Origin of the sequence: Moorena sp. SIO4A5, assembly GCF_010672005.1 — a bacterium.
Taxonomy (GTDB): Bacteria; Cyanobacteriota; Cyanobacteriia; order Cyanobacteriales; family Coleofasciculaceae; genus Moorena.
Window position 1 is genome coordinate 1 of the sequence record NZ_JAAHHZ010000031.1, and the last position, 57,671, is coordinate 57,671.

The window sequence follows — 57,671 nt, forward strand, 5'->3', positions numbered from 1 at the left end:
TCACAGCTGGTTCCGAGGTACCGTAGTCTGGGTGAGTTGCGATCGCACTCAGGTAATCTCCAGGCTCGACATTACTAAGACTAATCCCAAACTTCCCGTCTTGATCTGCTTCGGCTGTAGCAATCTTCTTACTCAAGGGACCTATCCCATGGGTTTTTGGGGAAACCTGGTCTACAACATAGATATCTACCTCAGAACCAGGGTCAGGTGACATACTCCCACACTGACCTGACCATCCCGTTGGAAAAACTCTACCGCTAACCACCGAGGTGTATTTACAGAATTATTCCCAGTGTCTCGCCTACGGTTGGGAGAGTCTCGCTTAGGGTTTGGTCCATCACCTACTTGATAATGCCTTGCTCCGGTATGGTTTCTAGTGACTAGGTCAATGCTCAGCCGTCGAAGTATTCGTCCTTTAAGACTGGTTGGAGATAAAGGTTACACAGGTCGTAGAATCCGTAATTACCTCCGTCGTCGTGGTATCCGTCTTACCATACCACGACTTTCCAGCCGAACCACGTCGCGGTCGATAAAACCTTTGAAATCTATCGTCAACGCCACCTTGTAGAGCGTGCTATCAATCGAATCAAGCAATTTCGCTCCCTTCGCTACCCGATACGATTTGCTTGCTGAAAATTATACAGCCATGTTGACGATCGCATTAATTTTATTGTGGTTATAGTTTGAAAACACGCCCTAGAGTAGTCACTTTGAAGTGCATATGTAAAAATACTTAATAGGTCGTAAACTATCAGCCATAAGTACTAAATATTTCCTGTAGTTGCTTTTTTTTTCTAGTAGCAGGTTATAGTACTGGAGTCATTGCTATAACTAGCTAATCAAAGGGGGTTACAGCAGCAGATAGGTATGACTTCAGGGTCAAGGTCGGTGATGTTAGCTATATCGAAGGGCGTAAGTAAACTAACTATAACGTATCTAAGCTAAATTAAGTGATTATGCCCATACTTATTTAGTCATACCCTTGATGCGCTAATCCCCCACTTAGGGGACAATAGATTAATTAATAATTCATAAAGTGGTTTAGGTGTGATGAAAATTATAATGATTAACTCTATGAGTTATTGGGATAAAAATTACTTATTAAATAATTATATGGTAATAATAAATATGTTGTGAACGCTCAGGCGGACAAGATGCCCGCACTACAAATTTTTTTTGTCTGGATTTTTACAACTCGTTTATAAACGCGCTTAGTAAGTTGTTAACCATCTAATTGGCACAGGAAAAGTTACAGGTTGCGGTGGGACAAAGCGCGAGTTTTCCAACTCCTAGGTCGCCGCTCGGCGAACGCCAAGGGAACGCTCACCAAGAGATAATTTTGAGGGTTGACGGTTGAGGTTTGAAGGTTTACGGCCCCCCTAGCTTCGGGTGCGGAGCAATAAGGGTGGATCCCTGCTGACTGTTAAAGCCTATTAATCAGCCTCTACACCCAAAGCTATCAATTTAAATGTGCCATTTCAATGACTGTCATCTTAGTTATCTACCAAATTCAGCAAAATTACGCTGAATTACAGTCAAATTATCCCAAAAATAGGTTTTAGTAAAAATACCGCATGGATAGCTCATAAATCTTGACTGCTGATTAATCATAATCGAATTTAATTAAAATACCTACAAGTGCTTTAACACATTATCGCTTTCGTGTTTATTGACACAAGGTAGTGAGAATGTTCACTTTTTTAAAAGGGTGAAATCAACGCCATGCTACGGATAATTATTAATTATTGATATTTAAAAAAAACAATGTGAAGTTTTTGTGAACACAATGAAAAATGTTAAATATTATACAATTTTACCGCTATATTCCCCATTATTAATCAAAATTAAGCATGTTTTTTTTATTTGAATAAAGAAAATTTTCTAGTAAATTAATATCCCAATACAGTTAATATTTGCAAATAACTGAAGTATCTGCTTACCTCATTACTGATACCAAGTCTAGGTAACATACCAGGGTAAGCGCAAGAAAAATGAATTCATAATATGCTAGTGAAACCGATGTCACAATAAAGGTGTCCCATGGTGATTGGCTTCGATAAACCCACTAACTCAACTTACACCAGTAGTCCATCCTTACCACTACAACCAGCCCTTGATGTTCAACAGGTTCAGCAGCAAATGCTCGAGCATTTTGAACATCTATCAGATCCGCTCCGGAAACAAGGAGTGCTCCATCCATTTGTAAGTATAGTGATGATTGCACTGGAGCGCCACCATGGTCGGGGCAAGGGGCAACGGATGAGAAACTTATGGGATTAGCCACCAGCATTGGTTATCGACCTTTTTAGCATTACCAAATGGGATTCCCATTGCAGATACATATCGGCCAGTGTTTGAGCAGATATCCCCGAGAGCCTTTGAGAATAGTTTCGAGAGCTGGTTAATAATTTTTGTGATAGATAATGGAGCCGAGGTGATTCCTATTGATGGCAAACAAATCAAGGGTTCCTATGATCGCAACCAGGGAAAATCGGCTTTACATGTGGTTAGTGCCATAGCGAGTGAGCATCGGTTGTTTCGTAGGTCTTGTGAAAGTAGATGATAAAAGCAATGAAATTACAGCCATCAAGCGCCCTACTAGAATTACTCAACATCTCTGGATGCATCATTACCATTGATGCCATGGGGACTCAGCATCAAATAGCCGATGGTATTCGTGCTCTTGGTGCTGATTATGTTTTGGCGCTCAAAGGAAATCATCCTACTTTGTTCGAGCAGGTTAAGCAATGGTTTGAAACTGCTGTTGCTAATAAGTTTGAGGGTATCGAGTATAGCTATGATCTGCGGGTAGAATCAGGACATCATCGTACTGAAAAGCGTCAGGTTTGGGCAGTAACTCTTGCTGAAATAGACTTCGATTTGTACAAACAGTCGCAGTGGTCTAGATTACAGACCATTGTAATGGTTATTCGCACCCGCCATCATAGGAACAAGACTACCCGTGAGGTGATGTTTTACCTTACTTCTTTACCACCCCTCAACACGTCGGGCTTAGCAATCCGACAACACTGGTCCATTGAAAACCAACTGCACGCTCGTATTAGATTTCACCTTTGGGGAGGATGCGACGCGGATTCGTACAGGACATGCACCACAAAATATGGCTAATCTCAAGCGCGCTTAGTCTCAATCTACTAAATCTGGAAACGAGTTATAAACGCAGTACTCGTCAAAAAGTCAAACGATCCATTATGGTAGCAAGGTATATGCTTAAGGTTTTAAAAGCTTCGATTCCCCTACAGTCTAACTTATCTGAGCCATAATTTTTCGCCGCTGTACCCTGGGTAACATACCTCCCAATACTACTGAGTTAGTAGCGGACACCCGTAGATCGCGCAGCTACACCAACGAAACCTGCTTTCCCTACTTTGCTCCAACTGTGGCCGATCCCTTGCAGTATTGAAATAGGTGGTTATATCTTTACGCTGTTCCTTAGCAAAACCTTGTTCAAGATCACCTTCTATGTCCACTACACTTGATTTAAGTCCAAAGAACTATGAATAAGATTCTAGTAATCGAAGACGAGCCAATAATTCGGAAGAACCTACTCACCCTGCTCAGAGCAGAAGGGTTCGAGACGATTAGTAGTGACAACGGTAACAGTGGGGTCAAGCTTGCTCAAGAGGAGCAGCCTGATTTAATTATTTGTGATATAATAATCCCTCAGCTAGATGGTTATGGTGTTTTAAAGACTCTGCAGCAACATCCCGTAACTGCTGCGATTCCCTTTATTTTCCTCAGCTCCAAAGCTGACTGGTCAGATTGGCGTATGGGGATGAGGTTAGGGGCTGATGATTATCTGATCAAGCCTGTTAAGCGCGAGGAATTGCTAGATGCGATCGCGACTCGACTACAAAAACGACTTTATCAAACCAAGTGCCATCATCTTGAACTGAAAAAAGTTCAAGCTCAACTGGACTATCTACTCCGTTATGACCAGCTTACTAACTTACCGAACCGACTCTTGCTAGAAGAGCGATTTAATCAACTACTGATACAACGACAGGGACGTTATCGTCGTCTGCCAGTGCTGTCTTTAAGTTTTGACCAACTTAATCAGATCAACAATATCCTAGGCCCTGTTAGTGGTGATTTGTTACTTCAGGCAGTGGCCAAACGACTTCTTGGTAGGGTTGGACCTTTGGATACAGTGGCTCAGTTAGGGATAGATCAATTTGTGATCTTGCTAGCTACTACAATTAACCAGACAGAGATAGGGCAAATGGCGGAAACACTGATCGATGCTTTATCCTTACCCTTTACTATAGAAGAATATGAGATTGTCCTGACCCCTAGAATCGGCATTGCCTGCTTTGGTAGGGATGGTCTTGATCTAAATACCCTGATCACCCATGCCAACGGAGCCAGAGAAAATGCTGGACACAAAGGACAGAAGGCTTACGAATTTTATATTGCCTCGATTGGTGACAAATCCCAACAAGCCCTATTGCTAGAATTACAATTGCGCCAAGCATTGCAACAGGATGAACTTCAACTTTACTATCAGCCCAAAGTAAATCTTAGAACTGGAGAAATCGAGGGAGCAGAAGCCTTAATCCGTTGGCATCATCCAGAATTGGGAGCAATCTCTCCAGCTAAATTCATTCCCCTAGCCGAGAAAACTGGTTTGATTGTGCCTGTAGGAGAGTGGGTACTCCGAAAAGCCTGTACCGAAGCAAAACTCTGGCAAACTCAAGGGTTGTCCCCAGTACAAATCGCTGTAAATTTATCGGGACATCAGTTTAATCAACCCAATCTCAGTGACTCCATCGTAGCAATTCTGGAAGAAACCGAACTGGAAGCGAGATATTTGCAATTGGAATTAACCGAAAGTACCCTGATGGAGAATCCAGACCATGCGATCGCTACCTTAAAAGAGTTAAAGTCCTTTGGTATTCAGATCTCGATTGATGATTTTGGAACCGGTTACTCTTCTCTGAGCTACCTGAGACTATTTCCCTTTGATGTGTTAAAAATTGACCGTTCTTTCGTTTGCCAACTTACAGAGGATGTAAAAAACGAAGCCATTACTACTGCGATTTTGCAAATGGCTCACAGTCTCAACTTGAAGGTGGTGGCAGAAGGGGTGGAGACAGCTAGCCAACTAGCGTTCCTGTGTGGTCATAAGTGTGATGAAATTCAGGGTTATTGCTTCAGTCCTCCATTATCGGCTCCAACCTTCACAGAATTGCTTAGTACTGGTAAAAGGCTTTCAATCTCTTCTATGGCTTAATTAATTTATTAGTTAATCCCGCCAGGCTGAATTAATTAATAAATTAATTTTTAATTATTGCTATAGGGTTTTAAAATGAATTTTCAAAAATAATTACAGTTATTTGAATTTACCCAAAATACCTATATAATATAATATATCTCATCTCTTTCCTTTTGCATGGAAGCTTTTCCCTCAGGGATTATGTTAACAAATAAAAGGTAAATGCTATAGCCATTATCAATGGTTTGAAAGACAGATATTTTGTAGGAACACGATCAGATCGTGCCCCTACTGTTTGCAATCGAGATCAGAGCAACTATAATAATCGGCTGAACACTCAGCACTCCCCACTCAGTAACTGAGTATTCAGCTTATATTACTTGCTCCACTTCAAGGATTTCAGGGATAAATTCCTTTAAGCGGCGCTCAATCCCCATTCTGAGGGTCATGGTAGAGCTAGGGCAAGACCCGCAGGCTCCCTGAAGTCTTAATTTAACAGTCGGACCATCTAACTCAACTAGCTCCACATTACCACCGTCAGCGATCAGGTAAGGACGCATCTCATCCAGGACTGTTTCAACATTTTCTGGAGTGAGTGCCATTGTTTCTGACATAATCAACCTCAGCTACATTGTAATTTTATGATAACTATGTTAATGGTAGCTTTCTGTGGGAAATGACCAATGACTAAAAACTGATGACCGATGATCGATATCATGGTTAAGGTTTAGGATAGCGATCGCACCATGTCTCATCCTCTATACGTTGCCTTTATCTGGCATCAGCACCAACCGATTTATAAATCCTACAACGGTGCCTCGGTGGCATCAGGCCAATATCATCTACCTTGGGTGCGCCTACATGGCACGAAAGATTACCTAGATTTGGTGCTGCTCCTAGAGAGCTACCCTAAGTTGCATCAAACGGTTAATCTAGTACCAACTCTAATTTTGCAACTGGAAGATTACATTGCTGGTACTGCTTTCGATCCTTATCTGACCCTAGCGCTAACCTCCACTGAACAACTGAATCAACACCAGAAGCAATTTATCATCGAACATTTCTTTGATGGCAATCACTACACCCTGATTGACCCCCATCCCCGTTATCGAGAACTGTATGAGAGCCGCCAGGATAAGGGTAAAGAGTGGTGCCTAAACAATTGGACACTAGAGGATTACAGCGACCTACTAGCATGGCATAACCTAGCGTGGATTGATCCGTTGTTTTGGGATGATCCCGATATTGCTAGATGGTTGGAGCAGGGGCGAAACTTCACTTTGTCAGACCGACAGCGCATTTACTCCAAGCAACGAGAAATCCTCAGCCGCATCATCCCCCAGCACCGGAAAATGCAAGATGCTGGTCAACTGGAAATAACTACAAGTCCCTATACTCACCCTATTCTACCGTTGTTAGTAGATACGAATTATGGTCATGTAGCTGTTCCTGAGATGAGTCTACCCCAACAGCGATTTCAGTGGGAGGAGGATATTCCCCGACACCTCCAGAAGGCTTGGCAGATGTATACAGAAAAATTTGGACGAGCTCCACGTGGGCTATGGCCTTCCGAACAGTCAGTCAGTCCTGAAATTTTACCTTACATTGCCGAAGCTGGGTTTAATTGGATTTGCTCTGATGAAATAGTATTGGGTTGCAGTATCAACCACTTTTTCCATCGGGATGAGAGAGGGAATGTTACCGAACCAGAGTTACTTTACCGCCCTTATCGTCTAGAAACAGATCACAAAGACCTAGCAATTGTGTTTCGAGACCACCACTTATCAGATTTGATTGGCTTTACCTATGGGTCAATGTCACCGACTAAGGCAACGGCTGATTTCCTGGGACATTTAGACGGGATTCGCGCTTCCCTTGCGATCGCAGAGTGTAACCCTGACACCTCGAAACCCCAGCAATCTGAGGCTTGCAGCGGTTTAGAACAGCCTTGGCTAGTCACGATTGCTTTAGATGGGGAGAATTGCTGGGAAAACTATTCCGAAGATGGTTTACCCTTCCTCCAATGCCTCTATCAAAGTCTGAGTGATCATCCTCATATCAAACTCGTAACGGTTTCTGAGTTTATCGAACCATTTTCCCCTACAGAAACTATTCCGATCAGTCAACTACATAGTGGTTCCTGGATAGATGGTAGCTTCACCACTTGGATTGGTGACCCAGTCAAGAATCAAGCTTGGGACTTACTAAGTGCAGCACGACAAACCTTAGCCAAGCATCCAGAAGCCACGGAAGAAAATAATCCAGAAGTTTGGGAAGCTTTGTATGCAGCAGAAGGTTCTGACTGGTTTTGGTGGTTTGGTGAGGGTCATTCGTCCAACCAAGATGCCGTCTTTGACCAGCTGTTCCGGGAACATTTGTCGGGGATTTACCGAGCACTGAATGAGCCAATGCCACCTAATCTCAAACACCCCTTAGTATCTCTTCAGGTACCTTGATTGAACCGGCTAACTAATATACTATTATTTGTGGCTGTCGTGCCCGATAAATTGGGCTGCCATTAGGCTGGCTGGTTTAATCGGCAAGATTAATCAGGCTAGTTATGTCAAGGAAAATTTCAGCAGTCCAGAAACCAACTATATCCAAGCCGTGAAGCTATCTATCTACCACACCCCGGAAGAAACTCCGAAAGACACCTTACCAGACTGTGCGATCGCAATTGATGTCCTGCGAGCCACGACGACCATGGCTACAGCTTTAAATGCTGGTGCTGAAGCGGTGCAAGTGTTCAGTGATATTGACCAGTTAATGGAAATCAGCGAACAATGGCCCACTGACAAACGGCTACGAGCTGGGGAAAGGGGTGGTAAAATGGTAGAGGGCTGTGATATGGGTAACTCGCCCTTAATTTGCACACCTGAGCGAGTAGATGGAAGGCGACTATTCATCAGTACCACCAACGGTACCCGTGCTTTACAGCGTGTCCAAAATTCCCCGGTAGTCCTAGCCGCCGCCTTAGTCAATCGTCTGGCAGCAGTGGAGTATTTACTGACCCACAAACCAGATACTATTTGGCTAGTGGGGTCAGGTTGGGAAGGATCCTACTCCCTAGAAGACACGGTTTGTGCTGGGGCGATTAGTCAAAGGCTTATGGAAGAAACCGGAGACTCAGTGGATGACATTGCTGGTAATGATGAAGTAATTGGTGCGATCGCACTTTACTCCCAGTGGCAAGATAAATTACTAGAGATGTTCTATCACGCTAGTCACGGAAAACGCCTGCTGCGGCTCAATGGTCATGAAGATTTAAAGTATTGCGCTCAAACTGATGTATTAGACGCTTTACCGATTCAGAAAGAACCAGGGGTTTTGGTTAACAACCCAGTTAGCAGGTAACAGGCACGTAACTAAAGACAGCTTTTTAGCTGTTTTAGTTTACGTACGAAATTATTTTTTATTTTTTTAGCTTTCCTCTAATTTTTGGGAATGAACTCACCAGAATTTAATTCACTTAACCAACTTTTCGAAGGACTAAGTGAAGAAGAATTAGCTCAACGATTGGGAGTGGAACCAGCAACACTCCAAGAATTAAGAGACCAAGCTGATTTTAAGCAGTGGATTGACACTCCCCGTCCTATAAGGACAAGGATTCTTTCTTCAAAGGGATTCCTACGAATTTACCCTCAGAAAGCATCTTGACCGTATGCCCTACGGCTGCAAGTCCACGTAAGCGAACGACTTGAGCGGCTGCTACATCTCTATCAGTTGTATAGCCGCAATTTGGACAACTATGTACACGCTCAGCTAAAGTTTTTTTTCCAGTTTCTGTTAAACAATTGGGACAAATTTGGCTAGTCTTTTTAGAATCGACTTTTTGGAAATAGACACCACGCTTAAAACAGCACTGCTCTAATATTTGGAAAAACTGTCCCCATCCCGCATCTAAGCAGTGCTTTCCTAGCATTCCCTTCGCCAATCCTTTGAGATTTAGATCTTCAACAAAGATCATCCCAGCCCAATCACAAAGATTATGAGCTAATTCCCAATGGTAATTCTTCCTCAGGTTAGCGATTTGTTCGTGTAATTTACTAACTTTTGCCTGTGCTTTGCGACGGTTGCTACTTCCAATGCGCTTCTTGCTCACCCTCTTTTGCAGCAATTTAAGCTTGCGTTCGAGGCGCTTGAAAGGGCGTGGATTGGAAAATAGAGTACCGTTACTGACAGCAGCAAAATGTGAAATTCCTACATCAATTCCCAAAGCTTCTCCATGAGGCATAACTTGGGGCATATCTACATCCCAACTTAGCGTTAGCATTACATACCAGCCAGAAGATCTTTTGACCACTCTAGCTTGCTTAACTACAGCATCAGCAGGTATTTCCCGTGATTGCCTCATTTTTACCCAGCCAATTTTAGGTAGCTTAACTCTGCCAGGCCCGGTCGGGTTAACTCCTAATTGTGGAAAAACAAAAGACCGCATCTGCCCCTGCTTCTTGAACCGGGGAAAGCCATGACCTTGCTCCCACATACTCACAAAAGCTTTCTCCAATATGCATGAGGGTTTGCTGCAAAACATGAACTTGAACTGATCTTAATTGCTCAATAGCTTTCCTGGCAGCAGTTAAGCCACGACACTGACTGGCATAAGTAGGACGTTTAGCATCTGCTGGGATAATGTATTCACCACCGAGGGAGCAAGCGTTAATCTGACAGCTACGAGACCTATACCAATCTTTGCGCTCAGCTAGTCCATAATTGTAGACTTTGCGGCACTTTTCTAACCAGTTTTCAAACAAATCTCTTTGTTTAGCAGTAGGTTTGAGTTTGAACTCGTAGGTTAAATTAAACACTTTGCTCGCCTCCTTAACCCGAGAATATCACATCTTGAACTAAGGTGCAAACGTTTTATCAAAAATGTATCTATAATTAAAGCCGTCCTAGAATGACGGGGCTTGAAACCCATTATTATCGGTCAAAGTAAAGACCCAGAATCAGTTTCCTGGCGATATCAGAAGGATAAGCAACGCTATATAATTAACTTATCCTTTGGATGATTGTGGTTTACCTTGTGATTTTTTTTTGATGAATCAAAGTTTCGTTGAATTTACCAGTAACGCTAATCAAAACTAAAACTGCTTCAAAAAGCGCAAATCACTGTTATACAAGCGACGAATATCATCAATCTGGTGCAGCACCATGGCAAAACGTTCTACTCCAAAACCAGCAGCGAAACCTGTATAAATTTCAGGATCATAGCCTACAGCCTTGAGTACATTGGGGTCAACCATACCGCAACCCATCACTTCTAACCATTTCCCTTTCCACTGCACATCCACCTCTGCTGAAGGTTCAGTGAAAGGAAAATAACTGGCACGGAAACGCACTTCTAACTCTTCCCCAAACATTGCCTCCAAAAATTCCTTAAGGGTACCTTTGAGGTCGGTAAAGGTTATCCCTTCATCCACTGCCAAAAGTTCTATCTGATGGAACACTGCCGAGTGGGTAGCATCTACCGTATCCCGTCGATAAACTCGACCAGGTGCCACAATCCGAATCGGTGGCTCATGGTTTTCCATGTAGCGAATCTGTACCGAAGAGGTATGGGTACGCAGCAAATTACCATCGGGCAAGTAGAATGTATCTTGCATATCCCGAGCCGGATGGTCAGGGGGAGTATTCAGGGACTCAAAGTTATAGTAATCTGTCTCCATCTCTGGGCCAGTAGCAATGGTGTAGCCTAAACCAACAAAAATATCTAATGCCCGATCAATGGTGCTATTGAGGGGGTGAATTCGACCTTGGGGACGATATACCCCTGGCATAGTCACATCCAGGGTTTCTGAACGCAATTTTGCCTGAATTTCAGCTGCTTTCAGCTCTTGCAGCCTCTGCTCTAGGTTCTGCTGGAGGGTTTCTTTGACAACATTTGCGATCGCACCAATCTTAGGTCGGTCTGCTGGTGCTAACTTACCCATTCCCCGCAATATCTGAGACAGTTGCCCTTTCTTGCCTAGGTAATTAATGCGCAACTGTTCCAAGTTTTCCAAGGTATCAGCAGAAGCGATCGCAATGGTTGCTTCTTCTTTGAGTGTAGCTAGTTGGGTCTCAATCTCGTTGAGGCTTGTCATCAGTAATTTTAGGTTAGTAAGAGAAGAACCGGAAACCCCTGTCATTTATGCAGGACTGTTTCATTTTACTGAAAAAATTGTCAGCTGAGTGGGGTAAACGGTCTTAGAGTATATCAATTTCAGATTAAAATCGAACAGCGACTTTTATCTTTGGCTGCAGTATCCTATCTCATGAAATTGCTCATCAGCAACGATGATGGTATTTTTGCCCTTGGTGTACGTACCCTTGCCAACACCCTCGCTGAAGCGGGGCATAATGTTACCGTAGTATGTCCTGACCGAGAGCGCTCAGCAACTGGTCACGGTTTGACCCTCCATGACCCGATCCGTGCTGAAGTTATAGATCACATCTTTCATCCCAAGGTTACTGCTTGGTCTTGTTCTGGAACCCCTTCAGACTGTGTAAAGCTGGCTTTGTGGGCATTAATGGATAGCGCGCCAGATTTAGTGCTTTCTGGGATTAACCACGGCTCTAACCTGGGTACTGATGTCCTCTACTCTGGCACTGTTTCAGCCGCTATGGAAGGGGTAATCGGAGGGATTCCCAGCATTGCCTTCAGTCTAGCTACCTACACCTCAAAGGAGTTTCAAGTAGCGGCTTCATTTGCGAAAACTCTCCTAAATCAGCTGTCAGAGCAACCTTTAGCAAAAACAACATTACTCAATGTGAACGTGCCAGCTGTTAAGCTCTCAGAAATAGCTGGTATTGCCATCACCCGTCAAGGGATTCGTCGTTATATCGAGAATTTTGAGAAACGAGTTGATCCCCGAGGCAAAATCTATTACTGGTTAGCTGGTGAAGTTATTGAGGATGTGGAACAACCCGATCATATTCACTTACCTCAAGATATCCCTACTGATGTTCAGGCAATTCGCAACAACTACATTACCATCACCCCTTTACAATATAACCTCACTGATACTGCTAGGGTGTATCACTTGCAGCAGTTGAAACTGGGTCAAGATGAAGGATGTTCGCCCTAGGCTTTCCTTGTAGGGTATAATCAAGGATGAAAGATGAAGGATGAAGGATAAAGTTTTGGAAAATTTACCTGAATTTATATTGACAAATGAGCAGCTTTACTGCTTTTATACAGAAATACAAGTGACCGTTTAATCCTCAAAAATAATGTAAAAACCACCCATGCTGCGACAACTTTAGTCAGCGGATTTCTCTAACGATTAAAGCAGGTATTGATGAGATGCTTGGTAATTGTAAGACCCGTTGGCAATAGCTTAAAAAAGAAAAAGGTGAAACCAACTAGTCAACTATTTTTTTATTCAACTTTCAACTTTCAACTTTCAACCTTAAGCATTCAACCTTCAAACTTCAACCTTCAACTTTAAACTTTAAACCTTCAACTTTAAACTTTAAACCTTCAATTTTAAACCTTCAACCTTAAACCTTCAACTTTAAACCTTCAACCACCGCCTCGATAGTACAGTTCAAGAAAGCGGAAAAACTTTTCACAGAGTTCTGGATCTCTTGCACCAACGTTTATTTCTTTGGTAATTTCTGCTACCGCCTGTTTCCAGTAGGGGCGAATGCCTGGGGGATCACTACGGTTACGATATAGCCGCTTGCTGATGATAGCATCTGCCGCATTCACCAGCTGAAAGACCTGAACAATGTAAGGAATTTTATCACCACGCAACCCATCCGGATAACCAGTGCCATTCAGCCTCTCTTGGTGGGTACGCACTAAGAATGCAAACTCCTTCAGGAGCGGATGCTGGTTACAAATCAGTTCTGAAACTTCAGGATACTCCTTAACTTTTGTCCACTCCTTTTCTGTCAGCGGTCCTGTTTTGAACAGGATCTGATCGGGAATGCTAATTTTCCCTAAACCGTGGCAATAGCACAAAAAAACCAGCTGACGCATTGCTTCTGGCTCTAAGTTTAACCAGCGCCCAAAATGCATGCACATAGTTCGCAGACGATAGCACCTTAAGCCAATCGGGACGTTGCGAGCCAACTGGATTTGTTCAAGGAAATTTAGGATATCGGCGTCCCCAGAACGAAGCATCAAACTTTGAAGTTGGTTTTGGTTTTAACAATTAAATTATCCCTATCTATTAGCTTACAGTTGTGATTTTTTTATGAAGCTAACCCAGTTGATTAAGTCATTATATCATAATGGTAGTCCTCTAAAAGTAGTAATAGACTTTGATAAAATCGACTCATAGCAAGACATAAAACTGCCAAAAGAACTACTTGTTTAGAACGAGCGAACTCACGATTTTAGTTATTTTTTTATGAAGCTGATTCACTTTATTGAGTTGCGATCGCATAGTGAACTAACTCAACTAGTTTCTGACGCAATGTCTCCAGTCCAAGACGTTTACTAGCAGAAATAAAGACTCCTTGAGGAAATTCTTCTTTCGCTAACGCTAGGGTATCACTATCTACTTGGTCGATTTTATTAAATACTACTAAAATCGGTCCTGGTGTAATGGGCATATCCCTCAGAATCCCCATTACAGAACGAATGTGACTAGCCCACGCTGAATGGGATAAATCCACTAAATGCAGCAAAGCATCTGCTTCTGTTACTTCTTCGAGGGTAGCCCGAAATGAATCTACTAAGGGTGGGGGTAACTCGTGAATAAACCCTACCGTATCGATCAATAGCATAGCGCTAGATTTCCCCGTTACTGAGTCAACAATAGGTAAGCGTCGGGTGGTGGGGTCAAGGGTAGCAAATAACTGGTCAGCGGTATAAACCTCAGCATTGGTTAGGGTATTCAACAGGGTAGATTTGCCAGCATTTGTATAACCAACGACCGCTACTGTCGGAACATCCTGTTGCTGACGCCGCTGCCTTAACCTTGACCGATGAGCCTGTAATTGGTTTACTTCTTGTTGAAGTCGGGCAATTCGACGCTGAATGGAGCGACGTTCGGTTTCCAGTTTGGTTTCACCCGGACCACGAGTACCAATGCCACCCCCTAACCGGGACATCGCCTGACCCCGACCAGTAAGGCGAGGCAACATATATTCTAGTTGTGCCAGTTCCACCTGCAATTTACCAGCACGGGACTGAGCTCTTTGGGCGAAAATATCGAGAATCACTTCAGTACGGTCTACAACCCGAACACCAATTTGGGATTCTAGGTTGCGAGCTTGTGCTGGTGATAGGTCGCGGTCAAATACTACCAGATTAGCGGCTAGAGTTTGGGTAGTCAGGGCAATTTCCTCTACTTTACCGCTACCAACTACTGTTTGGGGATGGGGATGCGATCGCTTTTGCTGGATTACCCCTAATACTTCTCCACCAGCGGTTTCCACCAACCGCCCAATTTCTGCTAAGCCATCTTCAAATCGCTCTGGGCTGATTTTTTCAGTCATTAACCCTATAATCAGCACCCTATCTTGGTCAACATCGACTTCCTGAGCCACAAATTGCCGTCGAAACTCAGCTTCTAGCTCTTCGACCAATTCCTGGAAATCCTGCTTGGTCAGAATATCCAGACTAATGGGTGATGATACACTCCAATTTAGGAGTTGAGAGTCTACCTTATTGTGTCCTTCTGAGTTACTAGGAGGGAGCAAATGTGCGAGATAGGTTTCTTTGATATAACCTGTTGCTCCACCACCCCGCCTTATCATACCTGACCCAGTAATCGTAAGTACCACCAATGCATCCAATCGCTGAATTGCCATAGCCGTGAGGGTAGATTCTCTAGGGGTTTCTGATTTGAGCTGAGTGGCGATACAGCGAATCCCGCACAATCGTTCAGCACCGTAACGGGGCAATTCCAGGGGAGGAATTTTGGTCTGAGTAGGGGTACCTACAGCCACACGAATCACTTGTCCCCGGCGATTGATGTAGGTGCATAGGGGCTGTTGAATGTCTGTGCTAATGGCTGCAACACGTTGAGCAAACTCCGGTGTAGTCAAGTTATCGCTAGGTAAGCGTTGGTGATACAGCCGTTTTAGTTGCTTGAGCTGGCTAGGCTTAAGACCTTGAAGATTACCGTAGATAGTATCGATAGGCGCTACTGACCAGTAACCTGGTTTCCAAGACTACTCTATCTATTTTAGGACTTACACAGTGAAACCAAAAATCCGGCTTTGCTACGGGTATAGGGTGATGGGGTGGGTGACCGGTTGACCGGGTGTGGCGAGCAAGGTATGACAACAAAGCGTTAGTCCACAGGAATTACGCACCAAGACCCTTAAAACCCAGTTTCTGGTTATAAATTAAAGATGCTTGCTTCCATGGCTTTTACCTTTTAGACATCTCCAGAAACTCGGTTTTGACCCAGGCAGTCCAAGGGTTTGAGGTTAATTTTTGGAGATGTCTATTATATCAAATCCGGATAATTGTCTACATTTACGATATCTAGACAAAATCTTTTTGCCCCTGCTCCCCTCCTACCCTGCTCGCCTCACCAGGAAGTATGGTTATTCAACCGGATTTCATATTACCTTTTGCCCTAGCCAAACCTTCCCCTACCTGTAAGACTAATACTGATTCACCAGCCCGAATCAAGGTTTTACCGATTGGCACCAGCGCTAGACCATTGGTATAAGCAAGATTAATCAAATTACCAGAACTATGACTACCACTGGCCAGATGAAATTCGTAGGCACCAGCTGCATCTAAACACAGTTGTCCCCACAGGTAAGTTTCCCGGCGTCCACCGGCATGTAAGTCATTAGATGCGATCGCTTTGACAAAAATTGGTTTCGAGACTTCCTCCGGTAAACCAGATAGTTTTAACAGTGCTGGTTTAACAAACCGCCAACAACTAACTAGTGCTGAAACGGGATTCCCAGGTAGACCAAAGTACAGTACTGGACGTTTTGAACAGGAGGGAGTGCTAGAAAGGTCACTGTCTTCTATGGAATTAGGCAAGGGGGAGGTAAAGGTAGCAACTGTTAGGGGTTTACCGGGTTTAACGGCAACCGAGTGGATGTGAATCTCTGCCCCGAGCTGGGCTAAGATTTTGTCTACATAGTCATAATCTCCCACTGATACACCGCCAGTAGATAGAACCATATCTGCTTCGGAGATAGCGTTTGCGATCGCATTTTTTAGATCGTCTGGCTGATCGCGCACAATCCCCATAGCTATGGGTACTCCCCCTAAGAGGGAGACAAAGGTAGCCAAGGCATACTGATTAGAATCGACAATTTGACCAGGTTTTAGGGGTTGGTCAGGGGTTACTAGCTCGTTGCCAGTGGAAAAAATTGCCACCCGAGGACGCCGATACACTGTCAATTGGTTACACTGAGCTGCAGCTAAAATGGCGATTTCTGGAGCACCAAGCCTAATGCCTGGTTTCATAAGACTGGTTTGGGCTTGGTAAAAAGATGCCCGATGACGGACAAAGGCTTGGGGTTGGGGAGCCTCCAAAATCACCACCTGGTTGTCCTGGAGCTTGGTGTTTTCTTGGATCACCACCGTATCAGCTCCTTTTGGCATACAACCTCCAGTAAAAATCCGTGACGCTTGTCCGGGTTTGACTTCACATTGGGGTTGATATCCAGCAGGGATTTCTTCTACTATAGTTAAAACTACTGGTTGTTCGCGATTGCAGGATTGGACATCGCTATAACGCACGGCATACCCATCCATGGCTGAATTATCCCAGTGGGGAAAATCTAAGTTACTGGTCACTGTTGCTGCCAGAATTCTATTAGTGGCAGCGGATAGCTCTACCACCTGTGTTTCCAGCCGTGGGTCAAAGGGTTGAACCAAATTGAGAATGATTGACTCTGCTTCTTGAACTGCTAGCATTGCCTATTAAGTATGAAAGATGAACGATGCAGCACTATTGCATGAAGGACACAGTGAAGTACTTGCGCTGTGGTGGGCGTGAAATCTTCCCTAATTATCCTCCACTTCATCAATGGTAGGTTTTTAGTTTTGATCGGAAGTTTCGATTCTGATCGGTTCATCTTTGGTTCCAACTCTTTAATCCACGAACAACTTGTAGCTTTCATCCCGTGACTAGATCAATTATCGATAGATTACGATTAGGGTTATCCGTAGGCATTGCCAAAACCGTCACCGCTCTGGTTCGGTTATTAAACCTAGGGGCAGCAAGTGTTCTGCCTGGAGCAATTGCCCGTCGTCTCCAGCCTCAAGTGCTTCCCTTACTCTTGGATCAGGTCAGACGAGGTGTGATTCTAATTGTTGGTACTAACGGTAAAACTACCACCTCTCTACTTCTATGCACTATCCTGGAAGACCTTGGTTGGCAAGTTGCTCACAATAGTACTGGGGCAAATTTGATTAATGGCTTAGTGACCGCACTCCTAGTTAATACCAATGGCATTGGTCAGTTGGATGCTGACTACGCCCTTTTGGAAGTAGATGAAAATGTGCTGCCCTTGCTATTGCTTGATTGTCAGCCTAAATTTATTTTGGGCTTAAACCTGTTTCGTGACCAGCTGGATCGTTATGGGGAAGTGGATACTATTAGCCGTCGCTGGCAAAATGCGATCGCTCCCTTACCTGAGGAAACCGTTGTAGTTTTAAACGGCGATGACCCTACCCTGTCTTACCTCGGTCAACAGTTACCCCAGAGAGTCCTTTTCTTTGGGTTAAGTGAGCCAGATCTCTATCTTGATGAAATTCCCCATGCCGTTGACTCAATTTACTGCCCCAGTTGTGGACATCCCCTGGACTATGAGGGGGTTTATCTGTCCCATCTAGGAGACTATCACTGTCCTCAATGTGGCTTTAGTAAACCTCAACTCGGAGTCAATAGTAGCCAGTGGCCACAAATATTAATTGGTATCTATAACAAATACAATACATTGGCAGCGGGATTACTAGCCATAGAGATGGGAATTGACCGGGATACCATCTACAACAGTATTAAAACCTTCCGCGCTGCCTTTGGACGAGCAGAAGAATTAGTTGTGGATGGGAAGCGGGTTCGGATTCTGTTGTCCAAAAATCCAGTAGGGATGAATGAAACGATTCGAGCTGTTAATGACTTGCAAAAACAAGGTGGAGCATCCACTAAGCTAGTGGTACTCAATGACCGAACCCCCGATGGCACAGATGTGTCTTGGATTTGGGATGTGGATACAGAGAAATTAGTGAACTCAGGGGGAACTGTGGTAGTCAGTGGCGATCGCGTTTATGATATGGCACTCCGTCTACAATACAGCCAGAATCAAGACCAGAATCAAGACCAGACTAATTGCCAATTGATTATTAAAGAAGATTTATCAGACGCGATCGCTACCGCTTTGGACGAAACTCCAGCTGACGAAACCCTTCATATTTTGCCTACTTATTCTGCCATGTTGGAAGTGCGGGGACTTTTGACTGGGCGCAAAATTTTGTAGGTATTTTTAAGGGAGATAATTGGAAATTTTATTAAGTCCTGACTCATGAAAAATTCTGCCAAAATAAATCTATACCCCCAGCAGTAGCCGATCAGGAAACCATGACTCAAAGTATTGACCGGGTTGTTTTACCTCCTCCTTTCCCAGATCACACCCAACTACCAGAATCAGATGGAAGTTTTGTGAAAAATTTTCAGGAACACCCCCAAAGCATATTACTGACAGATTCGATTGGACCAGTTTTACAGCAAATCCATCCTGATGGACACTATGCCATTGGGCAAGACTGTGGTATTTATTGGCGAGAAACTGACCCACCCGAAAAAGGAGCAGAAGCTCCTGACTGGTTTTATGTTCCCAATGTTCCCCCTAAGTTAGATGGTGAAATTCGCCGTTCCTACGTTATATGGCGAGAATATATCGCTCCTTTAATTGCTCTTGAATTTGCCAGTGGGAACGGGGAAGAAGAACGAGACCAAACTCCTCTATCCCGAAGTGAGGAAGGAAAAGTAACTAAACCAGGCAAATTTTGGGTTTATGAGCAGATTATACGCATTGCCTATTACGGCATTTATGAAATCAAAACCGGTAACTTGGAGGTCTATGAATTCCTTAAAGGTTTCTATCACAAAATGAAGCCCAACGAGCGAGGTCATTATCCCATTGAACCATTAGGAATCGAATTGGGACTGTGGCAGGGAACCTATCAAAATCAAAACCAACTCTGGTTAAGGTGGTGGGATAACCAAGGTAATCTATTGCTGATTGGTAATGAGCGGGCGGAAGTAGAACATGCACGAGCTCAAAAAGCTGAACAGGCAATCTTCGAGGCTGTGCCCCGTTTCCTCAAGATGGGACTAACAGTGGAACAGGTAGCAGAAGCCCTTAGCTTGAGTGTAGAACAGGTAAGACAACAAGTTGAGGGTTGAATAACTGTAAAAAGTCATGAGCGTTATTAAACAAACCACCGAATGGTTAGAAACCAACTGGGTTAATCCCGCCTATGGAGGTTTGCTTTTAGCAGGTATTGCCATCTGTTTCTTTGGCGCTGCCACCAATACCATGGCAGGATGGCTCTATGTGATCAGTGCGATGATTTTTGCCCTACTGGTAATTGCCGCTATCTTGCCAGTGCGATCGCTTCACCATCTATCAGTACGCCGACATCCGATCTCACCGGTCAGTGTCGGAGACCAGTTAACCATTGAACTAGAAATCGAAAACCCCACCCTCCGGCCTCAAACCCTATTACAAATTCAGGATATGCTGCCACCGGAACTGGGAGCAATGACCAAAACCCCAGTAGCCAATATTCCAGCCCAAAGTGTCCATCGCTGGGTTTATTACCATCCCACTGCCAAACGAGGAGTCTATCGGTGGCACCAGGTACAATTGAGAACTGCCACACCCTTGGGATTATTTTGGTGCCGTCGCCGTCGATATGTCAGCGCTAGGGCAGTAGTTTATCCCACTGTACTTCCCCTTACTCGCTGTCCCCTAGTGGATGAAATGGGTAAAGAGGACAGTATGCAAGTCCAAAGCGATCGCAAATCTCAATCACTTAGCCAAGACCTTACCAAAGCACTACGACCTTACCGAGTTGGTGACCCTACCCGTCTGATTCACTGGCGCACCAGTGCTCGTTACGGTGAATTACTGGTACGGGAGTTAGAAGTATTGACTGGTTCTCAAGAAATTATCATATGCCTCGATAGCTCCAGTCAATGGCATCCCGAAGACTTTGAACAAGCCGTGATTGCTGCTGCTTCTATTTACTCCTATGCTTGTCGGACTAAGCCAAATGTGAAATTCTGGACACCGAGAACAGGGTTATTGCACGGTAACTCAGTAGTGTTAGAATCCCTTGCTGCCACCCAAGCCGGAGTTGATGGTAAAGCTGAAGAGCAACCCTATTTACCCCCCTATCTACCCTTGATCTGGCTGACTCAAAATCCTGTTAGTCTTAACTCCCTACCCCCTGGAAGTCGTTGCTTACTGTGGCCAAAAGATGTATCCGTGGGGAAGCCAGTCCAACAACTTAAGCGCGATAGTTTGGGAATTGTAATTAATACGACTGAGCCCCTAAAACCCCAGTTACAGCAACCGATACGATAGCAAATAAGCTGTGGAACGCAACGGATTATTAACAGAGGTAAGGTCAGATTTTTTGCAGTCATGTCTGCTGATTTAGGGTAAAGCAGAGGGTTTTGGTATGTCTTAACACCAATTCAACCCCATCAAAACAATTATCCTACACTATGTATCGGTATCCCAACGATCAACAACTATCCGATTTACGTTTAAGACAGTACGATACAATGCTAAAAACTGTTTCACAAGTCAATTTTCCTAAATGACTACATCACCAATAGCTAATCAAGCCAGTGATAGTAAACTGGAGGCGATGCAAAACTTTGCTCAGACTTATGCTCAGCGTACTGACACTTACTTCTGTGTTGACCCAAGCGTAACTGCTGTGGTTATTGAGGGACTTGCCAAAAACAAAGAAGAACTCGGTGCTCCCTTATGCCCTTGCCGCCATTATGAAGACAAAGAAGCAGAGGTGAAAGCTACCTTCTGGAATTGCCCTTGTGTCCCCATGCGGGAACGCAAGGAGTGCCACTGTATGTTATTTTTAACCCCGGATAATGATTTTGCCGGTGATAAGCAAGAAATTTCCCTAGACGAAATTAAAGCTGCGCGAGATAGCATGGCATGACAGCCATAGTACTACCTGAAGAATTTTGGCAGGGTGTCGATCAATTTAATCAGCAAGAGTTTTACGCTTGTCACGACACCCTTGAAGCTTTATGGATAGAAGCAGTTGAGCCGCAAAAGCGGTTTTATCAAGGCATTTTACAAATAGCTGTTGGCTGCTACCACCTAGGTAATCTAAACTGGCGTGGTGCAGTGGTTTTACTCGGTGAAGGGATCGGACGTCTCAGTAACTATCAACCAGACTATGGGGGGATTGATGTCACTGAGCTACTATCTCAAAGTGTTAATCTCCTACAGGCATTGCAAAACGTCGGCTCAGAGCAAGTTGCTGATTTTGTTAGACAGTTAGAGGCGGCTGACAGCAATGATGTTGTAGTTGGTGGCGAAGGGGTTAGGGGTTTTCCAAAACTCAAGGGAGTTGATGGTTAACCATTAACTTGTTAACCATTAGTTCTTAGGACATGCTTTGAAGGGATGAGAAACTTTGTTGGTGCCTAGTCGTCAAAACTAAAACACGTGCCTTAGAGCAAAAAGCCCATTTTAATTCCCAAGCTATGGCTGGATTTGCTTAAACTAGTAGGCAGAACAGCTTATTGGTATTCGAGATCAGTCATCACACACAACAGCATGAAGTCCGACCTTAAATATACTAACCGATTAAGGCATAATCTAGGTCTAAGATTATTCTTGCCAGTTACCTTGGTAGGTGCGATCGCATTACCAACTTTCCTTAACATCCCCCAAGCACAAGCCCAAAATAAACCATCAGCTGCTGATGGAAGTGCCTTGACGGTTCGCTCTGATGTCCAGGAAGCTAACTCCAAAACTGGCGTAGTCACAGCCCGTGGCAATGTCCAAATTAACTATCCCGCTCGCCAAATACAAGCAACTGCAGCCCAAGCCCAATACTTCAGCCGTGAGCGTCGTCTGGTTCTCAATGGCAATGTTTTTGTGTTGCAGGAGGGCAATAGTATTCAGGGTGAAACCATTACCTATTTGATTGATGAAGGACGCTTTGTAGCCCTGCCTCAACAGAACCAACAGGTAGAATCAATTTACATCGTTACAGACTCAGACAGCACCACATCACCGGCTCCAGGGCTTCCCTAGCTAAATCAACCCCTACCATCAGTCATTATGGCTTAAAAACTAGATCTTAATTGATAGAATAGCCTGCAACCACTTATGGTCATTTCCTGGTCATTAGTTAATTACCAAGTATATAAAGATTATGGACTATTGACTAATGACCGATTAAAGGTGCTATCTGTGAAAATATTATTAGATAATATCCATAAGTCCTATGGCAGGCGCAGTGTTGTCAGTCGTGTTCATCTTTCCGTTGCCCAAGGAGAAGTTGTAGGGTTGCTTGGTCCTAATGGTGCTGGTAAAACTACAACCTTCTACATTGCCACTGGTCTAGAAAAACCCAATCTGGGTACAGTTTGGCTAGATGATCAAGATATCACTGCCATGCCGATTAATCGGCGAGCCCAGCTAGGTATTGGTTACCTGGCTCAGGAAGCTAGTATTTTCCGCCACCTTAGTGTTCGGGACAATATTCAATTAGTCTTAGAACAAACTGGTGTGCCTCGTAGTGAGTGGCGATTAAGAATGCATTACTTACTCCAAGAGTTTCGTTTGGAAAAAGTCGCCAATACCTTAGGTAATCAAGTGTCTGGAGGAGAGAGACGTCGAACAGAACTGGCAAGAGCGTTAGCTGTTGGTTCACTTGGACCGAAGTTCTTATTCTTGGATGAGCCATTTGCTGGTGTCGATCCCATTGCTGTCTCAGAGATTCAAAAAATTATGGCTCGATTACGCGATCGCCAAATGGGAATTCTGGTGACTGACCACAATGTAAGAGAAACCCTAGCGATTACTGACCGCGCCTACATTATGCGAGAAGGACAAATCCTGGCTGCCGGAAGTGCTGAAGAACTTTATGATAATCCTCTAGTACGTAAGTATTACTTAGGGACAGGGTTTCAACGATAACAGAAGCTATTAAAAATTAATTTAGTGATTAGCAAATCATGAAATTTGGTAAATCCAAGTCCATCATTGCACTAATGCCTGGCTTATCAGTGATGGATCGGTACATCGTATTTGAGCTAATCCCACCACTGCTGTTTGGTATTGGTGCTTTTTCATCACTGGGTGTAGCTATTGGAACCCTATTTGAGTTGGTTCGCAAAGTTACTGAAGCAGGACTACCATTGGGAATTGCACTTCAAGTGCTACTGTTGCAGATACCCCAGTTTATTTCCTATGCTTTACCAATGTCCATGCTCCTAGCTGCTCTGATGGCATACTCTCGCCTCAGCAGCGATAGTGAGTTGATTGCCATGCGCAGCTTTGGGGTAAGCATCTACCGACTCGTAATACCTGCTGTAGTGGTGAGTTTGCTCGTTACAAGTCTGACATTTGTATTTAATGAATTAGTGGTTCCTGCGGCTAACTACCAGTCCAAAATCACCTTAGACAAAGCGCTTAAAAAAGAAAGACCATCCTTTCAGGAAAGGAACATCTTTTATCCCGAATATCAAAAAGTAAAGCTACCCAATGGCAAAAAAGTTAACAAAATTAAGCGTTGGTTCTACGCCGAGCAATTTGATGGTAAGCAGATGAGGGGCTTGACAATTTTAGACTTTTCTCAGACCGGTCTAGAACAAATTGTAACCTCTCAATCTGCCGTTTGGAACCCAACTGAAAATCTCTGGGATTTTATAGATGGCACGATCTATATTATATCTCCCGATGCTTCTTACCGCAATATCCTTAGATTTGAAAAACAAAAGCTACAACTTCCTAGAACACCTTTGGATTTGGCCAAAAAAAATCGTGACTATGGTGAAATGAACATTGCTCAGTCTCTAGAGCGTTTGGAGGTATTACGCCATAGTGGTAATGCTAAAAAAATTCGTAAACTTAGGATCAGAATTCAACAAAAAATTTCTTTTCCCTTTGTTTGTCTAGTTTTTGGTTTAGTGGGAGCTTCCTTGGGAACTCGTCCTCAACGTACAGGTAAAGCAACCAGTTTCGGAATTAGTGTTTTAGTAATTTTTTCTTACTACTTATTAGGGTTTATCACCAATGCCCTAGGTCTAGTTAACATTTTCTCTCCTGTTATGGCAGCCTGGTTGCCCAATTTATTTGGACTAGGTGCTGGAGGATTGTTGTTATATAGAGCTGCGCGATAAGTAGGCTAGATAGACAGGTGGTTATTGTTGCTAATTGTAAATTGCTAATTGTAAATTGCTAATTGTAAATTGCTAATTGTAAACCTGAATCGGTTGATTAGAGGCTAGCATCAAGTTACAGCGAAGCTGAAATGTCTAACATCGTTGAAACGTGCCATGTCTTCTCGTCATCAACCTCCTGCCTACCTCCGCTATTGGAAAGCTCAACTACAACCTTTGGGACGACCAGCATTTTGGGGAGCAGCTGTCTTGTTATCCCTAATGTTGTGGTTTCTCCGGGAATACTGGAACCATCCAGAATTGTTAAGGGCAATTGGGATCAATCAAGTGGCTGAAACTGATACTCCCACCGTTGAACCAACCCTGTCTTCTGAAGATGATGAACTAGCGGCAAGGTTAGCTGATATTGATAATTCTGCCGTGCTATTAGCAGAGCTCGAAGCCCTAAGTGCTATATCAGTACCACCACAGCAAACCAAGAAAGCCAAAAAGTCTAAAACCAAAAATTCAGAAGGGTTATTTACTCAAGTTATTCAGCAGACAAAAGCTAACTCCCAAGCAAAATCACCTTTGCTAACCCCAAACTTCCAACCTCAGCAGTCCTCAAAAGCCAGAAATCCCTTTGCTACATCTACAAACGATTTGTTTAATATCCCTCCCGTTCCTGGGAGTGACTTACTGAGCAATCCTAACTCTGTTAATCAGAGATCTTTATCCTCAAGCACACTGAACCAGACTAATTCTGTGTTGGGGTTGGGTTCCCTCAATTCCCTCTACACTAATCCAACACAGTTACCAGTCAGCCCTTTACAGGAAGCCTTGAATAGGCTTAATGCTGCTAAGTCTGTTACCGGTAATAGCAAAGCTCAACTACCTGCTAACATCTTGCCTTCAAATATCTCCTATGGAAACAGGGGACTTCTCGAACAACGGAACTCAGGAACTCAGGAAATTAAAGCTAGGGGCGGAATACCGTTGACGGCAACTGGGAATCAAGCATTACCGACTCCCTCCTATCCAGGACAAATTACCTATCCTGGGGTAACAACACCAGGTGTAACCGGCAACAGGACTTTCTCGACCACACCCACAACAGCTCCTTCTCCAGGACAAATTAATTATCCTGGAGTCAATCTACCTCGAACAAGGAACGATAGAACTTTTCCGACAACACCTACAGTTCCTCTCAATTCCAACACCTACTCTACTCCATTCCGGCAAGCTACCGGTGTAACAACGGCAGCACCTCTTAGACCAGTAGCACCGCAAGGAACAAGTAAATTGGGGCAATTTTCTACCCAGTCTACTAGTCAAAATCAGTTTTTCAATCAGCGTCGCTTAAAGTCTAAGCTTGAACCAAGTCAGCTGAGGCGACGTGACATACTCCCGAAGCTGCCCTAACGGGACAGCGCGGGATTCTTACCAACTCCAGCTATTGCCATCGGGCTTTGCCCGACGCGGGGCGCGTTCGGATACAAGGCCTTTGGCCACGCTACGCGAACGATAAGCTTTATTAACGACACGGTCAGAAGTTACCGCAAGAATAGGGTTTGAAGTTACGGTAAGACAGGGTCGCCTTTATGGTCGGCAGGCTATGCGTAAAAGGGTTAAGGCTATTGTTATAAGGCGACCCTGTCTAAGGCGCGCGTCTCTGGCCTTTATGGTTAGTCGGTTATGCGTAAAGGGTTAAAACTTTATGATTAAGGCTGCCCTATTCTAAGGTTTCGTCTCCGGGATGCCCCGACCCGCCGGAACAATACAAAAAAAAGTTCTATTTTCAGTTGGTAGGTGGCGATTAGCTCTTAATTTGTTTTCCCTACCATTGTTAATATATCACATTGGCATTTCGACGTTCCGACCCTTGTCCCGCGCTTCCCATACGACACTTACCCAATGAAGGAAAAGTGCGGGGCTTCTCGAGGTTTAGCTAAAATATTTAATGATTGCCTCAGCAAACTCAGAACACTTCAGGGGAGGTTCTACGGGTGGAGTCATCATCCGGGCTAGGTCATAAGTAACTTCCCGGTTAGCGATCGCATCTGATATCCCCTTCTTAATCAAATCAGCAGCTTCTTGCCAACCCATATACTCTAGCATCATCACTCCTGATAAAATCACAGAGCCTGGATTTACCCGGTCTAGACCCGCATGTTTGGGAGCTGTGCCATGGGTGGCTTCAAAAATCGCACACGTGTCACCAATATTCGCTCCTGGACCCATACCTAATCCACCAACCATAGCAGCAGCGGCATCGGATAGGTAATCACCATTAAGATTCATTGTGGCCAAAATAGAGTATTCCGCTGGTCGAGTCTGGATTTGTTGGAAAATGCTGTCCGCAATCCGGTCATTGACCATCACCTTATCTTGCCATTGACCTTGCCCATGGGTGTCCCAGATGGAATTAAGGACATTTTCCACTTCCTGGATCACTTTCCCCTGTTTTTCTGGGGTCAAGGCATCATAACCCGGTTCAATCGCGCGAGCATTCTCTTCCAGGGTAATATCAGGATTTTGCTCTTTGTTGCTCAGAATCCAAGATTCCCGTTCAGTTACAGATTCTGCTCGAAACTCTGTGGTTGCAAGTTCATAACCCCAGTCCCGGAACGCGCCTTCGGTGTACTTCATAATATTCCCCTTATGTACCAAAGTCACCATCTGCTTAGGCTTAGGTAACCTGAGGGCATGTTGGATGGCGCGGCGCACTAAACGCTGGGAGCCAGTTTTACTGATGGGTTTAATGCCAATACCAGCATCTAAGGGAATCTGTTTTGTGCCATGTTCTGGAGTCGCTGGGATTAGATCCTGATTGAGTAAAGTAATCAATTTTTCAGCAACTTCGCTTCCTTTGGGCCATTCAATACCCAAGTAGATATCTTCTGTATTTTCCCGATAGACAATCACATCCAGTTTCTCTGGAGTTTTGTGGGGAGAGGGGGTTCCTGGGTAGTACTTACAGGGACGCACACAGGCATAAAGGTCATTAATTTGCCGCAGGGCGACATTGAGAGAGCGTATACCACCACCCACAGGAGTTGTCAAGGGTCCTTTGATAGCAATGCCGTATTCTTTGATGGCATTTAGGGTGTCTTGGGGTAAATACTGATAAGTACCGTACTTTTCGCAAGCTTCGTCACCGGCGTAGATTTTAAACCAGCTGATGCTGCGCTTGGCACCATAGGCGCATTGGACCGATGCATCAATTACCTTCTGGGCAGCTGGCCAGATATCAACGCCAGTACCATCTCCGCGAATAAACGGAATAATTGGGTTGTCAGGAACAATGGGTTGACCATCCTTGTAGGTAATGGCAGAACCAGTCTGGCAAGGGGAAATTTTCTCGTACATAAAGTAGTTTTAATGAATTTCAGATGGAAGTTGGCAATAGACTTATAGTCAGAAAACTACCAGATCTACTGCACTGGGGTTGAGACATTAAGCTTTTTTGCTGATTAACCCCAGGTAAATGGTAGTTTACGTAAGGTCTATCCATAGGGGGATGGCAAAAACTATACTATAGTTAAGCTTCTCATTAAGATAATTACTACTTGACAGGACAAGAGTGGCAGAAAGAGCAGGTAGTTGTTGAGCTTTCTTCCCGAAAATTCCCATTTCTGGGTATTAGCATGAGTGAACGTAGTTCAAGTTCAAAGCTTTGATGAAGTTATTACACCATGGCTCAACTGTTTTAAATCAGCCTTTATGCTGAAATAGGGGTTCTATAGCTTAAGTTCTCCTGTAATAGGAAGGTGTTCAACTGTTTTACAACAGTCAGCCAAGGCTGCTTTGTGCAGCGCCATCGCTCCTAAAAAATTGCTTGGGTGATGTGTCAATAGTTAGGGCTTCAACACCGAAACTTACAGTGTTATTAGCATAGATTCTGCCTATGGTCAATCGAATTACGATCAAAAGATATGGTGTATTGTTTGTCTGAGTGGGCCTTTCACAGACTTCCAGCCAGATGGCAGCAGCATCAATTCATGACCAATTGGCAGGAGTGTTTGTAGAAAAGGTGGCTCCAGAAAGAATATGAAAAAGATTTTAGTTGTTGACGATGATAAAACCCTGCTAACTCTTTTGAAGCGCTACCTGGAACATCGAGGATACCAGGTAGAACAAGTGTGTTCGGGAACTGAAGCCTTGGAAGCTTGTCTCAAAAATCCACCGGATTTGGTAGTTTCTGATGTGCTGATGCCGGAGATGGATGGGCTAGAGTTTTGCCGTCGTCTGAGAAACATTCCCAATGGTAGGCTGATGCCATTTATTTTTTTGTCTAGCAAAGCAGAATTAGAAGACCGTATTAATGGTCATTCTATGGGAGCAGATGATTACTTAACTAAACCCGTTGCTCCCAGAGAACTAGAGGCAAAAATCGAAGCACTGCTAGAGCGCTCGCACCGTATCCATGCTGAAATTGTTCGGTTGATGCAAGCTACTGCGATAGCTCCTGGCCATCTAGCTAACCAATTCTCAACACCAACAGCTGTTGAGAATTCTAAGACTTTTGCTCAGGTAGGGGCAAAACCTCAACCTCTCCCCTTGACACCAGCAGAAGAACGAGTATTTTGGCAAGTTATTCAGGGGTTAACCAACAAAGAAATAAGCGATCGCCTATTTATCAGCCCTCGTACTGTTCAGACTCATCTCAGTAGTATACTCCATAAGTTGAAACTACATAATCGTAGCCAATTGGTGCGCTTTGCCTATGAGCAGGGATACAAAAGGCCTAAGGAGTAGACATGGGGCAAAATCGGGTTTATTGGTCAATCTTCGATTTTGACAGAGCTGCCTTGTATTTATACTTCCAACAGACATCAACTGAGCTTTTATTTAAGTATCAGCTATCACCAATGAGTATAATAGTATTGATAGTATTGGTAGTTGAGCTTCCCAGCTTAATAAATCCCTCAAAAGATACACTAGCATAGCTTGGGGAATCTGTAAACCTCCCTGACCCTCTTGGTAAAAAATCCAATCAACATGGTAAACAGTAAAGTATAAATCAACTACTTTGGGGCGAGGGAGGTAGCCTTGGTAGTAGGTAAACCTACTACTGGAGTAAGTCCTTTTAACTCAGCACTGTCTGGCTGATGCACTCAGAAATATTTTCAAGTTAGATGACTGGAATCTACACTGCCGATGAATTACAACAGCTGATCACCCACGAGTCAGAGCGATGGCGACCACTGGTATTTACTAATGGGTGTTTTGATCTACTACACATTGGTCATGTGCGTTACTTAAAGATTGCCAAATCCTTGGGTTCATCTCTAGTGGTGGGGCTAAATAGTGATCAATCAGTAAACCGCATTAAACCATCACAGCCAGGATATCCTCCCCGACCACTGGTTCCTGAAATACAGAGGGCAGAAATTCTGGCAACTCTCAAACCCGTAGATGGGGTAGTGATTTTTGCTGAAACCACAGCTACTCGTTTAATTGAAGCATTGCAACCAGAGGTGTATGTTAAAGGGGGTGACTACAGTCTATCCACTTTACCAGAAGCCCCGATTGTTCAATCCTACGGGGGGCGGATTGAGTTAGTCCAGGTTGAATTTCCTACCTCCACTACTCAAATCATTAACCGCATTCTTCAGGCTCGATAAGCACGTGAGAATAGAGAATGGTTGAAATTTGATAAGTTGTTGTGGGTGTAAATTGATTATTTGTCAATTTTGGAAAAAACTTTTCATACCCTCGGGTGTTGTCTCTCCGTCGCGGGTGTCTCCCTATCTACTTCAGTATAGGCACCCTTAAATTAGCCATGATAGCACGCTTACATTAGGTACTAAGCACGCTTACACCCTTAACTATTAACCATTAACCATTAACCATTAAACCAACACCTAACCCCTAACCCCTAACAATTAACCTGCAAGTTAATTGTTCGAGCAGCTTAGGAGTAAAGCACCGAAGCGAGACAATTGACGGACTACGATCGGTGAAATTTTGGCAAAAGTTCTTCATCGTAAAAGGTTTAAGGTTAGACCATTATAAGCTTGAAGGTTGTATACAAGCGGTCCGGTGCCGTAGTCTAGGTTAAAAGCATGAACTTGCTTGACTCTCGACTTTAAAACCTATCATATTCAACTTCAACCTTCTTGAGTGCAACCTCAAACCCTACCCTTCATGAGCGATCAAACGGCCCCTTTCCCAGCAGAAGTCTCTAACACAGTTGCCGAACTCCAGCGCCAGCTAAAGTCTAGTTCTGAAAAAAAACAACAGGCTTTGATTCAGGAACTTGCCAGCACTGGCACTGCCGGGTTAGACGTGTTAATGGAATTTTTACAGGAGCAACGTGCCAACCCGACTATCCTCAGTGCTGGTTTTGCCTATCAAGCCCTCCATCAAGCCAATATCCCCAAAACCAATGAATTTCTGCAAACCTATTTTCCTACTGGGGTTGTACCCCTACGTTCTGAAGCAGGCATTGATTACACACCCGTGCAACAGCTGCTAGTTAAACAAGACTTTCTCGCAGCTGACCGTCTTACTCTCGAAAAACTCTGTGAGTTAGCAGGAGCTGCTGCTCTACAGAGAAGATGGTTGTATTTTTCGGAAGTAGACAATTTCCCGATTACGGATTTGCAAACTATTGATATCTTGTGGCTTATTCACTCTCAAGGCAAATTTGGATTTTCTGTGCAGCGGGAGCTTTGGTTGTCTTTGGGCAAGAACTGGGAAAAACTTTGGCCAAAAATTGGTTGGAAAACTGGCAATCGCTGGACCCGATATCCCCATGAGTTTATCTGGGATCTCAATGCACCAAAAGGTCATTTGCCTCTTTCCAATCAGCTCAGAGGTGTTCGGGTATTTTCCTCTTTGCTTTCTCATCCAGCTTGGTCTAGTCGGACATCACTCCCATAAGCGGTCAGGAAGGAAAAAAACACAAAAATGCTTCTGATACCGAAAAATTTGGCATTATTTAAGCATTTATTTTCCTGAGAATTTGTTTACTTCACTACTCTATCTGGGAACCTTAAGTGTTGTGGGTAGCACTACAGTCGCCAGTGGACTGTGGTGCTACCAAAGGTAACCATGGGGAATGGGTTGGTTATGGGAAAAGAAAATCAACTTTTTTGTACTCTGGATGGTTTGAATCCTAAAGAACGGGAAAAAAAACGACTGAAAACTCTTCGGGATTTAGGTCTACTCGAAGCAGAAACAGTACCAGTTTTCGACGAGGCAACTCAGACTACTGCCCGATTTTTAGATGTGCCTATCTGCATTTTGGGCTTTATGGTACAAATGCAACAGCACATCAAATCAGCTGTGGGATTATCTAGAATCGGGCTAATGAATCGAGTGGCACAGTCCCGTCAGTTGCCCCGTAGTGAATGCTTTTGTAGCTATGTAGTAGATAGTCATCAAATGTTGGCGATTAATGATACAGTCACCAACCCTGTCTTTGCTAGTAGTGTACTGGTTCACCACTACGGTATCCGTTCTTACTTAGGTGCACCACTGTTAACTGCTGATGGAGAGTGTTTAGGTACCCTAGCAGTTATGGATTTAGTACCTCGCAATTTTACCACCAAAGATTATGAGTTTTTGGCAATTACGGCTCGTTGGAGTCTCAGTGAATTTGAGCGGAATCATTTTTTGAAAAAAGAGCGTGACCGCTTTGTTCACTGGCTACCCAACTCTTCAACAGAGCCTCAGCACTCTCAGGAATTCGAGTCTGATCCGGAAACTTCTAGCCCTAGGAATCTCTCTCTAGATGGGATAGCTGGTTTTAACTCAGTTCACACCATTAAGTACAAATTACTAACTCAGCTGACACAGGAATTGCGCACACCTCTAACATCGATTATGGGAATGGCTAGTGTATTAAGTCGCCAAGTTTATGGGTCTTTGACTGATAAACAAAAAGAATATCTAGAAATTGTTTATTGCAGTGGTCGTCAGCTGGTATTGATGGTTGATGAAATTCTTTGCTTGGGAATTTTTGAGGAAAACAGCGAACAACTAAATTTAACTGCTGTAGATATTGAAATGCTCTGTCAACAAGCAATTAACAATTTAGCACAGATAGCGCAGCAACATCAACAAAAGTTGCATCTATCTGTAGAGCCAGGTAATCGCATCTGGTTTCTGGATAAAGAAAAGGTGCGACAAATGCTATATTACCTTATATTCAGTGTGATTTACTCGGCTGAGGCAGGGGGTGAAGTCCGCATCCATGTCTCTCGAAAAACTGATTTGGAGAGGGCTAATGTCGTGTCTTTGAAAATCGCGGTTTGGGTTTCTCACCCCTGGCTCGGAGATGGTCTACCTCAGATGTACGGACAAATTTCTGAGTTACCGTTACAATCCCCCTCAGCAGCAGCAGCGGTTGCTAATGCTTTAGAAACCCCATTCATTACTGAAGCACTGGGAATCAGTGAACTACCTTCGAGTTCTAACTTCCTCTGTGACAATCAGTTTTTATCCAGTTCTTTTGATCCAGAAACTACTAGTTGGGGTTCTGAATCGGAAAAAAGACCTCAGAATAGTGAATCTCGTGAAAGTTTAGGGCTATTACTAAGCTGCCATTTAGCTAAACGCCATAGAGGAAAAATTTCTGTTCAAGGTTTGCCAGAGTTAGGGTATCGCTACGTGATTACTTTACCTAAATTAGAGTCTCCTGATCAAAACTGTTAAACCACTGTTCCGATTCATTGACTCCTATGTTAAACTAATATAGGCAACGGTACTGTCAAGGTGATATAGCCATCAGACCTAGACCGTATTTATCAAAAAAACTCATAAGTAGAAGACTAACGGCTGATCAGGGTTGCTCAGTTAAGAAATTGTTTAATTTTGCTTAGTCTTTGTGAAGTGGTCGATAGCAAAAGTGCTAAAGACCCCCTGAGAACACCAGCTTTTCGGGAAGCGTCGAAAAGTTTTTTAGTATTTGGTGAATGAATCCTGATCTAAAATCAAAGATTATAGATAGGGTGGGTTCAAATAAAAAATAGACAATGAATTCAGCATGGGCTAAGTTTACTCTCTCAAATTTACAGCTGTATCGGTGGCGAGGCACTAGCTATTTGTATCGCCTGGTGGGACTCCTAGATGCTTGGCGTCAGAGTAGCTTGCTCCTACAGTGGTCTGACCCAATAGGAGCGATGATAGTTGCTATGGTGTTCGGTTTAGCTCCTTTTGTGTCCAATGCTCTAGTAGGCATCTTGTTAATTGCAAGTGCAGGGTTCTGGGTATTGCTAACCCTATCTGATGATACAGGAAAGCCCAAGGTAAGCCCCATTCATCTGTTAGTTTTCTTCTACTGGAGTGTTGCCACTATAGCCACCGCACTCTCTCCTGTGAAAGGTGCTGCCTGTAGTGGTTTGGTGAAATTAACCCTTTATTTGTTGTTTTTTGCCCTGATGGCAAGGGTATTGCGTTCCGGTCGGCTTCGTAGCTGGATTATTACCCTGTTTCTCCATATATCACTCATTGTCAGTATTTACGGCTTGCGGCAGTGGTTTTTTGGGGCTGAAGCATTAGCTACCTGGGTAGACCCCACTTCAGCAGCAGCAAAACTGACGCGGGTCTATAGTTATCTGGGCAACCCGAATTTACTAGCTGGTTATCTGATCCCAGCAGTAGCATTGAGTTTAGCAGCAGTATTTGTCTGGCAGGGTTTGCTCCCCAAAGCCTTAGCACTGACGATGGTGGTCGTGAATTCAGTTTGTCTAGTGCTAACCTTTAGTCGGGGTGGATGGATTGGTTTTGTTGTTTGTATTTTCGTCTTCTTGATCCTGCTGGTGTATTGGTACAGTGTACAGTTGCCCCCTAAATTACGCCCTTGGGCAATGCCAGCGCTATTAAGCAGTTGTGCTGGGGTGATGCTTCTCGCAGTCATGTTTGTTCCAGCTATACGCGATCGCATTGCTAGTATTTTTGTTGGTCGGGAAGATAGTAGTAACAACTTCCGCATGAATGTTTGGTCTGCTGTGGTGGACATGATTCGTGACCGACCCATCATTGGCATTGGTCCAGGGAACAACGCCTTCAACAAAATCTATCCCCTTTTCCAACGCCCGAAATATACCGCCCTCAGTGCCTATTCCATTTTCTTAGAAACTGCCGTAGAAATGGGTTTGATCGGGATGTTATGTTTCTTGTGGTTGCTAATGGTCACTATCAACCAAGGTATGCAACAACTGAGTCGTCTGAGAAATTTAGCTAACCGTCAGGGATTTTGGCTGATGGGAGCCATTGCTACCATGTCAGGAATGCTCGCCCATGGTCTGGTAGATACCGTTTGGTACCGTCCTCAAGTACAGACCCTATGGTGGCTAGTCGTCGCCATTATTGCCAGTTTCTATGTCAATCCCAATTCTGAGTCCTCAAAAGTTTAAAATTTGCAGGTTGCTTTGAAGGTTGCAGGTTACAAGTTACCAAGTTACCAAGGTTGAAGGTTGCTAGTTTTGTGCTAAACAAACAACTTTCAACCCTCCAACCTCCAACCTGCCCTACGGGAACGCCAAAGGCGAACAACCTCCAACCTGCCCTACGGGAACGCCAAAGGCGAACAACCCTCCAACCTACCAATCTACCCTTCACCGAAAGCCAAAGGGCAACAACCTTCAATAACGTTTGATAGCCCGTGCCATATCTCGCTGATCCTGACGCCTCTTGATCGTCTCGCGCTTATCATGGAGCTTTTTCCCTCTGCCTAAACCAATGCTGACTTTAACTAAGCCGCGCTTCAAATAAATCTTTAAGGGGACAAGGGTTAAACCTTGCTGTTCTAATTTACCGGTGAGCTTATTGATTTCCTTACGGTGCAGCAGTAGTTTTCGGCTGCGACGGGGGTCATGATTAAAATATTCGTTGATATTTTGGTACGGAGAGATATGGACATTGAGCAGCCAAGCTTCCCCACCACGAATCAACCCATAGCCATCCCGCAAGTTGACCTTGCCAACTCGGATAGACTTCACCTCCGTTCCCTTTAACTCAATCCCCGCCTCGTAAGTCTCTAAAATTTGGTAGAGAAAACGAGCTTGTCGATTATCACTAATAACTTTATAACTTTCACCTTTATCACTCATAGTCTTGCCACTCCCACAAGCTTGCAGTTATTTAACTGTAGCGCCTGAGGTTAGAACTGGCGACAACGGGAAACTATTAACTTTTATGAAGATATTGAGATTTACGGGCAAAACGGTTACAATAGATACAGAAACAGAAAATCGTTCATCTCTTCATGACTTGAGCATGGGTGATCAAGCTTCATGGAGAGACGGAAGTAAGGATAAATCCTGAAGGAACGCGCCTCTTATCACTACACTGACATTATGAGGCGAAGACTATGAAACTTTCTTATCGCGGTGTTAGCTACCAATACTATCCTTGCACAGTTTCCACCACAGCAGTTGACTTGATTGGCAAGTACCGGGGACTGAATTGCCGATTGGGTAGTGCCCATCCTTTACCAATTGGCCAACACAAAGTAAACCTCAAATATCGTGGCGTTTCTTATTAACTAAATATTAGCTAAGCATTATAGCCAGTGGTGGCGATATGCCTAGGCATGTGCCCTATCAGCAATAACTCTCTTGGTGCGGGTTCCCTACCGCTTTGAATAAGCGCGGGGTTCCACCCCATCTTTAATTTGGCTTCCTGATTGGATTACAACCCAGCTGGATACAGAAGTACTAGATGCACCCTGACTAATTCCCTCAGCCACTAACAGAGTATATCCTCTGTAAGTGGCTGAGGTTTTTTTTGTGTTGATATCAGTTTTTGCAGATTTATGATATAAATATTTATGATAGTTAACATAAAATAACAATAGATTACCTAGAGGCAGGAAAAATTAACTATGGGACTCTTTAATTTGTTAAACTCTCAGACCAAGTACGTTGATGAGGACAGCCAGGACATGGCACAGTCTATAGAAGCTAACCAGTCCCAAGAGTATTTCTTGGACACAGATGAAGCCAAAACAATGGGAAACATTGACTACATGCGCAGCAGCGTTAAGGTCAAGAAATCCTATCCCAAGACCAAAACTGCTATTTTAAGCGGTGAAGTGGTAGAGCAGATCTCTGCTACGGATAAAGCAACCCTTTCCCAAAATGAGACACCTATAGCCACCTCTGAGCCTGCTTACCAGTCTGGAGGGACATTAGAACAAAACGGTCAGGTAAGCTCTAAACCCCGTCGCCCTGACTCAAGCCTGGATCCGTTCCTCAAAATGGCTCAGGATCTAAGAAAGGGTTAATTTACTGCTGTGTAGATTGACTCCAATTCTACAAGGCATGATCAAATCTTAACTGCACCAGTGGCAAATTTGATTTTTAGATAATCCTCTTCCATCTTGGCTCCTGAAGGTTTTAGGGCTGCTAAAGCTTGGGGGAGGACTAAATTGCGGCGATGGTTACCAATGCGAACATTCAATTCATCTCCTGTTTGAGTAAGCTGTATTTTGTCTTTGGGTATACCAGGTAGATAGAGTTCTAGGCTGTACTCATTTTTATGCTGTATTACTCTAATGGTGTTTTCTTGGTAATACACTTGAGTGGGATCTTCTGAACCATAGAGGGTTTCTTTGAGACGCTCCAACGCCTCAATACCGCACATCTCTTGGGAATAGAGGGGAACTTCTTTAATGGGTAAAGGGCGGAAATTGTCGTGAATTTCCTGGCGGTACTGTTGCTGATTTTCTTTCCAGCGTTGGAAAAATGGGTCAGTTACTTGGTCAGGAATGATCCGATTGGCAACAACTAGATCAGTGGCAACGTTGTATAGGCTTAAGTAAGCATGAGCTCGTAAGGACTCCTTAATCACCATTCTCTCAGGATTAGTCACCAGACGCACTGATGTTTGTTGGTTGTCAGTGAGTACCTTCTCTAGGGCTTCAATTTGTTCATAAAACTCATAAGGAGCATCCATGACCTCTTTATCTGGTAAAGAAAAGCCAGCAATGGGTTTGAATAATGGTTCAACCAAAGGTCTCAGAGCAACTGACATAGTTTGTAGTGGCTTATAAAAACGGCGCATATACCAGCCACTTACTTCTGGTAAGCTCAGTAACCGTAGCGCAGTACCAGTGGGAGCTGAATCAATAACCAGAACATCGTACTCGTCTTCATCGTAGTGGCGTTTCATGCGGACGAGACCGAAAATTTCATCCATACCAGGAAGAACGGCTAATTCTTCTGCCTGTACCCCATCTAAGCCCCTAGCTTGCAGCACTTGGGTAATGTAACGCTTAACCGCTCCCCAGTTTCCTTCCAATTCCATCAGAGCGTCAAGTTCTGCTCCCCAAAGGTTGGGACGGACTAATCGGGGTTCGTGACTGAGTTCAATATCGAAACTATCTGCTAGGGAGTGAGCTGGGTCAGTACTCAGAACTAGGGTTTTGTAGCCTAACTCGGCACAACGCAAGCCAGTTGCAGCGGCTACAGAGGTTTTTCCTACTCCTCCTTTACCGGTCATCAAAATTACGCGCATGGTATGCTCCAGCTGTTCTGAGAAAAGTTTACATTTATTTACTTTACATTACTCTACAAAAGCTGCTTAATTACGTCCAGGCGTGAACAGTCCCAATAATCTATATGAGAAACAATTAATCCCTCAGGATTCAGCTTTAACTCGCTCCAGCCAGGAATAGTAATTCGAGGTTTCCAGGGTAATGGCGTAGTCCAGCTCAGAGTCCAGCGGGTTTTAATTGTATCTCCTGACTGGGAAATGTGTTGCAAATCTAGATGGGGCTCAAGGAACCAGCGATTGATAAAGGCAATCATTTGTTTGTAACGCTCAAGCCCGCGAAACTGGTTGAGGGGGTCTTTAAAATAGACGTCTGAGGCGTAGATGCTATAAGTTTGGTCAGCTGGGAACCTTTGATAGTCTTGTTGGATAATTTGGGCTATAGGACTGAGAATCTCTTGTTGGTCAGGGTCTTGAGTGTTATTATACCGATTTGTATTCATACGTTGTATTCATACAGGTATTAATAACCTAATATATTTCGTTATTTAGTTGTTAGTCCTACTGGCTTGTTCAAACAAGGTTTTTTTGGCAATTCCACCTAACCCGACGGAAGCCAGGAGTTTGTTCCAAGCTTCTTCCAAGTTCTCGTCTTTGGGGCTCTGCCTTCGCAACTCTAACAGAGTCGTTAATGTTTCGTACCAAAGCCGATCATTTGCGTAGATCGCAACACGCTGTTGGAGGGTTGCTTGCTTTAGACTTTGCCCTAGGTTTGGATCTTCTTCAACTCGCTTGACCCCACCATCAATATAGATATTGTTTGACGAGTCGCCGGGATCAATCAATCCTACCTGCCAGTCATACTTCTGATTAACTTCTAACGGAGGTAGGTTCACAAAGGGAGGAAGCGTTATACTCCTAAATCCAGGATATACCGTATCGGGTAAGGGATACTTGACTGAGTAAAGCTCCTTTCCATTGGCATCTTTCAGCACAAACTTTAAATCATGCCCTGATGCATATTTTATACAGGGCATATACCAAGAGAAAGTGGGGTATTCAGAAACCGTTGTTCCCATCCCAGAAATCGGAACCAAGGCTACAACAGGAATGTTGCGGTTTGATATATAGTAGCAATCCCCCCTAGTTCCTCCAGGACGTCCGACATCCGAGGGTGTACCATTTTCGCCGTCTGAAGGTGGATTATATTCAGATAATTCCCAGTGGTTCGGTATCTTCTCAATCAGTTCCCTCCCTAGGGAAAAACTCGCCTGAGCTTGTACCTGGGCTGGAAGATTGACTGCCAGAGTAAAAGCCAAAGCAACCATTAAGAGCGTAAATTTTGATGAACGTGTTAACCAAGCCATGATAAAACTATTCCCTGGTAGAGCCAAGTTTCTCTTAAGTAAGCAGGATAAGTAACAAGTATGGCAGAACAACAGCCCTTCGAGGAACCCGTAACCCCTCTAAGAGGATCAGGTTTTCAGACCTTACCTGCATCATTTTAACAATAACTTCAGGTATTTGAGACATCGCCACTATAAGCTTATAATCTTGTCGAAATCTTTATCTGTTCTTCATCTGATTTCCTCATGATTCTGAATTCAGCTTCATTTTTTAAAGAGCGACAAAAATTCGACAAAACTATCCGACCAATTGGAGCATCTTCCTTGCAAGGGATAGCATTTTGGAAAGAAAAAATAATTGCTATCGACTCGATTAAGGGTTATCTCCTACAAATTGATACCTTCACGGATAACACAACAATTTTGAATCCAGAACGGGACTCGGATTTGGTCGGTGTGACTGGTTTAGCCCTGGCAGGAGAAACCCTATGGTTAACACTACAATCTAGTGTATATTTTTGCCAGATAAATGATAATTTAAACCTACAACACTTTGTTGATTTGCCTTACACCGCTAACGGAATCGCTGTTAAAGATTCAACTGTTTATGTTACCTGTAAAAAAGTTGGATATATTATTATTTATAGCAGCAATACAGGTCATGAGATTACCCGGTTGCGTTCTCCCGGAGTTGGCATTGAACATATAACAATCCGCGATGAAGAACTGTGGGTATCGGATGACCAAGAACAGACAGTTTACTGTCTTGATCGAGCAACTGGCGAAATTCAGTTCAGTGTACTCACCCCCTTTGAAAATCCTACTGGCTTAGCGTTTTGTTCTGACCCCCAGACGGGAGACGATACCCTCTATGTTGCTTATGCAACTGAGGAGGCTTACATCCGGGATAACCCTAACGCTGATCCTAATTATGAATTGCAGTATCGCGATCGCACTTTTATTCATCCGTTACACTTTACCTACAATCCGGAAGGTCGCTACGCACTCTCCAATGGCTATTTAATCGAAATGTCCTACGTGGAGGAACTTGATCCCCTCAAGGATATCGAGTTGAATGATTTGGAATGGCGAATTGCCTTGCCATCGGAAACTGACCGACAAAAGGTCTCAAAAGTCGAACCCGTGGGTATACCCTTTACTATAGACGTTCAAGATGGTCAGCAAGTTGCCGTCTTTAAGTTTGACAACCTCAAGCCAGGGGAACGCCATATCTTTGGTTGGAAGGCACTCCTAGAAGTCTGGAGTATCAAGTACCGCCTGACACCACGGGATATGGAGGCGTTGCCTGAGTTAGCGCCAGAATTTCAGAACCGTTATTTGGTGGATGATGACAAGTTAGCCATGGATACAGAAATCATCCGCCGTTCGGCTAAAGAAGCAATTGGTAGCGAAACGAATCTGTTGCGGCAAGTCTACAGTATTCGCAATTATGTCTACGACAAACTTTCCTACCACGTGACCCCTAAAATAGATACTCCTGACATTGTGCTACGACGGGGTGTGGGGTCTTGCGGGGAGTATTTGGGAGTATTGCTAGCTTTGGGACGCCTTAATGGTATTGCCTGCCGCACTGTTGGTCGTTACAAATGCCCTCCCCATCCTGACCAAATCGGTATTCCTTTGGTACCAGATTTTAATCATGTTTGGATGGAATTTTATATCCCAGGAATCGGCTGGCTACCGATGGAATCGAGTGCTGATGATACGGTTGAAGGGGGTCCTTATTCCACTCGGTTTTTGATGGGTCTTGCCTGGTACCATATAGAGATCGGTAAAGGAATTAAGTTTGAAATCCTGAAGAGTCAAGGGGTGCCTGTGAAAAAGGAAGATATTTCCATTGGTGAGTTAGCCATTAATCATGTGCGGTTTAAGATTCTGGCAGAATTGCCCAGTGGTAGTGCTTCAATCGAACAATAACGACTACTACTGGCAAGGGTAGCCAGAAAGAAGTGGCTTGCAGGGGATCTAAGACCAAATCGAGGACGTAACTCCTAGACTTGGGCTACCCCCGTGATGTCAGAAGCCTACACCATACCTGCTGGGATTGGTGTGCCGTAGTTCAGTATAGGTTAGGGGGAAATTTAGTCATGGATGTTATTCCAGCTATAGACTTACTTGAAGAAAAATGTGTGCGGTTAGTCCAGGGAGACTACCAACGTGCGCAAATATTTAACGATAACCCAGTCGAGGTAGCGAAACAATGGGTTGAACAAGGTGCATCAAGGCTGCATGTCGTTGATTTGGATGGTGCAAAACTGGGTAAGCCAGTGAACACTAAAGCAATCGAAGCAATTGTGCAGGCGGTACCTGTGCCAGTGCAAGTCGGTGGTGGATTACGCTCCCGCTCCGGAGTCACTCAACTGTTGACTCTAGGCGTCGATAGAGTCATTATAGGGACGGCAGCGGTGGAAGACCCTTCCCTAGTGGAACAGCTTTGCACTGAATTCCCAGGGAAGATTGTAGTTGGTATTGATGCTCGTCAGGGATGGGTGGCCACTCACGGTTGGTTAGAAACCTCAGAAATTGCAGCTATTGACCTAGCTGAGCAAATGACTCAGCTGGGAGTAACTACGATTATTTACACCGACATTCACCGGGATGGAACTCTGTCTGGACCAAACCTAGACGCTCTAAGAGAACTAGCAAGTCATATCTCCATCCCCGTGATTGCCTCTGGGGGTGTCAGTTCAATCACTGATCTATTGAGTCTACTGACTCTCGAACCTCTAGGGGTTAGGGGTGTAATTGTTGGTCGTGCGCTTTACACCGGAGATATGTCTCTGAAAGAAGCTATTCAAGCAGTCGGTCCTGGAAGGTTACAAGATATCCCTCTAGATATGGGGTTTTCTAGCTTTGCTTGAGGAGTCGTCAATGGAAAAATGGAAAAATGGAAAATTGATCTGATTCGAGCCAAATACCCCATGATCAGTTTTTCATTGTCAGGGGCAATTTATTTTAAGATAATCATTTGTCTAATTGCTTCCTGATTAAACTTTAAAAGTTTAGTAAAGGGGTAAAGGGCAAGGAATTCCAACCATTGACCTTTTCCTTTTTATATTTATAACTTAAATTCAAGACCATACTACTAAACTAAATTGCCTTCTTGAAGTGTTATTTAGCTAGGCAGGAGGACAAGCTAATGGGGAGATAGGTAGATAGTGCTACCGCAAGCATATGCGCTACTTGAGGTGCTACTTGAGGTGCTATCAGTGGTCAGCCGTCAGCTAATCAACGGGAGGTAGTCAACAAGGTTACGGGCTGGTACCGCTGGTTGAAAATTCCTGCTCGTTTTGCTGATCTGATCCCGTGCAGTGAAAGCGGCTGCTAGTTGATAGTTTATAGCTGATAGCTGACAGCGGTAGGCTGAATCCTTACGATAGTGCTACCTATGAATTTAACTTGGTACCAGCAAACACGATTCCCCTAACTTAACCATTCCTTCATTTTATCCGGATATTTGATAAGTTTTGCGTAAAATTTTCCAGTTCTAGTGTCAAATACTAGTTTGTTAACACAAACTAACTACAGAGCTGATGGTTAGTGGCAAATACTGAAGGATATGATAGGGGAGCGATTAGCCATAGGTTCAGTTACTCTTGAACATAACTTAAACCAATAAATAAAAAGGCACATATAGAGATGGGCAATAAATCAGAGCTTTTCCCACAGGGGAATGGTAAATATTTCCACTCACAGCCCGTCATCTACCACACTAGAAACTCAAAATACTATCAGGATGGGCGTAAGCTAGAGGAGATTTGGACGATCATACGGCGTCGCTTTTTAGCGGCTGCTGGTGTAGCAATTACGATCACAGCTAGTATTTTTGTATGGACTTCTAATCAGAAACCTCTGTACGAAGGCAAGTTCCGACTGCGTCTGGAGCCTCTGACAGCACAGGATGATGAAAATCAATCGACACCAGGTTTTGAGAGCTTGGCTTATCAAACCCAAATGCTGGTACTGCGTAGTCATAAACTGATCACTCCCGTGATTGAGGAAATAAACAAGCGCTATGGAAAAACTAGCTACAAGTCTTTAGTCAAGAATAATCACCTGAGGATCAAACACATTGAAGGAACTAGTGTCTTAGAAGTCCGCTACCGTGATAGCGATCCTCAAAAAGTTCACTTTGTTTTAAACCAGCTTGCCGATAATTATATCAAGTACTCCCGCCAACAAGAAGCAAGTTACCATCACAAGGACCTTGAGCTAGCAAATAGAGAGTTGCCTCAAGTTCGCCAAGAGGTAGACAGACTGCAGGAAGAACTGCTGAAGTTGGAGCTAGGGTACAAGTTAATTGACTATGATAATCAAAAACAGCAGCTTTCAACTCAGATTAGCCAGATTAAGCAACAGCAATTAGATACTCACATCCAGCTTAAGGAAGCTCAGTCCTTTTACCAGATCATTTCTCAAAAGCTAGGACTGTCATCAAATCAGGTCAAGGACTCTCGTGCTTCGGAGTTAGCTTTGGCTCAAGTGACTTTGGCCGAAAACCCCTACTACCAAAAGATGCTCAACCACCTAGAACAGGTTGAGGCTGAGATTGCTATCGAGTCAAGCCGCTATACTCCAGACAGTCCCACCATCAAGACCCTCAAGCAGCAACAGTATAATTTCTTATCCCTGGTACGCTCTGAAGCTGAACAGGTACTAGGTATTAAACTTACAGATACAGATGTTCCTAAGATATCACCCAATTCAATTCACCAGCAGCTAACTCAAAAACTGGTAGATCAGAGCATCCAAATATCAGTTTTGCAAGCACGACAACAAGCTCTTGCTGAGGAAGAAGAAAGTCTTGAGCAAGACATGAAACAGATGTTGGCGATAGATCCAAAGTACACCAGTTTACGGCATAAACTTAAAGAGACAACCCAACGATTAGATACTCTGTTGGAGCTTAAGGAAAGCTTCCAGCCTTATTCTTGGGAACTTATTCTCAAACCCAAACAGCCTCAATATCCGATTCCGCAACATCAGGAACTTCAAATTATTTTGGGAGCGATCGCAGGTATATTACTGGGTGCAGGAACAGGGTGGTTGATGGAGCGCTTAGACCATGTGTTCCACTCTCCCGACGAACTTAAACATCGCACCCAATTGCCTCTTCTTGGTGTTATTCCTTACCATCCAGCACTTAAGCCAACCAAGTCATCAACAAGCCGCAAAGGTATACCTTTTGTTCCAAACTTCCCTAAGAATCAGAAAAATAACTCAACGCCAAAACTGCAGCAAGCTTCTCCCTTTTTAGAGGCGTTTCGGTTCCTCCATCGCAATATCGGCTTACTGGGCTGGGATCAGCCAATCCAATCTATTGTGATTAGCTCAGCTAGACCAGCAGACGGTAAATCTACCGTTGCTGTCCACCTAGCTATAGTGGCTGCTGCTATGGGTCGGCGGGTGCTACTGGTGGATACAGATCTGCGCCGTCCCCGGGTACATAAAATTTTTGGTTTGAACAATCAACTTGGTTTGAGTGACGTCCTTAGTAAGGGGATCAAAGCTAACCGAGCCATCCAGCAAGTGCCTATGTGGGATCATCTTCATGTGCTAACTGCTGGTTCCCCAGCACATGATCCGATTCGGTTACTATCTGCGCCAAAGATGGGAACTTTGATGGAGCATTTTAATGCTGTTTTTGATTTAGTTATTTATGATACACCTCCCGTGATCGGACTTGCCGATAGCCGCCTTCTAGCAGCTAACACGGATGGTATGGTCTTCGTAGGCAGATTAAACAAGACTGACCGCTCAGTTCTAATGCAAGCGTTGGATGAACTCAAAACCTCTAGGACTAATCTTTTAGGTATTGTTGCTAATGATGTTGAGAACTACGCAACTAGCTCCTATTATCACCATCAGGACTACTATACAACCGATTCAGCAACCATGAAGGTGAAAAAGCTTCTAGATCAGAACATGAGATGATATGAAGTCCAGTTAATAACTTTTAATATGGTTGCTTTTTGTTAATGGTTAATGGTTAATTGAACATTAACCACTAACCATTAACCATTATAGTTAGTGCTCAGTAGCTGGGAATGAAAATACGTATGTTAACAGGACTAGCATCACCCTTGATAGCATTAAGGTTAGTGTTAAAACGACTAGGGAAACCTGGACAGTTAAGCGTAACCGTTTACCCTTACGATAAAAACGTTTATCCGGTAAAGGGTGAGCAGTTTTAGAAAAGAGTGTTAATGGTTGATGAGGCTGATAATGATTCCAGAATACATGGGCACCTAAATGCTGATTGACACAGGGTTTCATAGTTCAAAATTAGAGGTAGTGTTTTGATCGCCAAGCAGCGTTTACGCCCTGTGGTGTAAACGTTAGTAGTAAAACTGAGATACTTCCTGTCTCAGTCTTGATAGTGATATCCAACCCTGTCCAAATTGCTTTGGAGTGGCTTGTGGTATTCAACCAGGGCTTAGGTATTTGTTTTAGTTTGTTTTAGAGTAAGGGGAGAGACAGAGCAAGGATATAGGGGGATGATTTTGTTTGGTTATTTTGTCTTTCTTCCAAGTCCACCTTGTCTTCCTTTTCCTGTATTAGATACAGAGCAATGGTTTAGCCCTGGGATAGGTAGGGTTTGATGGCTGAATTTGGTAATGCCTGCTACAATGGAAGAATGGACTTTAACAACAATTTAGGGCATCTAATTAAAATCTTGAACCCAGTCGTTTCAGATAAGTTGAGGGGTTTGACCCCCTAATTGATTGAGTTTTGTTTTTTGGGTTCGATTGATTGGGTCAAGAAGGGGATGCGATCGCTTCTTAAAGTGATGATGAAAACCAATAGTTAGTGTCATACCGAGTAGCGTTCAGGGCTGGGATCACCTAAATTGCTAAGGTTTCCCAAATTACCCATTTAGTAGGTAGGCATGATTCAACCGACTAATGGAACCGACTGATGTCAAGTTTTGTAAAACATCTAGAAATTCAATCTATTCCCTTGAGCCAGCATGTTTAGATAGATTTGTTTATATATAGTTACATAGCTGCCAGCTTGATTTGGGCTTACCTATTTACCTCTTACCGGTAATCGCAATACATTCGGTATCCAAAACGACAATCTTATCTGTCTCGAAAACAGAACAGGAATCGATAACGTTAACAATTGCCGGAACAATGGCTTGTTTGAGTCGAGCTTGAGCTTCTGCTGCTACTGGTTGATACTGCATAATCCAGCGATTTTTAGTTATATATTGTGGATTAAATGCTGTTTTATCTAACAACCAAAAATCAATGTTGTACTGCCTAATAAAGTGTTTGGCTTCAGCTAAGTTTGGACTGTACTGGGCTTGAATTAAATCAATCGCTCTGTTGCGAAATTGGTTGTAATAGTTAGTATGATAGGGAATACCGTATTCTCTACTGACTAAGACTGACCGTCCAGAAAACGTTGGCAAGAAATCGGCTTCCTTTGATAGTGAGGCAATCAAGATATCCTTTGGTTGTTTAGCAAAGAATTCATAGAGGCCATGTTTCCTCCCAACCTCATAGTTAGTTTTGGGGAAATTATGGAAACCAAGAGGAGACAAGATTAGAGCTATTCCTACCAGTGTAACGATCGCTCGTCCCAACACTGGTTTCCCTGGAATTCGAGGAAAGGCTAGCCTCTGGCAAGCTTGAATAATAGCATCGAGTAATAGAGTTATAGCGATCGCAGCAGCTAAGACTAGCACAATTCGCAGACTATGCTTACTGTAACGGCTGGGTAGATGCAGTCGGAACAGGACAGCATGAGCCATAATGAACATGCCAAGGGATACCAGGGCCAGTTGAGTCAGGAGTACCGTTTCCCCTTTGACTTTCTTCACTAACGGTAGCCATGAGGGAAATCTTAGCAGGATAGGCAATAGTAAACCAGCACAGACAGCTATAGGTAAACGCTGTCTTCGGGGAAATAGACCACTGCGAGCATCTTCCAACCAGAAATCCCATGGGTTGTGATCGAAAAAGGCGACTCGCCCTCCTGGTTGGAATTCTGGCATGGTTTTGGCTTGCTGTGCGCTGATAATTGGACCATAGTCAGAAGTGGTCAAAGCATAGGGCAACAGGACGATGAATGCCACACCTAACCCAGCTGCACAAAACCAATAGTCATTCTTCTGGGAGGATAGTCTGATTTTACCCTCTCGCCAACGCAACAGTTTCAGCACCAGAACCCCACAACACAGGAAAACGCACTGAGGATAAAATAAACCCTGGAGGGTGATCACTACGAGACAGGGGATCAATGAGCGCCGTGATAGGTAGTACAAAAATGCTAACAGCAGGGGATAAATAAAAGCCCTAGGGGTTGCTGATACTAAATCATCGAGCATCCATAGGGTTTGATTTAGAAGCAAAGACGCAATAAATCCTGCAGCTGGGATGGGCAGCATTTGTAGACAAAGCCCGAAACAGTAACTAGTGGTAATCAACCCTAGCACCATGGGTAGTAGTTTATTCAATAAGAGGGGATGAATCCCGACAAATCCGATCAGCCGATAGAGGGTAGTATAGCCAGCGGGTGCTACAGATTGGAAGTAATTGGCAATCAGATCATCGGGAAATAAGCTGGGATCAAAAAACCGTTGCATCCAAAATACATGCTGTCTGGCATCATCTTGTACAATGTATTGATTACTAAAGGCTTCTTCAAGGGCGATCAGGCTGTAAAGCATAGCAAATGCTAGGCTCAAGCTAAACCAAAATATTACTTGGTTTTTAGGGGGATTCGAGGCTGGGGGATTCATACTTTTTTGTGTTTGGGTAGAGACACTTAAAATGGGATAATGGGGTGACGGTTATCGGTAAGTTTCTAGATTAAGTATTATTGTTAACAGTGAAATATTATCGTTAACATTAACATTAATCATGAAACGGTCAATAAAAAGCGATCAATTACAATATCAAAATTAAACGAACACTAATAAATTTCCTTTGTACTTTTCGGTGTACTTTTTTGTGTGATGGAAACCAAACGATTACAGCTAGGGAAATTCCCTCAACCTCCCTTGCGACTATTATGCATTAGCCTACTGCTCTTAGGAATAGTCTTTCGCTTAGCCAATCTCGACAGCAAAGTCTATTGGGGGGATGAAACTTTCAGCTCCTCTAGAATTGCTGGCTATTCAGCGGAAGAAATTATCGGGGATATCTACACTGGTGAAGTCATTAGCGCTACAGAATTACAAAAATACCAGACCCCTAATTCTGACCGTAGCCTCGCCAATACCTTACGAATTATAGGGGAAGAAGCGCCACAACACCCGCCAGTTTACTATATATTAGCCCGATTCTGGGAACAATGGCTTGGTAGTTCCCTAGCACTCAAGCGCACTTTACCTGCTCTAATTAGCTTGCTGGGATTACCCTGCCTGTACTGGTTGTGCTTAGAACTATTTGGAGCATCATTGACCCCATGGCTTGCCGTGTCGCTATTCGCTGTTTCACCGATCCATATTTTGTATGCCCAGGAAGTTCGGGAATATAGTCTGTGGACTGTGAGTATCTTGCTATCGAGTGCTTCCCTGTTACGAGCGATGCGAGTCAACAGTAGGGTGAGTTGGTGCATTTATGCACTTTCTGTAGCGCTATCCTTCTACTCTCATTTATTTTCAGCACCCATTATCCTAGGTCACGGCATTTATGTCCTGATCATCGCAGGTTGGCAAGGGCGTCAACGGGTAATTGCTTACATCTCAGCGGTCACAGCAGCACTGTTGATATTTTCACCTTGGTTAGCTGTTTTCTTGGAAAATGAACCCAGAGCTAGCAAGCAATGGGGATGGGTTATTAAAGAATTACCCCCCCTGGATCTGGGTCGATATTGGCTGAAGAATCTACTCTACGGCTTTTTTGATGTACCCCTAGGCAAGGAGTACCCGTTTGACCTAACCTTTAGCTACACCCAGCCTAGAACTTACCTAGTGCTACCAATTGTGGGGCTAGTGGTTTATGGGCTATATTTTCTCTGTCGCTATACTCCAAAACAAGTTTGGCTATTTGTTTTGCTCCTGATGGGATTTACTAGTCTACCCTTAGTGCTACCAGATATAATTTCAGGAGGCATGCGCTCAACGATTGCTCGATATCAACTCCCAACTTACATCGGGATTCAACTGACTATTTCCTATTTACTCTCCACCAAACTAAGTAAGTTTTCGATTAGTATTTGGCAAAAACGTTTATGGCGATTGACTACAGTTATCTTAGTCTCTTGTGGTGTGATATCTGGTGTGCTTATTGTTCAAGCTGAAACTTGGTGGACGAAGTACAGCGACTACTATAATGCAGACGTTGCTAATATTATTAATCAGTCTCCTGCTCCCCTTGTACTCAGCGATAGTACTCACAATCGAATTCTATCCCTAAGCCATAAGCTTGACTCGAAGGTTCAATTACAACTGATCAAAAAAATCAAAAATGTTTCAGAAATACCTGAAGAACGCTTACCCAAACTATCAGGTAAATTTAGTGATGTTTTTGTCTTGGAAAATATTCCATCACCCTCATTGCTACGCCCCAGTATGGAAAAACATAATAACTATAAATTTAACCTGATATACGAAGGAAATATTGGCTTTAAAAAACGGAAAACTCTGTTGTGGAAAAAAATTGATTAGATTTGATTAGTCATTAGTCATGAGTGATTGGTCATTGGTCAAGTTTCTTTTGCCTTTTCACTTTTGGTTTCACCGCACTAGCTTCCAGAGATGCTTGCGTTTATGAGCTGCTTTAACGTCATAGGGTGACTCCTCTTCAAATTTTTGTCGCAGTTTTGGAGAAGGTCTATATAAGAAGACGTCACTGAAACTGGAAAAAACTTTAGGAGAATCCTTAGTTTTGATTAACTGTAAGGTCACCTTTGGCTCAAGTAAATAACTCAGAGACACTAATCGCATGATATCACTACTAATCACCAAGGGACGATTGGATTGATTAATAATATGAGCTTCCTCAGGCGTGTAATAGTTACTGTATTTATGCCACCAAGTTTCTGCTTGAGAACTAATGGCACAAGACAGCACACTTCCTGAAATAACTGTAATAGCGACTAATCGCCATAGTTGTTGTCGTTTTATTGTCTGACCATTAAGGGGATTAATTTTTTTAGCAAGGAGGTAAGCAACAGCAAGTTGTATACCCAAGTAACAAGGAATGAAATAGCGAGCCATGCTGGAACGCTGTCCTCCTAAAATTAAATCCTGAGCAATGGGAAACATGCCAACAACTGCGATCATGGTCAAGATAAATAACCAAACCCGCTGCTGACTATGACGACACATAAAATAAATAGAATAGCCTACGATAATTAAAATAAGGATATCGAAATAAATCAGTAAATGGTCGTAGTTAAACTTTAGATCTCGACCTGACCGCACATCAAATAAGGGATTGTTATAGCCAATCTGGATATCGAAAAACACAGAACTCAGATTGATAAGCCAGCGGGTGATCAGTTTACCGAGTGGAGTCTCTTTATCCGCCCAATCCCCCAATTCAATACCGTTTTCAATTACCAATCTGAGCCAAGGTAAAAAGGCAATAATGCCGAAAAGCGAAGCTAATCCATACCTAACGACTTGTTTACTAAAACGAAATTTTTCTATACAAATAACATAGATACCATGTCCAATAAAAACTAATCCAGAAAGCAAATAGCTGTAGAGATTTAGAGAAACTGTTATGGCATAGATTACCCAACTGATCAGTGTGCTAAGACGCATCGCCCTCAGCAAGGCTATGCTGGAAAGCAATGTGGTCAATGTCCACAAGCTATATTGTCGAGCTTCCTGGGCATACAACACATGGAATGGAGAGACACACAGCAATGCGATCGCAATCCATCCTGTTAGGGGAGACTCGAACAACTCCAAACAAAGCCAATAAATGCACGGCAAATTCAAAAGACTAATCAAGGCTGGTAAACTTCTCATCACCGTAACGGAATAACCGAACAATTTTGCCCAAAAGTGAGCCATCACAAAATATAACGGTGAATGTTGTGGTTCATGTAACGCTAACCCTTGGATCGTGTCACCTACATCTTTGTTATCATTAGGACGCTGATACTGCTGTAATTCTTTAACATTAATTTGACGACCATCAATTTCTTGGATAATTTCTGCTTTGGTATAGCCAGAAATTCGCAAGGATGTATATGCTTCATCAATCCAATACACTTTTTTGTCAATATTGACTAATCGAAAAACTATTCCCAGGAGTAAGATAATAAGAATTAAATACTTAGACAATTGAGCAGATGTAGGTCGATTAAATTTTATATGATTTCCCATGAATTATCGGGGTAGGGGTTATTAATTGGTGGCCTTTGAGCAGAGGTTAAGGATTGGATAAGCGTTGGGAAAATTAAGTTAGCCGTTTCAGGCAACACCAAATAGTAAAGCTTACCCCTCAGGAGCACTATGGCAAGACTAAATTGATGGCCAGCACTTTCAAACCTTAGCCGAATCGTGATTTAAGACTGAAACTCGGAATTTAGGGAAGGGACCAGTGAAGGCAATACCAAAGGCGGGATATGACGACTGGTAGTTCTGCCTTAGTTAGAAAGATTATGAGCCGACGACACCGGATTAGCCATCGTATTGATTAGTCCCTTACATATCTTTACATAAATTCGTTCCGTTCAATCAACTCTACCAACTTACCTGTATTATGGAAGATAAAATCCATTGCCTTTATATATATGTGGTGATTTGTTTAATACTGGCTGTGGTGATTATTGGGATTCCGCTGCTAATTATATTAGGTATTGTCAGTCTAATTATGCCCATAATTGCCTTATTGACACTCCCCGTCCTAGAAGAACGGGGATTCTTTGATCAACGAGGTCACTTGCTTCTTCAGACCGGAATCAGAAGAAGTAGAGGTGTCCTCTCCTAAAGCGTTGGGATCGATGATCCAGGTTCCGGTGTGCCCCACCGTACCCAAGGCTCTTTTTAGGATATTGATAGCTGCATTATGATCGCGTTCGCGTAGCGTCGCCTTCGGCGAATCTAAAACACATCCACACTTACAGGTGTGAGTCCTCGTTGATAGCGATTTCTTGACAACTTCACAACAGCTGGAACAATTTTGACTAGTATAAGCGGGATTAACTGCTATCGTTTGTCTACCAAACTTTTGTCCAAAATATTCCAGCCATTTCCTGAACTGATACCAACCTGCATCATTAATAGATTTAGCAAGACAATGATTTTTAACTAAATTTATTACTCTTAAATCTTCGTAAGCAACCACATCGTTAGAGTGGATTACGCAGCGCGCCAGTCTCTTGGCGTGCTCTTCACGCTGCCTACTTATTTTAAGATGTGTCCGGCCTAATTTATTAACGGCTTTCTTACGGTTGGATGAGCCTTTCTTTTTGCGAGAAACCCGACGCTGGTAAAACTTCAGTCTTTTTTCGCCTTTACGATAAAACCTAGGATTTGGCTCTACGCCTCCCTTGGAATCGGTATAAAATTCCTTAAGTCCTACGTCTAGCCCAATATTAGTATGAGAAGGTTCTAAAGATTCCTTTTCATCAACTTTTATACAGAACTGAACATAGTAACCATCCGCGCGGCGCACTAATCTAACTCGCTTAATTAGCTTCTGATCATAACGCCATAATTCCCAAGTTCCTTTAAGTCTTAGTTTTCCAATACCTTTTTTGTCTAAGAAATCTATTGACTTAGTATCAGAAGACAACTTCCAGCCCGATGTTTTGTATTCAACCGATCTGGAAAATTTCTTGAATTTGGGATATCCCTTTTTGCCAGGAACTTTCTTTTTGCATTTATCGTAAAATCTAGCAATTGAGCTATAGGCTCTTTCAACCGAAGCTTGACATGCATGAGAGTTCAAATCCTTTACAAAAGGATATTCAGCTCTAAGCCACGTATTATGACGATACAGTTCTTTTTGTCCTATACCCTTATTGTCCATCCAATAACGGATGCACTTGTTGCGGACAAATTGACCAGTGCGGATCGCCTCATCAATCGCGGCATATTGAGTTTTATTCCCTTTGACCTTGAACTCTAAGACGATCATTTTGACGTGAAAAAACTCTACGTAATATTGTAGCACAAAAAAAAGCCGTCGAACGAAGGACGGGGCTTGAAACCCAAATTTTTTAGTCAAGGTGCTGGAAAATCCTAATCAGCCCTATCGCTACCCGTATATTTTTCGGGTGCTTTGACATGCCATGGCATAATTGATACAACGTTTGGGAGATGACAGTATTGATAAGTTAGGGTAATTTATCGTCAAAGATTTTACTGACTATCTCGAATCATGAAGCGATCGCTTGTCCGTATTTCCCTATTCATATCATTACTAGGGTTTACTCCATCTCCTGGTATAGCAGCTCCCCCTAGAACTCCAGACCAAACCGAAGCCTGTGAAATCTTAGTGATTGGAGGTGGATTGGCTGGTGCTGCGGCTGCCTATGAAGGCTTATTGGCCGGGCAAACGGTGTGCTTGACTGAGATTACCGACTGGGTAGGGGGACAAATTTCTGCCCAAGGAACCTCTGCTCTGGATGAACGACCCACTCAGCGATCGCGTTTATTCTATCCTAAGGGCTATCTAGAATTACGCGATCGCATTAAACGCTACTACCGTCAACTCAATCCTGGGGACTGCTGGGTAAGCGAATCCTGTTTTCTACCCCGTGATGCTCACCAAATCCTGTTTAATATTTTACGAAAGGCGGCCAAACGGGGAAAAGGGACATTAAAATGGTTTCCCTCTACTGTAGTTAAGGAACTAGAGATTAGCCCAGATGGCAAAACCATTGACAGTGTGATTGCTATTCAGCACAAAAGTACTGCTGATGCTCCTGCCCTGAACACCTTTCCCCTATCTCAAACTATTGAAGATTGGTATAGCTACGAGAATTCCTCCCGCTTTGAGAAAAGCATTTTGCGCATTGTTCCCCAACAGACCCAAGACAATAGTTCTAATTGGTATATTATCGACGCAACAGAAACTGGTGAAATTATTGCCCTAGCTGACGTTCCCTACCGTTTGGGGATTGACTCCCGCTCCTACCTAAACCCTTCCGCATCTAGTGCTACTGACGACCCCTATTGCACCCAAGGCTTTACCTACACCTTTGCCATGGAGCAAACCAAGGAGCCTCAAACCCAAGAAATGCCCTCCTTTTACCCGCAATACCAACCCTACTACAGCTATGAATTACAGCGCCTAGCGGACTTTGAAGGAGTATTCACCTATCGGCGAATTTGGAGTTCTAAGCGGGGTAAACGGATCCGATGGGGGGTTACTGCTCCCACTCCAGGGGACATTTCCATGCAAAACTGGACATGGGGTAATGATTATCGTCCTGGCACTTCAGAAGATAATCTAGTTTACACCCGTCGCCAATTACGAACTACTGGTCAACTGGCTCCCGGTGGCTGGATGGGAGGCTTGCGTACGGAAAGTCTACGGAAAGGAGAAGAAAACGCTCTCGGTTATTACTATTGGCTAGTCGCAGGAACTACCGACTCCCAGCTTGGGGATGGGGTAAAAGAGCCTCATCCCAATCACCGCTATCTAACGGGGTTAGATTCTCCGATGGGGACAATGCATGGGTTGTCTAAATATCCCTATATACGGGAAGGGAGGCGGATTATTGGACGCCCTTCCTTTGGCTATCCTCAAGGCTTTACTATATCAGAAGTGGATATTTCCCGCCGTGACTACCAGGATGAGTATTATCGGCAGACCCTCTCACCAGACGAATATCGCCGCTTATGGGCAGTACTGGCTGGATTAGAAGCCCCCTCTGTGATTCAAGGTAAAATCCAGCCAGATCAAGTCAGTCAACGCAGTCGCTCTACTATCTATCCTGATTCTGTGGGTATTGGTCACTATGCCATTGACTTTCATCCCTGTATGACCCTAAGTCCAGCAGAAACCCCAGGAAACACCGAGCGTCAAGGGGAACGGCGGGGAGCAGGTCAAGCCTATCCGTTCCAAATTCCCCTGCGAGCAATAATTCCCCAGAAAATTGACAACCTATTAGTAGGAGGTAAAAGTATTGCTACCAGTCACATTGCCGCTGCTGCTTATCGGGTGCATTCCTTTGAATGGTCATCCGGTGCTGCTGCTGGTACAACCGCTGCTTTTTCCTTAGAAACTGGGATAGCACCTTACCAGCTTCTAGAAGAACCCCTCCTGCAACAAACCCAACTCCAAGCTCTACGCCAGCAGTTGGAAAAAAACGGTAATCCCACCGCTTTCCCAGACACTTCCATCTTTAATCAGAATTGGGAGGATTGGCGGTGAACTGAGACAGTTAACTAATAGTAACTATCGATAGTAATTATCTTTAGTAGGCTACATTTTTTGATAATGGCTCTTCCATAGATATAGCAACCGCCAGGGCGGTTGCTATATTATCTGTTTCTCAATAGTAATAAGTCATGGTTGTGCCATGACTTATTATTAATAATTAGCGACAATAATGCTAAAGATAGTTAGTTAGTAATTGGTCATTAGTAATTAGACTACTATTCCCTATTCCCTATTCCCTATTCCCAGAAGGTATTTGTAGCCAACATTCAATTACCTTCTGGTTTAGATATTGATACTAATCAGTATTTTTAACTATCATAGCATGCTGATTAATATCAGCTGTGGTAGTCATAAAATTAGCAAATTAGTTGGTAATTAAAGTTCGCTGACAATTAACGCATATCCAGCACATGCTAACAATTATAAGCGCGATGGTAGTTTTGATAGCGGGTTGATTAAGCTGACTTAATATTATTTCCCGACCAACTTTACCATTCCAATCCCACCAAAATACAGACCAAGTACAGCACCCCCCAGTAAACTTTGAGTGAGAGGATCTGTCGAAGGAGTCAGCACCGCTCCCAAGATAGCTGCTCCTAGGACAACTGTGCGCCAACCAGAAAGCATTTGCTTGGAAGAAACAATTCCCAAAAACCCCAGTAACATTTGAATAACTGGGATTTGAAATGCCAAGCCAGTACTAAACATCAACAATAATACAAATTCAAAATACTTATCAATTGACCACAACTGCTCTACTACATCTGCTCCGTAACTGATAAAGAAATTCAGAGCGGCAGGAATTAGAGCAATGTAGGCAAATACCAAGCCTAGGAAAAACAGAACTGTTGATCCTAAAACCACAGGTCCGATGAAGCGTCGCTCCCGACGAGTTAACCCTGGTAAAACAAATAGAAGGATTTGGTAAAGAATAAAAGGACTAGCAACCAATAAGCCACTATAGCCAGCCACTTTCAAGGACACAAAAAAGTATTCCCCTGGAGCCAGTTGCAGAAACTTGACCCCCCTAGCTGGAATTTCCAGCAACTGAACAATCGGCTTAACTGCCACAAAGCAGCCAGCCATGGACAAGAATACAGCAATCAGCGAGTAAAAAATCCGCTTTCGCAACTCCTCTAAATGGTCGAACAGAGACATCTCGACATCATTAGGTACCTCGTCGAGATAGGTCTCAGGGTCTTTGAGAGTATCCAAACTTTCCTGGGGAGCAGTATCTAACTCAGAAGGCGTCATGGATTTTGATTGGCTTAGGGAACGTTCTCTATTGTATCTTCTTGTATCTTCCCAGGATTGTGTGGGGAGATTTCAAACAGGACGATAGACGCGATAGTTAATCTTGGGAAAGATATTGTCAATTTTCTCGACTTTCTCCAGCCAGCCTGCATCAATCTTGCCCAGCTTGATATCATCGTAAAGCTTATTAAAGCGCATCAAATGCGATCGCGTTCGTCTAACTGCATAAGGTACCATTGTCTCGGTGCGCATAATAAATGCCCAGTCTGACGATTGCGCTAGTAGTAACTCTCGCGCTGCTTGATTTAATGCCTTCCACTCCAACTCATCTGTAGCTTCCAACCTTGACAGCTCAATCATCCGTTCTGTAGCTTTGTGCAGATGAGGGTAAATCCAGGTATTGGTTTCATTCAGCCAGTATTCATGAAAGCCCTGATACCCCCAGCTAGATTGAGAAGGTTTACAGACTTGTTGGATCGGATTATTCCGCAAATAATCTGCCAAATGAGTCATTTCATAGGTGTTCTGGTCATACCAGGACTTACGGAGCAAGACATCCAGAAACCAAGGTCCCTCGTACCACCAGTGACCAAATAACTCTGCGTCATAGGGAGATACCACAATCGGAGAACGCTGTATCATTGCTGCTAGATGTTTAACCTGCTGCTGGCGATTAAACATGAAATTTCCAGCATGTTCCGCAGCTTTGTCTTTTGCCCAATACGGATCATACAGTTGCTTTTCCCCTAATCCTATACCACGG

44 protein-coding genes, 2 pseudogenes and 1 riboswitch (1 of these 47 running past the window's edge) are annotated in these 57,671 nt (G+C 43.6%); of the genes and pseudogenes, 29 read left to right on the top strand and 17 right to left on the bottom strand.

Annotated elements, in window-relative coordinates; translation table 11 throughout:
• Nucleotides 1-214 (bottom strand): annotated as a pseudogene (locus F6K57_RS11525) (right-handed parallel beta-helix repeat-containing protein); the annotation flags it as partial.
• A gap of 1,826 nt (nt 215-2,040) precedes the next feature.
• On the opposite strand from F6K57_RS11525, the gene F6K57_RS11530 reads away from it, so the two are divergent.
• The 4 genes from F6K57_RS11530 (at nt 2,041) to F6K57_RS11540 (ending at nt 5,254) form a co-directional block, all read left to right on the top strand.
• Complete coding sequence (locus F6K57_RS11530) at nt 2,041-2,280, top strand: hypothetical protein (RefSeq protein WP_293067711.1); 240 nt, start codon at nt 2,041-2,043, stop codon at nt 2,278-2,280.
• A gap of 43 nt (nt 2,281-2,323) precedes the next feature.
• Entirely contained in the window at nt 2,324-2,563 is a 240-nt protein-coding gene (locus F6K57_RS41965) for a hypothetical protein (RefSeq protein WP_364302461.1), read from the top strand.
• Between the two features lie 8 nt (nt 2,564-2,571).
• Entirely contained in the window at nt 2,572-3,129 is a 558-nt protein-coding gene (locus F6K57_RS41970) for an ISAs1 family transposase (protein ID WP_364302408.1), read from the top strand.
• 388 nt (nt 3,130-3,517) lie between these two features.
• The gene (locus F6K57_RS11540) at nt 3,518-5,254 is read left to right on the top strand and encodes an EAL domain-containing response regulator (RefSeq protein ID WP_293067616.1); all 1,737 of its coding nucleotides are present in this window, start codon (nt 3,518-3,520) and stop codon (nt 5,252-5,254) included.
• A gap of 353 nt (nt 5,255-5,607) precedes the next feature.
• On the opposite strand, the gene F6K57_RS11545 is transcribed toward F6K57_RS11540, so the two are convergent.
• Entirely contained in the window at nt 5,608-5,838 is a 231-nt protein-coding gene (locus F6K57_RS11545) for a NifU family protein (protein ID WP_075903514.1), read from the bottom strand.
• Nucleotides 5,839-5,982: 144 nt separating this feature from the next.
• On the opposite strand from F6K57_RS11545, the gene F6K57_RS11550 reads away from it, so the two are divergent.
• Nucleotides 5,983-7,692, top strand: coding sequence for a glycoside hydrolase (locus tag F6K57_RS11550; protein ID WP_364302412.1), 1,710 nt, complete (start codon nt 5,983-5,985; stop codon nt 7,690-7,692).
• Nucleotides 7,693-7,843: 151 nt separating this feature from the next.
• Nucleotides 7,844-8,590, top strand: coding sequence for a 2-phosphosulfolactate phosphatase family protein (locus F6K57_RS11555; protein WP_293067700.1), 747 nt, complete (start codon nt 7,844-7,846; stop codon nt 8,588-8,590).
• A gap of 238 nt (nt 8,591-8,828) precedes the next feature.
• On the opposite strand, the pseudogene F6K57_RS11560 reads toward F6K57_RS11555, so the two are convergent.
• Nucleotides 8,829-10,044 (bottom strand): annotated as a pseudogene (locus tag F6K57_RS11560) (transposase).
• Nucleotides 10,045-10,320: 276 nt separating this feature from the next.
• Nucleotides 10,321-11,322, bottom strand: coding sequence for a phenylalanine--tRNA ligase subunit alpha (gene pheS / locus F6K57_RS11565; RefSeq protein WP_364302415.1), 1,002 nt, complete (start codon nt 11,320-11,322; stop codon nt 10,321-10,323).
• Nucleotides 11,323-11,493: 171 nt separating this feature from the next.
• Between pheS and surE the strand changes: the two genes are divergently transcribed.
• Nucleotides 11,494-12,306, top strand: coding sequence for a 5'/3'-nucleotidase SurE (gene surE / locus F6K57_RS11570; protein ID WP_293067619.1), 813 nt, complete (start codon nt 11,494-11,496; stop codon nt 12,304-12,306).
• A gap of 437 nt (nt 12,307-12,743) precedes the next feature.
• On the opposite strand, the gene F6K57_RS11575 is transcribed toward surE, so the two are convergent.
• The 3 genes from F6K57_RS11575 to glp form a co-directional block, all read right to left on the bottom strand.
• Nucleotides 12,744-13,349, bottom strand: coding sequence for an HD domain-containing phosphohydrolase (locus F6K57_RS11575; protein ID WP_293067622.1), 606 nt, complete (start codon nt 13,347-13,349; stop codon nt 12,744-12,746).
• Nucleotides 13,350-13,594: 245 nt separating this feature from the next.
• On the bottom strand, nt 13,595-15,223 hold the full coding sequence (gene hflX / locus F6K57_RS11580; protein ID WP_364302420.1) for a GTPase HflX: 1,629 nt from the start codon (nt 15,221-15,223) through the stop codon (nt 13,595-13,597).
• 511 nt (nt 15,224-15,734) lie between these two features.
• Complete coding sequence (glp, locus tag F6K57_RS11585) at nt 15,735-17,069, bottom strand: gephyrin-like molybdotransferase Glp (RefSeq protein WP_293067625.1); 1,335 nt, start codon at nt 17,067-17,069, stop codon at nt 15,735-15,737.
• Nucleotides 17,070-17,278: 209 nt separating this feature from the next.
• On the opposite strand from glp, the gene F6K57_RS11590 reads away from it, so the two are divergent.
• The 9 genes from F6K57_RS11590 (at nt 17,279) to F6K57_RS11630 (ending at nt 25,956) form a co-directional block, all read left to right on the top strand.
• Complete coding sequence (locus F6K57_RS11590; protein ID WP_293067628.1) at nt 17,279-18,634, top strand: Mur ligase family protein; 1,356 nt, start codon at nt 17,279-17,281, stop codon at nt 18,632-18,634.
• Nucleotides 18,635-18,735: 101 nt separating this feature from the next.
• Complete coding sequence (locus tag F6K57_RS11595; protein WP_293067631.1) at nt 18,736-19,563, top strand: Uma2 family endonuclease; 828 nt, start codon at nt 18,736-18,738, stop codon at nt 19,561-19,563.
• A gap of 16 nt (nt 19,564-19,579) precedes the next feature.
• Nucleotides 19,580-20,749 carry a DUF58 domain-containing protein gene (locus F6K57_RS11600; RefSeq protein WP_293067634.1) on the top strand — a complete coding sequence of 390 codons (1,170 nt, stop codon included), beginning with the start codon at nt 19,580-19,582 and terminating at the stop codon, nt 20,747-20,749.
• A 238-nt stretch (nt 20,750-20,987) separates the two neighbouring features.
• Nucleotides 20,988-21,353, top strand: coding sequence for a ferredoxin-thioredoxin reductase catalytic domain-containing protein (locus F6K57_RS11605; protein WP_070395220.1), 366 nt, complete (start codon nt 20,988-20,990; stop codon nt 21,351-21,353).
• A complete protein-coding gene (locus F6K57_RS11610) occupies nt 21,350-21,781 on the top strand; it encodes a DUF309 domain-containing protein (protein ID WP_293037216.1) in 432 nt (143 codons plus the stop codon). Before F6K57_RS11605 ends, F6K57_RS11610 begins: the two co-directional genes overlap by 4 nt.
• 198 nt (nt 21,782-21,979) lie before the next feature.
• Entirely contained in the window at nt 21,980-22,462 is a 483-nt protein-coding gene (locus tag F6K57_RS11615; RefSeq protein WP_070395222.1) for an LptA/OstA family protein, read from the top strand.
• 159 nt (nt 22,463-22,621) lie between these two features.
• Nucleotides 22,622-23,350, top strand: a complete 729-nt coding sequence (gene lptB / locus F6K57_RS11620) for an LPS export ABC transporter ATP-binding protein (RefSeq protein ID WP_293028094.1) — start codon at nt 22,622-22,624, stop codon at nt 23,348-23,350.
• A 38-nt stretch (nt 23,351-23,388) separates the two neighbouring features.
• A complete protein-coding gene (locus tag F6K57_RS11625) occupies nt 23,389-24,555 on the top strand; it encodes an LptF/LptG family permease (RefSeq protein ID WP_293028091.1) in 1,167 nt (388 codons plus the stop codon).
• A gap of 156 nt (nt 24,556-24,711) precedes the next feature.
• Complete coding sequence (locus F6K57_RS11630) at nt 24,712-25,956, top strand: hypothetical protein (RefSeq protein WP_293067640.1); 1,245 nt, start codon at nt 24,712-24,714, stop codon at nt 25,954-25,956.
• Between the two features lie 522 nt (nt 25,957-26,478).
• On the opposite strand, the gene F6K57_RS11635 is transcribed toward F6K57_RS11630, so the two are convergent.
• Nucleotides 26,479-27,903, bottom strand: a complete 1,425-nt coding sequence (locus F6K57_RS11635) for an NADP-dependent isocitrate dehydrogenase (RefSeq protein WP_293028086.1) — start codon at nt 27,901-27,903, stop codon at nt 26,479-26,481.
• 681 nt (nt 27,904-28,584) lie between these two features.
• On the opposite strand from F6K57_RS11635, the gene F6K57_RS11640 reads away from it, so the two are divergent.
• From F6K57_RS11640 to F6K57_RS11665, 6 genes are all read left to right on the top strand, one after another.
• Entirely contained in the window at nt 28,585-29,292 is a 708-nt protein-coding gene (locus tag F6K57_RS11640) for a response regulator transcription factor (protein WP_293067643.1), read from the top strand.
• A 380-nt stretch (nt 29,293-29,672) separates the two neighbouring features.
• Nucleotides 29,673-30,161 carry an adenylyltransferase/cytidyltransferase family protein gene (locus F6K57_RS11645; protein WP_071106454.1) on the top strand — a complete coding sequence of 163 codons (489 nt, stop codon included), beginning with the start codon at nt 29,673-29,675 and terminating at the stop codon, nt 30,159-30,161.
• A 523-nt stretch (nt 30,162-30,684) separates the two neighbouring features.
• Complete coding sequence (locus tag F6K57_RS11650) at nt 30,685-31,422, top strand: GUN4 domain-containing protein (protein WP_293047808.1); 738 nt, start codon at nt 30,685-30,687, stop codon at nt 31,420-31,422.
• 171 nt (nt 31,423-31,593) lie between these two features.
• Nucleotides 31,594-33,198, top strand: a complete 1,605-nt coding sequence (locus F6K57_RS11655; RefSeq protein WP_293067647.1) for a GAF domain-containing sensor histidine kinase — start codon at nt 31,594-31,596, stop codon at nt 33,196-33,198.
• A gap of 320 nt (nt 33,199-33,518) precedes the next feature.
• Nucleotides 33,519-34,901 carry an IctB family putative bicarbonate transporter gene (locus F6K57_RS11660; protein ID WP_293028073.1) on the top strand — a complete coding sequence of 461 codons (1,383 nt, stop codon included), beginning with the start codon at nt 33,519-33,521 and terminating at the stop codon, nt 34,899-34,901.
• 71 nt (nt 34,902-34,972) lie between these two features.
• A complete protein-coding gene (locus F6K57_RS11665; protein WP_293037574.1) occupies nt 34,973-35,143 on the top strand; it encodes a hypothetical protein in 171 nt (56 codons plus the stop codon).
• Here the strand turns inward: F6K57_RS11665 and smpB are convergent.
• Complete coding sequence (smpB, locus tag F6K57_RS11670) at nt 35,130-35,597, bottom strand: SsrA-binding protein SmpB (RefSeq protein WP_075903642.1); 468 nt, start codon at nt 35,595-35,597, stop codon at nt 35,130-35,132. The genes F6K57_RS11665 and smpB overlap by 14 nt on opposite strands.
• A 140-nt stretch (nt 35,598-35,737) precedes the next feature.
• A riboswitch (Glutamine riboswitch) is annotated at nt 35,738-35,822 on the top strand.
• A gap of 35 nt (nt 35,823-35,857) precedes the next feature.
• On the opposite strand from smpB, the gene F6K57_RS11675 reads away from it, so the two are divergent.
• Both F6K57_RS11675 and F6K57_RS11680 read left to right on the top strand, forming a co-directional pair.
• On the top strand, nt 35,858-36,031 hold the full coding sequence (locus F6K57_RS11675; protein ID WP_293026007.1) for a DUF4278 domain-containing protein: 174 nt from the start codon (nt 35,858-35,860) through the stop codon (nt 36,029-36,031).
• Nucleotides 36,032-36,370: 339 nt separating this feature from the next.
• Nucleotides 36,371-36,772, top strand: coding sequence for a hypothetical protein (locus tag F6K57_RS11680; protein ID WP_293067652.1), 402 nt, complete (start codon nt 36,371-36,373; stop codon nt 36,770-36,772).
• Between the two features lie 41 nt (nt 36,773-36,813).
• Here the strand turns inward: F6K57_RS11680 and F6K57_RS11685 are convergent, their stop codons facing one another.
• From F6K57_RS11685 to F6K57_RS11695, 3 genes are read right to left on the bottom strand one after another with little or no spacing between them, the layout of a single operon-like run.
• On the bottom strand, nt 36,814-38,004 hold the full coding sequence (locus tag F6K57_RS11685; protein ID WP_293026011.1) for a TRC40/GET3/ArsA family transport-energizing ATPase: 1,191 nt from the start codon (nt 38,002-38,004) through the stop codon (nt 36,814-36,816).
• Nucleotides 38,005-38,057: 53 nt separating this feature from the next.
• On the bottom strand, nt 38,058-38,483 hold the full coding sequence (locus F6K57_RS11690; protein WP_293067656.1) for a DUF2358 domain-containing protein: 426 nt from the start codon (nt 38,481-38,483) through the stop codon (nt 38,058-38,060).
• Between the two features lie 45 nt (nt 38,484-38,528).
• Complete coding sequence (locus F6K57_RS11695; RefSeq protein WP_293067659.1) at nt 38,529-39,347, bottom strand: DUF928 domain-containing protein; 819 nt, start codon at nt 39,345-39,347, stop codon at nt 38,529-38,531.
• A gap of 225 nt (nt 39,348-39,572) precedes the next feature.
• Between F6K57_RS11695 and F6K57_RS11700 the strand changes: the two genes are divergently transcribed.
• The 3 genes from F6K57_RS11700 to F6K57_RS11710 all read left to right on the top strand — a co-directional run bounded on the left by F6K57_RS11700 (nt 39,573) and on the right by F6K57_RS11710 (nt 45,281).
• Complete coding sequence (locus F6K57_RS11700) at nt 39,573-41,264, top strand: transglutaminase family protein (RefSeq protein WP_293067661.1); 1,692 nt, start codon at nt 39,573-39,575, stop codon at nt 41,262-41,264.
• 170 nt (nt 41,265-41,434) lie between these two features.
• Complete coding sequence (hisA, locus tag F6K57_RS11705) at nt 41,435-42,208, top strand: 1-(5-phosphoribosyl)-5-[(5-phosphoribosylamino)methylideneamino]imidazole-4-carboxamide isomerase (protein ID WP_293026019.1); 774 nt, start codon at nt 41,435-41,437, stop codon at nt 42,206-42,208.
• 778 nt (nt 42,209-42,986) lie between these two features.
• Complete coding sequence (locus tag F6K57_RS11710; RefSeq protein ID WP_293067664.1) at nt 42,987-45,281, top strand: polysaccharide biosynthesis tyrosine autokinase; 2,295 nt, start codon at nt 42,987-42,989, stop codon at nt 45,279-45,281.
• A gap of 1,099 nt (nt 45,282-46,380) precedes the next feature.
• Here F6K57_RS11710 and F6K57_RS11715 read toward each other — a convergent pair.
• Nucleotides 46,381-48,024, bottom strand: coding sequence for a hypothetical protein (locus tag F6K57_RS11715; protein WP_364302442.1), 1,644 nt, complete (start codon nt 48,022-48,024; stop codon nt 46,381-46,383).
• 288 nt (nt 48,025-48,312) lie between these two features.
• On the opposite strand from F6K57_RS11715, the gene F6K57_RS11720 reads away from it, so the two are divergent.
• The gene (locus tag F6K57_RS11720; protein WP_293067670.1) at nt 48,313-49,968 is read left to right on the top strand and encodes a glycosyltransferase family 39 protein; all 1,656 of its coding nucleotides are present in this window, start codon (nt 48,313-48,315) and stop codon (nt 49,966-49,968) included.
• A 69-nt stretch (nt 49,969-50,037) separates the two neighbouring features.
• On the opposite strand, the gene F6K57_RS11725 is transcribed toward F6K57_RS11720, so the two are convergent.
• A complete protein-coding gene (locus F6K57_RS11725; protein ID WP_293067672.1) occupies nt 50,038-51,642 on the bottom strand; it encodes a glycosyltransferase family 39 protein in 1,605 nt (534 codons plus the stop codon).
• A 523-nt stretch (nt 51,643-52,165) separates the two neighbouring features.
• On the bottom strand, nt 52,166-53,401 hold the full coding sequence (locus F6K57_RS11730; RefSeq protein WP_293067705.1) for a transposase: 1,236 nt from the start codon (nt 53,399-53,401) through the stop codon (nt 52,166-52,168).
• A gap of 243 nt (nt 53,402-53,644) precedes the next feature.
• Between F6K57_RS11730 and F6K57_RS11735 the strand changes: the two genes are divergently transcribed.
• Complete coding sequence (locus tag F6K57_RS11735) at nt 53,645-55,645, top strand: FAD-dependent oxidoreductase (protein WP_293067675.1); 2,001 nt, start codon at nt 53,645-53,647, stop codon at nt 55,643-55,645.
• Between the two features lie 480 nt (nt 55,646-56,125).
• Here F6K57_RS11735 and tatC read toward each other — a convergent pair whose 3' ends face one another.
• Together tatC and F6K57_RS11745 are read right to left on the bottom strand one after the other, a co-directional pair.
• Nucleotides 56,126-56,908, bottom strand: a complete 783-nt coding sequence (gene tatC / locus F6K57_RS11740) for a twin-arginine translocase subunit TatC (RefSeq protein WP_070395249.1) — start codon at nt 56,906-56,908, stop codon at nt 56,126-56,128.
• A gap of 72 nt (nt 56,909-56,980) precedes the next feature.
• Nucleotides 56,981-57,671, bottom strand: the 3' portion of a protein-coding gene (locus F6K57_RS11745; protein WP_293067678.1) for a glycoside hydrolase family 57 protein. The gene runs 899 nt beyond the window's last position; only the last 691 of its 1,590 coding nucleotides appear in the window; its start codon lies beyond the right edge, outside the window — the gene reads right to left on this strand; it ends in the stop codon at nt 56,981-56,983.

Bases quoted from the DNA above. Each gene is read 5' to 3' on its own strand.
- F6K57_RS11530 (WP_293067711.1), top strand. From the start codon at position 2,041: ATGGTGATTGGCTTCGATAAACCCACTAACTCAACTTACACCAGTAGT.
- F6K57_RS41970 (WP_364302408.1), top strand. From the start codon at position 2,572: ATGAAATTACAGCCATCAAGCGCCCTACTAGAATTACTCAACATCTCT.
- F6K57_RS11540 (WP_293067616.1), top strand. From the start codon at position 3,518: ATGAATAAGATTCTAGTAATCGAAGACGAGCCAATAATTCGGAAGAAC.
- F6K57_RS11545 (WP_075903514.1), bottom strand. From the start codon at position 5,838: ATGGCACTCACTCCAGAAAATGTTGAAACAGTCCTGGATGAGATGCGT.
- F6K57_RS11550 (WP_364302412.1), top strand. From the start codon at position 5,983: ATGTCTCATCCTCTATACGTTGCCTTTATCTGGCATCAGCACCAACCG.
- pheS (WP_364302415.1), bottom strand. From the start codon at position 11,322: ATGACAAGCCTCAACGAGATTGAGACCCAACTAGCTACACTCAAAGAA.
- surE (WP_293067619.1), top strand. From the start codon at position 11,494: ATGAAATTGCTCATCAGCAACGATGATGGTATTTTTGCCCTTGGTGTA.
- F6K57_RS11575 (WP_293067622.1), bottom strand. From the start codon at position 13,349: ATGCTTCGTTCTGGGGACGCCGATATCCTAAATTTCCTTGAACAAATC.
- glp (WP_293067625.1), bottom strand. From the start codon at position 17,069: ATGCTAGCAGTTCAAGAAGCAGAGTCAATCATTCTCAATTTGGTTCAA.
- F6K57_RS11595 (WP_293067631.1), top strand. From the start codon at position 18,736: ATGACTCAAAGTATTGACCGGGTTGTTTTACCTCCTCCTTTCCCAGAT.
- F6K57_RS11600 (WP_293067634.1), top strand. From the start codon at position 19,580: ATGAGCGTTATTAAACAAACCACCGAATGGTTAGAAACCAACTGGGTT.
- F6K57_RS11605 (WP_070395220.1), top strand. From the start codon at position 20,988: ATGACTACATCACCAATAGCTAATCAAGCCAGTGATAGTAAACTGGAG.
- F6K57_RS11610 (WP_293037216.1), top strand. From the start codon at position 21,350: ATGACAGCCATAGTACTACCTGAAGAATTTTGGCAGGGTGTCGATCAA.
- F6K57_RS11615 (WP_070395222.1), top strand. From the start codon at position 21,980: ATGAAGTCCGACCTTAAATATACTAACCGATTAAGGCATAATCTAGGT.
- F6K57_RS11625 (WP_293028091.1), top strand. From the start codon at position 23,389: ATGAAATTTGGTAAATCCAAGTCCATCATTGCACTAATGCCTGGCTTA.
- F6K57_RS11630 (WP_293067640.1), top strand. From the start codon at position 24,712: ATGTCTTCTCGTCATCAACCTCCTGCCTACCTCCGCTATTGGAAAGCT.
- F6K57_RS11635 (WP_293028086.1), bottom strand. From the start codon at position 27,903: ATGTACGAGAAAATTTCCCCTTGCCAGACTGGTTCTGCCATTACCTAC.
- F6K57_RS11640 (WP_293067643.1), top strand. From the start codon at position 28,585: ATGAAAAAGATTTTAGTTGTTGACGATGATAAAACCCTGCTAACTCTT.
- F6K57_RS11645 (WP_071106454.1), top strand. From the start codon at position 29,673: ATGACTGGAATCTACACTGCCGATGAATTACAACAGCTGATCACCCAC.
- F6K57_RS11650 (WP_293047808.1), top strand. From the start codon at position 30,685: ATGAGCGATCAAACGGCCCCTTTCCCAGCAGAAGTCTCTAACACAGTT.
- F6K57_RS11655 (WP_293067647.1), top strand. From the start codon at position 31,594: ATGGGGAATGGGTTGGTTATGGGAAAAGAAAATCAACTTTTTTGTACT.
- F6K57_RS11660 (WP_293028073.1), top strand. From the start codon at position 33,519: ATGAATTCAGCATGGGCTAAGTTTACTCTCTCAAATTTACAGCTGTAT.
- smpB (WP_075903642.1), bottom strand. From the start codon at position 35,597: ATGAGTGATAAAGGTGAAAGTTATAAAGTTATTAGTGATAATCGACAA.
- F6K57_RS11675 (WP_293026007.1), top strand. From the start codon at position 35,858: ATGAAACTTTCTTATCGCGGTGTTAGCTACCAATACTATCCTTGCACA.
- F6K57_RS11680 (WP_293067652.1), top strand. From the start codon at position 36,371: ATGGGACTCTTTAATTTGTTAAACTCTCAGACCAAGTACGTTGATGAG.
- F6K57_RS11685 (WP_293026011.1), bottom strand. From the start codon at position 38,004: ATGCGCGTAATTTTGATGACCGGTAAAGGAGGAGTAGGAAAAACCTCT.
- F6K57_RS11690 (WP_293067656.1), bottom strand. From the start codon at position 38,483: ATGAATACAAATCGGTATAATAACACTCAAGACCCTGACCAACAAGAG.
- F6K57_RS11695 (WP_293067659.1), bottom strand. From the start codon at position 39,347: ATGGCTTGGTTAACACGTTCATCAAAATTTACGCTCTTAATGGTTGCT.
- F6K57_RS11700 (WP_293067661.1), top strand. From the start codon at position 39,573: ATGATTCTGAATTCAGCTTCATTTTTTAAAGAGCGACAAAAATTCGAC.
- hisA (WP_293026019.1), top strand. From the start codon at position 41,435: ATGGATGTTATTCCAGCTATAGACTTACTTGAAGAAAAATGTGTGCGG.
- F6K57_RS11710 (WP_293067664.1), top strand. From the start codon at position 42,987: ATGGGCAATAAATCAGAGCTTTTCCCACAGGGGAATGGTAAATATTTC.
- F6K57_RS11715 (WP_364302442.1), bottom strand. From the start codon at position 48,024: ATGCTTTACAGCCTGATCGCCCTTGAAGAAGCCTTTAGTAATCAATAC.
- F6K57_RS11720 (WP_293067670.1), top strand. From the start codon at position 48,313: ATGGAAACCAAACGATTACAGCTAGGGAAATTCCCTCAACCTCCCTTG.
- F6K57_RS11725 (WP_293067672.1), bottom strand. From the start codon at position 51,642: ATGGGAAATCATATAAAATTTAATCGACCTACATCTGCTCAATTGTCT.
- F6K57_RS11730 (WP_293067705.1), bottom strand. From the start codon at position 53,401: ATGATCGTCTTAGAGTTCAAGGTCAAAGGGAATAAAACTCAATATGCC.
- F6K57_RS11735 (WP_293067675.1), top strand. From the start codon at position 53,645: ATGAAGCGATCGCTTGTCCGTATTTCCCTATTCATATCATTACTAGGG.
- tatC (WP_070395249.1), bottom strand. From the start codon at position 56,908: ATGACGCCTTCTGAGTTAGATACTGCTCCCCAGGAAAGTTTGGATACT.